The following is a 56,197-nucleotide window of genomic DNA, read 5'->3' on the forward strand; positions in this document are numbered from 1 at the left end:
GCCATCTGCGGCTGGGAGACCATTCCGGCGTTCCTGCGCAGCATCGCGTGGGCCCGCGCCAATCTCGTGGAAGGCACGCCCGAGGGGTGGTACGGCATGCCGTCCGTCCTGGCGGCCGCGCAGCTGGCCGGGCTCGGTGCTTCCGCGGCCTATGCGGTGCAGGCGATGGCCGCCGTGGCGGCGGCAGCATCCGTGGCCTATGTCTGGTCCCGCACGCGGGAGGTGCCACTGTGCGTGGCGGTAATGGCCGCCGGCGCGCTGCTGGCCACGCCATACGTTCGCCACTATGAACTGACATGGATGGGGCTTGCCGCGGCGGGACTGGTCGGGGACGGCATCCGCCATGGGCTGGCCGGCCGCGAGCGCGCGCTGCTGCTGGTGGTGTGGTGGCTGCCCGTTTTCGAAAACATCAATCCCAAGCTCGGCATGCCGCAGATCGGTCCGGTCGTATCGGCATTGCTGGTGCTGTTGGCGGTGCGCCGGGTCATGGCACGCACCGCGTCCGCGCCGGTTCCGGCGCCGGTGGGAACCTGACATGGCCACGGTACACGCCGCCGCCCACCGCAGCGGGGCCGCTGCGTCCCCGGTGCATTGGCTCGACCAGCGGCGCCTGCGTCTCTACGCAAGCGTGGCGCTGGGGTGCTACGCGCTGTATTTCGGCATCTGGCTGCTGCGCGCCTGCGTGCTGAAGAGCCCTGGCGTGTTTGCGCCGGGCGGCGACTTTGTCGTGTTCTGGAGCGCGGCAAAGCTGGCGCTGTCCAGCGGGGCGGCCGCACCCTACGACTTCGCCGCGCTGCGGCAGATGGAACTGTCCGCCGTGCCTGGCCTTGCCATTGGCGACGGTGTGCTGCCGTGGCTGTATCCGCCCGCATCGCTGTGGTTCGTGCTGCCGTTCGGGTTGCTGCCCTATGGGCTCGCCACCTTTGTCTTCCTGGCGGGGGGCGCGGCCTGGTACGCGTGGGCGATGCACCGCACGCTGCCCTGGCGTGACGCGCGTCTGGCGGCGGTGGCGTTTCCGGGCATCGTCGTCGTACTGGCTACCGGACAGAACGCGCTGTGGCTGGCGGGGTGCGCCGGACTCGCGCTGACCTGCCTGCAACGGCGTCCGGTGCTCGCGGGCGTGCTGCTGGGCGCGGTGGCGATGAAGCCGCAGCTTGCGCTGATGTTCCCGGTGGCCCTGCTTTGCGCGCGTGCCTGGCGTGCGCTGGGCGCCATGGTCGCCACGACGCTGTTACTGACGCTGATCTCGCTGCTCGCGTTTGGCACCGAGCCGTTCGCCGCGTTCCTGCGCAACGCCGCCATGGCGCGCGAATCGGTGGAGCAGGGCGCCGCGCTCCTGGCGCGCATGCCCACGGTGTTTGCGGGGGTGAAGCTGATCAGTGGCGGTGTGCTGCTGCCCTATGCCATCCACGGCGTGGTGGCGGCGGCTGCGCTGGCATCGGTCATGTATGCGTGGACCGGGCCCTGCAGCTTCGCGCTGCGTGCGGCGGTGCTTGTCACGGGCGGGCTGCTGCTGCCTGCCTACCTGTACGACTACGACCTGGTGTGTCTCGGGCTGGCCATTGCGTGGCTTGGCGCGCATGCGCATCGGGTGGGCTGGCTGCGTGGCGAGCGGGAACTGCTGGCCGTGCTGTGGCTGATGCCGCTGTGGACCCGCGTGACCGATGCGGGGATTGGATTCCAGCCGCTGCCGCTCGGGCTGATGCTTGCACTCGGCCTTGGCGTGTGGCGAATCCGGATGGAAAGGATGGAGGGGCATCGCCTGATGCCGGCAGACATGGCGCGCGACCAGACGCGCCGGGAGGAAAGAGATCATGGCTGACTATGACGAAAACCAGCTCTTGTCGCTGGTGGTGCCGTTCTTCAACGAGGGGGACGCCTTGCAGGCCTTCTTCGCACGCGTGGTGCCGGTGCTGGAATCGGTGCCGCGGACGCGCTTCGAGATTGTCTGTGTCAACGACGGCAGCAGCGACGACACGCTGGCGCGCCTGATTGCGGTATCGCGACGCGACGCACGTGTCCGCGTGATCGACCTGACGCGCAACTTCGGCAAGGAGGCGGCACTGACCGCCGGCATCGACGAGGCGTTTGGCGACGCGGTGATCCCGATCGACGCCGACCTGCAGGACCCGCCCGAGCTGATTCCCGCGCTGGTCGAGAAATGGCGCGCTGGTGCCGAGGTGGTGCTGGCCCAGCGCGCCAGCCGCGCCAGCGATACCTTCCTGAAGCGCGTGACCGCCACCGCCTACTACCGCGTGCACAACTGGCTGTCCGACCTGAAGATTCCCGAGAACGTCGGCGACTTCAGGCTGATGGACCGCTCCGTGGTCAACGCGCTGAAGCAGCTGCCCGAGCGGCACCGGTTCATGAAGGGCCTGTTTGCCTGGGTGGGCTTCACCACGGCGATCGTCCAGTACGAACGGGCTCCGCGCAGCGCCGGCGAGTCCAAGTTTTCCGGCTGGCGGCTCTGGAACCTGGCGCTGGAGGGCATCACCAGTTTCAGCACGCTGCCGCTGCGCAGCTGGACCTACGTCGGCTCGTTCGTCGCCATGGTCGCGTTCTGCTACGGCTCGTTCATCGTGGCCCGGACGATTGTCCTTGGTGTCGATGTGCCCGGCTATGCGTCGGTGCTGTCGCTGCTGCTGTTCTTCGGCGGGCTGCAGCTGATCGGGCTGGGCGTGCTGGGCGAGTACATCGGCCGCATCTACGATGAATCGAAGGCGCGCCCGATCTACCTGGTGAAGCGCCGCTATCAGGACCGCCGGCCGCAAGGGCGCTTCGGCAGCGGCGGTCGGGTGATCTCGATCGCGGCGGGCGGCAAGCGGCAGTAAGTTTTTCCGGGGGATTTCTCCAAGGGGTGGGGCGCCGCCCGGTCCAGTCAGGATCGGGCGGCGTTGTTTTGATGGCGCGCCACGATCAGCGCAAGCAGGCCGGCCAGCACGAAGGGGGTGATCTGCGGCATGCCACCGATCACCAGCGGGCTCATCGCCTGCGCCGGTACCAGCCACGTGATCGCCAGCAGCAGGCGCTCCCACGCACGGCTGCCATGCCGGACCATGTCCACGCACAGCAGCGCCAGCGGTATCGCCAGCCAGGCCAGATCGTAGTAGATCAGATAGGGCTGGACGATCAGCGTGCCGACCACCAATGCCGACGCACCCAGCGCAAGCCGCGCCCGGCCACACCACATCCACACGCATGCCGCCACCGCGCACAGCGCCACGGCGGCATGTACGGCGTAGGCCAGCGGCACGTCGATGCCGGCCACGCGCAACATGCCGAAGATCGTCGGTGCGCCACGCAGGATGCCGCTGTTGACCGCCACCGCCTCGCGGAACATCGCCATGCTGCGGAAGAACGCCGGATAGACGTCCACGCCTAACGCAGCGGTGGTCAGGCCGACGAACAGCGCCGTACCGCCTGCCGCCGCAGCAAACGCCACCCAGCGTCGCTCGCACAGCAGCATCAGCGGAAACAGCACGCCGAGTTGCGGCTTGACGCACAGCAGCGCGATGCAGGCGCCGGCGGCAATCGGATGGCGGCGCAGCAGCCAGAGTGCCCCGCCGGCGGCCACGGCGGTGAACAGCGAGTTCTGGCCCGCGATCAGCGCCACCCAGACGCCGGGGAAGGCCAGTGCCGGCACGAACCAGTAGCGGTGTATCTGGCCAATCACGGTACGCAGGTAGCCCAGGTACACCGCGATGCCGGCCAGCGAGAACAGCACCAGCGCCAGCCCGAACGGCAGCAGGGCCAGTGGATAGATCAGCAGCAGGAATGTCGGCGGATAGGCGAACGGGCCGAAGGTGTTCTGCAGTAGCGGGCGCTCGGCGGCGCGCAGCAGTTCCCAGTCATAGGCGGCCGGTGCGCCATGCAGGTGCGCGAGCGAGGACGCGCACCAGTACACCACGAAATCCCAGCCCATCCCCGGCACGGTTGGATTGGCGAGGATCGCGTGGCTGTACCACCATGCGCCAATCACGATGCACTCCAGGACCAGCAAGGTGGCCGCATAGAGGCAGATCCGTCCGGGCGTCAGCCAGCGGGCGGGTCGCGTGCCGCCGTGTGTCGCGGGCGTGGGTATGTCGGTAGCCGCTGGCATGGGGGCTCCTCTTGATGGGCCGGTCCGGCCCGATGGAAGTGAGGGCCGGCCCGGCTAGCGATACGTCCAGGCCCGGTGCAATACGAAGGTGACGGCCGGGACCACCGACAGGATCACGGCCAGGCCAGCCCAGTAGCCGAGCCCCAGCGCCTGCGCGCCGGCCGATATGGCAAGCGTCAGGCCCAGGCCCAGCAGCGATACGATCAGAAAACGCACGTAGCTGTCGCGCGAGGGCGTGGCGCCGAAGCTCCACAGCGTGTTGAGCAGGTACGACGCGATATTGGCGACGACGAACGCCACGCCGTTGGCGCTCACCTGCGACGCATGCAGCAGGTAGATCAGCGGCGTGGCCACCGCCACGTGAATGCCCGTGGCGATGACGCCCGATACGCCGAAGCGAACCAGCCGCACGAAGGTGTCCCGCGACGGCATGCGCTGCCAGATCGTGGGCCTGTCCGGCGTCTGGCCTGGCGCGCCGCTGTCGCGCAGGCGGGATGGAGACTGGGCGTGCTGCATGGTGGGGCTCCGCGTCGGCTGCCGGCTGATCCGCTGATCGGCTGATCTGGTCAGTTCAGTTCTGGACGCAGACCAGCCCCACGTTGCCCTTGCGCACCTGCAGCTTGTAGTCGCGCATGAGCCGGAACAGCGTGACGCGCGAGATGCCAAGCTCGGCCGCCACGTCGATCAGGCGCTCGTGGTGCCGTTGCAGGGCTTCGACAATCGCGTTCTGTTCGGCCGTTTCCCGAATGGCCGCCAGCGTGAGCGGCTTGGTCTCCACGGGCGCGCCGAGTTCGAGATCGGACGGCTGGATCACGCCGTTCTCGCACATGGCGGCGGCCAGCCGAATGCGGTTCAGCAGTTCGCGCACATTGCCCGGCCAGGAGTGGGCGGTGATGGCGCGCAAGGCCAGCGGCGAAAAGCCGCGGATATGCTCGGGCGAATCCTTGCGCACGGTCTCCAGGATATGTTCGGCCAGCAGCAGCACATCGGAGCCGCGTTCGCGCAGCGGCGGCTGCTTGACGCGCAGCACGCACAGGCGGTGATACAGGTCGCCACGGAACCGCTCGGCCGCCACGGCCGCTTCGAGGTCGACGTGCGTGGCCGAGATGACCCGGACATCGACCGCCACCGATTCGGTGCCGCCCAGCCGTTCGATCCGTCCGGTTTCCAGGAAGCGCAGCAGGCTGGTCTGGCTTTCCAGGGGCATGTCGCCGATTTCGTCGAGGAACAGCGTGCCGCCCTGCGCCATCTCGATCCGGCCGGGCTTGCGCTTGGTGGCGCCGGTGAAGGCGCCGCGCTCGTAGCCGAACAGTTCGGACATCAGCAGTGTGGGCGGAATGGCCGCGCAGTTGACCGCGACAAACGGCTGGCTGCCGCGGCGCGACGCACGGTGGATGGCCTGTGCCGCCAGTTCCTTGCCGGTGCCGGACTCGCCCGAGATCAGCACCGGCGTGTCCCACCTGGACACCTTGTCGATGCTGCGGTACAGGGCCTGCATGGCGTGGCATTCGCCGATGATGCCGTGCGGACGCGCCTCGGGCACTGCCGGCTGCTCGCGCCCCGGACGCAGGGCGGCCATGCCGACCGCGTGACCGAGCGCCCGGCTCAGATCGGCCGTGTTGAACGGCGCCGTGTAGTAGTCGATGAAGTACAGCGTCAGCAGCTTGCGCGTGGTGTCGGTCAGTGCGTCAGAGCTGCTGATCGCGCCGATCCAGCCGATGTGGCGCGCAGCCAGCCACGGCTCCATCAGCTCGATTTCGACGTCGCTGAAGCCGCTGTGGAAATCGAGCAGGCCCGCCGAGAACGGTCCGTCCAGCGGCAGAGCGGCCAGGTCCTCAAGGCTGTTGGCAAATACCAGCTTCCATCCCTGGCCGGACAGAAAGCGGCACAACGACGCATCGTGATGCCTGGACAGATACAGCAACGGGCGGTTGACGTAATAGCTCATGATTTCCCCAGCATTTTTTGTTTTTTCCAACTGCCGTGGCGACGAGTCAAATACGGACTCCACCACCTGGCTTGCGGGAGAAAGGAAACGTTGAATCGCTGGAGGCAAGCCCATCCGGCGCGGTTGCGCCTGGCCTTAGCGTAGCGGCGGTGATGCACGACCCGTGCCGCTGCTTCGTGATGAGTGTATTCCCCCGGTCCGGCTCTGAATTCGCCGATTCCCGTTTTCCCGCAAACTTTCCGGTCGGCCCGCCGGATACGCTGTTCACCCCATTCGGCCGCGTACAACAGAAGAAAAAACCCTGGGCATATATGTCGTGGCGGCAATCCGGCATGTTGCCCGGATGCCGCCACGCGGATTGGATCTGCACATCGCTGCGTCAGTCCATCACTGTTTGCGGGTTTGGCTCGCCTGGGAACGCTCCAGCTCCGCAAGACCGACCCGTCCCTGGAATCAGCCCGTTGATGGCAATATAGTCATCCATCGTTCGCATATGTTAAGTCGTTGATTTTTATTGTATTTTTTCATTGACTCAAAATTGCGGCCGCTTGCCGCGGCAAAAGTGTTCCATTTATGAAACTTTGGCCTCCGGCGGCGGGGTGGAGGGGGCCGCCATATCAGGGGAGCACCGCCCATCGGTGACAAACGCAGATATACCGCATGGCATCTTTCTCCCCTCGCAAGTGGGGGCAGGGAATGTCTCCGCCACTTCCCGGGAGGGCGAGCTGCGAGGGATATTTCCGTGGAAGGATGTCTCTCTTTTGATACTTGGGGTGGCAGTCCTTGCTGCGGCGCGGTCGGTTACCTTAATGAAAGCTGAAGAAACCGCTGGGGGGTTGAAAATCATTATCGATACTTGGCGTCCGCACGAGATGACATGCCGCTTCCCGTCCGTCATTTGGTCGAATTCTGCGGTTTGGCCTCGCCTGTACGGATGAGTTTGGAGGGGATTTGCACTTGACCTCCAACCCGCGCTCTAAATGGTTGCAAACGTGAAACAAGCGGTCAGCCAGTATGCGCAGTCTGTTTCACTGCTGTAGTTCCTCTGCAGGCGCAATGCCGGCAATCTGCTCCTTGAGCCACGCGTGAAAGCGATGGATGGCCTTTTCGCGCGGATTCCCTTCGCGCCACGTCACCCAGTAATGCAGGCTCGACGGGATACGCGTGGTGCCGATCTGCACCAGCTGGCCGCTGGCCAGGTAGTCCTGCGCCAGTTGCGCCCGGGCCGTGGCCACCCCCAGCCCGGCGACTGCCGATTGCAACATCAGCCCGGCGTCCTGGAAGATCGGGCCCCGCTCGGGTTCCTCGGGCGGCAGCCCGGCCATCAGCAGCCAGTCGCGCCACGGGCGCAGCGCAAAGCGCAGCATGGGCAGCCGGGGCAGATCGGCCACGGTAAAGCCGGGATACCTGGCCAGCAGGGCCGGGCTGGCCACGGCAATCACATGGTCTTCAATCAGGTTGTGGCACTCGAAGCCGGGCAGGTCCACGCGCTGGTGCCAGATGCCGACATCGACCGAATACGGATCGGGGGGCGAAATCTCCGCATGCAGGCGCAGATGCAAATCCAGTTCTGGTGCCTGCGCATGCAGGCTCGGCAGCCGCCGGATCAGCCAGGCGTTGGCCAGGTCGGCCATGACGCTGACCTGCAGCCGGACCACGGGCGGGGTCGCCACGTCGCTGGCCTCGCGCAGGGCCACTTCCAGCTGGTCCAGCGCGCCGCGCACCTGTTCTGCCAGCCGGGCGCCGGCGCTGGTGGGCGTCATCGTCAGCCCGGTGCGCCGGAACAGCTTGGTGCCGAGGTTGTCTTCCAGCGCGCGGATGTGATGGCTGATGGCACTGTGCGTCAGCGCCAGTTCTTCGGCGGCACGCGAGAAGCTGCGGTGCCGCGCGGCGGCTTCCAGCGCGCGCAGCGCCTGGAGCGGGGGCAGGTGAGGGGGGCGACTGTTGACCATGGCGGGGCGGAATGTCGTCAAATTCTACTCACAATTGCCGCGGGTATCTTTCGCTGGTCTTGCACCAAGCTGGTGATCACAATGCAGGGCATGAACACTTCCACCGCTCATCCCACCCGACCGGCTGCCGCCGCGGCGCAACCCAATCATGCCGCGCCGGCGCGCTGGCGTGTCCTGGCGTTCTTTTCGCTCGGATTTCTGGTGTCGTACATCTTCCGTGGCGTGAACCTCGGTTTCGCGCCGTTCCTGACGCGCGAGCTGGGGCTGACCGCCGGCGACCTGGGCTTGCTGACGAGCTTCTACTTCCTTGGCTTCGCCTGCGCGCAACTGCCCGCCGGCATCCTGCTGGACCGTTTCGGCCCGCGCCGCACCGAGGCTGCGCTGCTGATGCTGGCCGTGGCCGGATCGCTGGTGTTTGCCTGGGCGCCGGGCATGGTCGGGCTGGCCGTGGGCCGTGCGATGATCGGCGTTGGGGTGTCGGTGTGCCTGGGCGCCGCCATCCAGGCGCTGTCGATGTGGTTTCCGCTATCGCGCATGCCGCTGCTGAACGGGCTGGTGATGGCCATTGGCGGGCTGGGCGCCGTGGTGGTGGGCGCCCCGCTGTCGTGGCTGCTGTCCTGGACGGACTGGCGCACGCTCAGCGCCGGCCTGGCCGCGATTTCGTTCGGCATGGCCGTCTTGCTCTGGTTTGGGGTGCCCGACGTCAAGCGCGTCGGCAAGGAAAGCTTTGCCGAGCAGCTGCGCGGTACGCGGACGATCCTGAGCAGCGAACGCTTCTGGCGCGTGGTGCCGCTGACCCTGCTGAACCAGGGCATCTTCCTGGCCGTGCAGACGCTGTGGGTCAGCGCCTATATGCGCGACGTACAGGGCTTGACCGCGGGCGCGGGCGCGCGGCTGGTGTCGGTGATCGGTATCGCGATGATGGCCGGCTGCGTGGGCGCAGGCTGGGCGGCCCGCCATCTGGAGCGGCGCGGCATCAGCCTATATGCCTTCGCCGGTTTCGGCATGATCGGCTTTATCGTGATCCAGCTACTGCTGATGGCCCGCCTGCCGTTTATCCCGCTTGCCGTGCTGTGGGGTGCCTATGGGGTGTTCGGCTCCAGCGGCATCCTGACCTACGCGCTGCTGGCCCGGCGCTTTCCCGATGCGCTGATCGGCCGCGCCACCACGGCCATGACGCTGACCGTGTTCCTGGCCACCTTCGTGTTCCAGGTCGGCATCGGCTTCGTGCTCGATTTCTTTCCGGCCACGGGCGGCCACTATCCGGCGGCGGCCCATCTGTGGGTCTGGGCCGGACTGGTGGCGGTCCAGGTGCTGGCGGCGATCTGGTATCTGATGGAGAAACAGCCCTAGGATGCCGTCAGGGCCGTGGCGGCGCGCCCGGTCACAGAACGATGGGCCGGTCGTCGAGTTCGTTGGGGTTGCGCCCGCCGTGGGTGGGAAAATGCGTGGTCAGCAGCGCGTGGATCTGCGCGATGGCGTCCAGCACGGGCTTGACCGACAGGTCGCTGGCCAGCCCTTGCGCCAGTTGAGCGCAGATCTGCTGCCATTGCCGGGACGTGACGCAGGCGTCGATGCCGCGATCGGCCAGCAGTTCCACGGCATGGTCGGCCAGATTGATATACAACAGCACGCCCGTATGGTCCTCGGTATTCCAGACCTCCAGCGCGCCAAATAGCGCCCGCGCGCGTTCGCGCGCCGAAGTGCCGCGCCACGCCAGCGCCAGCGGCAGGCTGGCTTCGATCACCACGCGCACTTCGCCACGGTGATGCTGCTCGCCCTTGTGCACGGCCACCTGGAGCTGATGGCGCGCTTCGTCGGGAAACGCCTTGCGGGCCGTGCCGGGGCCGGTGGCCAGATGGCGCAGGACGCGCCTGAGCGACCGCCTGGACGCGGGGTGCGACGCCTGGGGTTTGTGCATCGGATCTTCGTTACCCACGATTAGCCACCGTATCCACCGTTACCAGTTGCCGGACGCGCCGCCGCCGTCGAAGCCGCCGCCCCCGCCGCCGCCAAAGCCGCCACCGCCCCCGCTCCCGCCGCCAAAGCCGCCGCCGCCAAAGCCGCCGCCGCCGTTACCCCAGTGGCGTCCGATCTCGTAGCCCGTCATGCCGCCCAGTCCGCCGGCCGTGCCGGTGGGCCAGCCGCGCCGGCCCGTCACCACGTGCGGACTGCCGCCGCGCCGCAGCATGGCCGACAGGAAGAAGAACACGATGATGGCCAGCGGAAACAGCACCGGCAGCCAGTCGCCGATATCGACATTGCCCTGCGGCTTGCGGCGGTCCGGCGCGGCCAGCCCTTCCTTGTCGATGGCGGCCTGGATGGCCGAGATGCCGGCGGCCAGCCCGCCATAGAAATCGTTCTGGCGGAAATGCGGCGCCATCACGTCACGCAGGATGCGGCCGGACATGGCGTCGGTCAGCGACCCCTGCACACCGCGGCCGGCCTCGATGCGCATCTTGCGCAGGCCGGGCGGATTGTCCTTGGCGACGATCACGATCACGCCGTCGTCGATGCCCTTGCGGCCCGCGCGCCACGCTTCCGCCACGCGGATGCTGTAGGCGTCGATGGTCTCGGGGTCGGTGGTGGGCAGCATCAGCACGAAGATCTGGCTCCCGCGCTGCTGCTCGTATTCGGCCAGCACGTTTTCCAGCGCGTTGCGCTGATCGGCGCTCAGGGTGCCGGTCAGGTCGGTCACGCGCGCGTTCAGCGGCGGCACGGCCACGAAGCCGTCGGCGGCCCGGGCCGGCGCCGCCAGCACGATGGCCAGCACCCATGCCAGGAACGAGAGCGTGACCGGTCTTCGCATGATGGCCTTTCGGGTTTCGCGTTTCAGAGCCGGGCGCTCAGAACTTCACGGCCGGCGGGGTGGAAATGGCTTTCTCGTTTTCCACGGTGAAAGATGGCTTGACCGGGTACTTGAAGACCATCGCCGTCACGTTGGTCGGAAAGCTGCGCGCCAGCACGTTGTAGTCCTGCACGGCGGCGATATATCGCTGCCGGGCTACGGTGATGCGGTTCTCGGTGCCTTCCAGCTGGCTCTGCAGGTCGCGGAACGACGCGTCGGCCTTCAGGTTCGGATAGTTCTCGGACACCGCCAGCAGCCGCGACAGCGCGTTGGTCAGCTGGCCCTGCGCCTGCTGGAAGCGGGCGAACGCTTCAGGGTCGTTCAGCGTTTCCGGCGTGACCTGGATGCTGGTGGCCTGCGCGCGGGCCTTGGTCACGGCTTCGAGCGTCTCGCGCTCGTGGCTGGCGTAGCCCTTTACGGTTGCCACCAGGTTCGGAATCAGGTCGGCGCGCCGCTGGTACTGGTTGACCACTTCGCCCCAGGCGGCCTTGACGGCCTCGTCTTTCTTCTGGAAATCGTTGTAGCCGCAGGCGGAAAGCAGGCTGGCCAGCAGGCCGAGCAGCAGCCAGCGGAACAGGGCGGGGGTGGTGGCAGGGGCGGTGACAGTGCGCATCAAGGGACTCCTCGATCTCCGGAATGGCAATTCTGCAGTGTAGCGCAGCGTGGTCAAGCCGCCGGGCAAAGTACGTGCCGCTTGACGTTGGTCGCTGCCGGGGAGGCACCGCTGGTGCGGGCGCTGTTCGCCACGGGTTTGCTCCCCTCTCCCGCAAGGCGGGAGAGGGGTTGGGGGAGAGGGCGGGCGAATCAGGCGCCGCCGGGCTGGATTCAACCGGCGGCTTCTTTCTGGTTCGGGGGTGTTAGCCCGCCTTGAACGCCTTTTCGGCGGCCTTGACCGTTGCGTCGATGATGGCGTCGTCGTGCTTTGCCGAGACAAAGCCGGCCTCGAAGGCCGACGGCGCCAGGTAGACGCCTTCGGCCAGCATGGCGTGGAAGAAGCGGTTGAAGCGGCCCACGTCGGCCTGGGTGACCTCCGCAAAGCTGGCCGGCACGGCGTTGGTGAAATAGAGGCCGAACATGCCGCCGATGGCATCGGCCGAGAACGGCACGCCGGCCGCGCGGGCGGCGGCGGTCAGGCCGTCGGTCAGCTTGCGCGTCTGCGTGGCCAGGCGGTCGTAGAAGCCCGGTGCCTGGATCAGCTTCAGCGTGGCCAGGCCCGCGGCCACGGCCAGCGGGTTGCCCGACAGCGTGCCGGCCTGGTAGACACCGCCCAGCGGCGCCAGCCTGGCCATGATGTCGCGCCGGCCGCCAAACGCCGCCGCCGGCATGCCGCCGCCGATGACCTTGCCCAGGCAGGTCATGTCCGGGGTGATGCCGTAGTGCGACTGCGCGCCGCCCAGCGCCACACGGAAGCCAGTCATCACTTCGTCGAAGATCAGCACACTGCCGTGTTCGCTGCACAGGTTGCGCATCGCATTCAGGAAGGCCTCGCTGGCGCGCACCAGGTTCATGTTGCCGGCCACGGGCTCGACGATGACCGCCGCGATCTCGCCCTTGTGGCGCGCGAACGCTTCTTCGAGCTGGGTCACGTTGTTGTACTCGAGCACCATCGTATGGCGCGTCACGTCGGCGGGCACGCCGGCCGACGACGGCGCGTTCTGCGTGGTATCGGCAAACGTCAGCAGGCCCGAGCCGGCCTTGACCAGCAGGCTGTCGGCGTGGCCGTGGTAGCAGCCCTCGAACTTGATGATCAGGTCCCGGCCCGTAAAGCCGCGCGCCAGGCGCAGCGCACTCATGGTGGCCTCGGTGCCCGACGACACCAGCCGCACCTGCTCGATCGACGGCACGAGCTTGCAGATTTCCTCGGCCATCACGATCTCGGCCTCGGTGGGGGCGCCGAACGAGAAGCTCTGCACGGCGGTCTCCTGCACGGCGCGCACCACGTCCGGGTGCGCGTGGCCGACGATCATCGGACCCCAGGAGCCGATGTAGTCGATGTACTGCTGGCCGTCGGCGTCCCACATGTACGCGCCCTCGGCACGGGTGATGAAGCGCGGCGTGCCGCCGACGGAACGGAAGGCGCGCACGGGCGAGTTGACGCCGCCGGGAATGGTCTGCTGGGCGCGGTCGAAGAGCTGCTGGTTACGGGACATGGGAATCTGGCCAAAAGAGAAGACTGGGTAAGACAGGCGTCCGGCCGGGGGCGGCTTGCTCGTGCCTCAAGCCGCGGTCTGCCCGAAATGCGGGCAATCCTGGCCGAAAGGGTGCCGTTCAGGCGGCATCTGCACGTCAAATTGCACGAACGCGGCGATATTGGGCCATTTGCGCAGGCCCATGGGTGGCGTCATCGGCGCCGATTGGGTACCATCATGCGCTGGATTTTAATGGAGACTGGCAAGAGCCTGCATATGGAATACAAGACTTGGATGTGCCTGATTTGTGGCTGGATCTATGACGAGGCCACCGGCGCGCCGGAAGACGGCATCGCCCCGGGTACCAAATGGGAGGACGTGCCCATCAACTGGACCTGCCCGGAATGCGGGGCACGCAAGGAAGATTTCGAGATGGTGGCCATCTGAGGCCTGTCGTCCGGAAATGGCCGTGCGTCGCGCCAAAGCGACAGAACGGCCCGTGGCAGCGGGGTGTCCGGATTGACGGCCCCCCCACGAGTTGTCACACTCTGCGGCAAAACTGAACATCCGTCCGGCCGCGCCCCACTGGCAGGCTGAAGACGGGGTGCCGCGGCACTAGAACATGGCAGTAACGGGCAGGCGCGGACAAGAAGCGCGCCGCCACCGGCCGGGTTGCCGGGTATTTTTTTGACTGGGAATTGGAAAATCGGGGGCCGCCGGCCAGCCATTCATGGCGCCGTGCGGAAGTTCTCAAGTGAATGCCTACGCCTGTTGTGTCGCGCAGGACGTGGGTCGCGGGAACAAGATGCGGGTCACTCAAACAGAACAAGACACGTCTGTCGATGGGGTCAACGCCGGCGCCACCGCCGGTGCCAGCGAGGCATCCACAGCGCGCAAGGCCGCTGTGAAGGTGCTCGTGATCGACGACTCCAGCACCATCCGCCGGACGGCGGAGATCTTTCTGACGCAGGCAGGCTTCCAGGTCATGCTGGCCGAGGACGGCTTCGAGGCGCTTGCCAAGGTGGGCGACCTCCATCCGGACGTCATCTTCTGCGACATCCTCATGCCGCGGCTCGATGGCTACCAGACCTGCTCCCTGATCAAGAAAAGCCCACGCTTCCATGCCATCCCCGTGATCATGCTGTCGTCCCGCGACGGCGTGTTCGACCGCTCGCGCGGCAAGCTCGTCGGCGCGCACAACCATCTGGCCAAGCCGTTTTCCCGCGAAGCCCTGCTGCAGGCGGTGCAGACCTGCCTGGCGGGCTGCGTGCCGGAAGAGGGTGCGGCCGTGGCGGCATGATGCATGCCGCCCGAAGTATCCAGGAATGAAACAATGACCATCAGCAAAATCCTTATCGTCGACGATTCGCCCACCGAAGCCCTGTTCATGTCCGACCTGCTCGGCAAGAAGGGTTTCAAGGTCTCAGTGGCCGGCAACAGCGAACAGGCCATGACGCGCCTCGAGGCGGAAACCTTCGACCTGATCCTGATGGATGTGGTGATGCCGGGCCAGAACGGCTACCAGGCCACCCGCGCGATCAAGCGCGACGACCGTTTCAAGGACATCCCCGTGATCATGTGCACCAGCAAGGGCCTGGAGACGGACCGCATCTGGGGCATTCGCCAGGGCGCATCCGACTACATCGTCAAGCCGGTGGACGGCGAGGAACTGCTTTCGAAGATCGCCGCGCTGGCGCACTGAGCGCCGCGGCAGCCTAGGGGCCCGAGTGGGCGCGGGCGTCCTGGGACGCCGGCGGTGCCCGCACGGCCATGACAACTGGTCTCACCACTGGTTTCCAGGTTTCACTGGTATCCGATCATGAACGCGCCGCGCCAAGACATCCGAACCCGCCAGACTCGTCAGACCCGCCTGCATGACTATCAGGCCATGCTGGCACGGCGCCTGCGCGAGGCGCGCAACCTGCCCGCCGTCGACAGCTACCTGGGCGTGCTGGTGGGCCAGCGCAACTGGCTGCTGCCGCTGATGGATACCGGCGAGGTGCTGGAAATGCGCGCGCCGGCGCCCGTGCCGCTGACGCAGCCGTGGTATCGCGGCCTGGTCAACGCGCGGGGCAACCTGCTGGGCGTGATCGATTTCGGCATGTTCTGCGGCGACGGTCCGACCCCGGTGCAGCCGGGCAGCAAGATCGTGGTGCTGTCGCGCCATGTCGAACGCGCCTGCGGCATCATCGCCACGCGCGTGGTGGGGCTGCGGCACGCCGTGGACCTGACGCCGGCTGGTGGCGCCGAACCCGAAGCCTGGCGCGGTGCCGCCTTTGCGGACCGGGACGGGCGCGACTGGCAGGTGCTGGACATCCGCCAGTTGCTGGACGCGCCCGCCTTCCTGCAGGCCGGCCGCGATGCGGCCTGAGGCCTGACGTCCGGGCGCAAGAACCAAACAGAAAACGAACGAACAGAGGGTTGCCATGGGAATCAAGAAGATCAGCCTGGGCCGTCGCACCGCTACCGCCGGTGCCGCTGCCGACGCGGCGGCGCCGCGCGCATCGGTATTCGCCAAGGCCGGCGCGGGCAAGGGCGGCGCGGGCCAGACGCCGGTGGAGAGGATGTCGGGCTGGCTGACGCGCATGCCGTTCTCTTCCCAGCAACGGTTGCTGACCGGCGGCGTGGTGGCGTCGCTGCTGGCGCTGCTGGCATCGGTCTATCTTGATAACCGCCAGGCCAACAACGGCGCGGCGCAGATCGAGATCGCCGGTAACATGCTGATGCACTCGCAGCGTCTGGGTAAAGCGGTGCCGGTGGCGCTGCTCGGCAATGCGCAGGCGTTCACGCAGCTGCGCCAGTCCAAGGAACAGCTGACCGCCGACTTGCTGGCGCTGCAGAACGGCAGCGACGAAAAGCACGTGCGCGCCACGTCGGGCCCGGCCGAGCCGCTGCTCGAAAAGGCGTTCGGATCGTGGAAGCGATCGGAAAAGAGCGCGGCCGACGTGCTGGCCCAGCAGCCCATCCTGACCACGATCGGCCAGACGCTGCAGATCTTCAACGCGTCGAACCCCGAACTGCTCGAAGCGGCCGAACAGGTGGCCGCCATCAAGCTGCAGGCCGGGTCGAATACCCGCGAGGTGGCCGCTTCCGCGCAGCTGGTGATGCTGACGCAGCGCCTGGGTAAAAACCTGAACGAGTTCCTCTCGGGCGAAGGCGTCAACCCCGAAACCGCGTTCCTGCTGGGCAAGGACACCAACACCTTCCGCGAAACGCTGGACGGGCTGACCAATGGCTCCGAAGCCCTGCGCCTGGCGCCGGCCACCGACGCCGAGACGCGCAACTACCTGCAGCAGCTGTCGCAGCGGTTCGAGGCAGTGCAGAAGACCACGCAGACCATCCTGCAGAACCTGCCGGGCCTGATTGCCGCCAAGCGCGCGCAGCAGCAGATCTTCAACGACAACGAGGCGCTGCGCGCCGAGCTGGCCGAACTGCAGACGTCGTACGCCGAAGGGGCGCGGTTCCGCCCGTGGACGTTTGGCGCGATGGTGGTGTCGGCCGTGGCCACGCTGCTGTGCCTGGCCGGGCTGGCGGCGCTGTACCTGCGCGATTCGCGCGCGCGTGCGCTGGAAGCGGAAGCGCGCGAGCGTGAAGCCGAAGCGCGCCGCCTGGAGGAAAAGCGCAACAACGACGCCACCCAGAAGGCCATTCTGCAGCTGATGAACGAGCTGCAGGACATCGCCGACGGCGACCTGACGCGCCAGGCCACCGTGACCGAGGACATCACCGGCGCCATCGCCGATTCGGTGAACTACACGGTGGAAGAACTGAAAGAGCTGGTGGGCCGCGTGCAGCAGACCGCCGGGCAGGTGCAGCACGCTTCGTCGCAGGTGCAGGACACCTCGGTGCAGCTGGCGGCCACGACCGAAGAGCAGTCGCGCCAGATCCGGCAGACCGGCGAGTCGGTGGTGGAGATGGCGGACCGCATCACGCAGGTATCGCGCGGCGCGGCCGAATCCGCGAACGTGGCGCGTGCGTCGCTGTCGGCGGCCGAACAGGGCCAGCAGGCGGTGCAGAACGCGATCGCGGGCATGAACGACATTCGCGACCAGATTCAGGAAACCTCGAAGCGCATCAAGCGCCTGGGCGAATCGTCGCAGGAGATTGGTGAAATCGTCGAGCTGATCTCGGACATTACCGAACAGACCAACGTGCTGGCACTGAACGCCGCCATCCAGGCGGCTTCGGCAGGCGAAGCGGGTCGCGGCTTCTCGGTGGTGGCGGAAGAAGTGCAGCGCCTGGCCGAACGCTCGGGCGAGGCCACCAAGCAGATTGGCGCGCTGATCCGCACGATCCAGACCGACACGCAGGACGCCGTGCACGCCATGGAGCAGAGCACGGCGGGCGTGGTGGAAGGGGCGCGGCTGTCGGACAACGCCGGCGCCGCACTGGTGGAGATCGGACGCGTGTCTCGCCAGCTGGCCGAGCTGATCGAACAGATCGCGCAGACCACGTCGCACGAGGCGAGCCTGGCCACCAACGTGGCCCATCACATCGAAGGCATCCTGCAGGTGACCGCCCAGACGACGGCCGGCACGCGCCACACCGCCACGTCGGTGCGCCAGCTGACCGCGCTGACCGAAGAACTGCGTAACTCGGTGTCGCGATTCAAGATCGCCTGACGCCCGCCCGTACGTTGACGGCCGCACCGGAACTGGTCATGTCCCTGAATTCCATCCTTACCAGCGACGAGGCCGCCATGGCCGCGTCGCAACCGCATGCCACGCCGGATACGGCCGCAGCCGGGGTGCCGGCTGCCCCGCAGCGCGACCTCTCGGTGCTGGCCTGGCTCGCGCCAAGCCTGCGCACCGCGCTGGACGACGCCGCCAGCGAGCTGGGCCACTATGTCGACGAGATCCGGCAAACGCCGGAAGCACTGGGCGCCCGCGACACCACGTCGCTGCGCCTGGCCGGCCAGCACCTGCACCAGGCCGCCGGCGCCGTGCACATCGTCGGCCTGCGCGGGGTGGATGCCTATTGCCAGGCGCTGCGCCGCCTGCTGGAAGCCGTCGATGCCGGCACCGTGGCCGCCGACGCCGCCATGCTGGCGGTGTTCCGCACCGGCGTGCAGGCCCTGGCCGAATACGTCGACGACCTGATGACGGGCGATGCGGAAGACCCGCTGCGCCTGTTCCAGCCCTATGCCGCCGCGCTCTCGATGATGAAGGAAGAGCGCGTGCATCCGGCCGACCTGTGGCTGGACGAGCTGCAGATGCTGCCCGGCATCTTGCTGCCCACGCGCTCGGCGTCCGCCGTGACGCGCGCGCGCCAGCGGTTCGAGGCCGCGTTGCTGAAGGCGCTGCGCCTGCCCACGCCGTGCACCGAAACGTCGCTGCTGCGCGAGGCCTGGCTGCCGCTGCAGTCGGTGCTCGACGATGTGCGCAACCACGAGCAGGACGCGCGCCGCACCACCGACACGCCCGACCGCGGCATCTGGCACACGCTGGCGTTGGTGTTCCGCGCGCTGGCCCACGGCCTGCTGCCGTCCGACCTGCTGGCCAAGCGTTTTGCCGCCCGCACCCACCTGCTGGTGCGCCAGTACCTGCAGGGCCAGGTGCGCGTGCCGCAGGCGCTGCTCAACGACGCCGTCTTCCTGCTGGTCAGCACCGGCCTGACCCCCGACGGCCCCGAGGACACCACGCCGCCCGTGGTGCAGGCCGCCGTGCAGGTACTGCGCGTCGATATCGCACGCAGCCTGCAGGCGTACCGGGTAGACCCGGCGCACGTGGTGGCGCGGGCCGATTACCGGCAACGCTACTACGGCTGGCTCGATCCGATCGATACCCGCAACCTGCAGCATGCCGCCACCGCCATCGAGCGGGCCGCCGCCGACGACCAGTCGGGCTGGGAGCTTGCGCTGGCGTCGCTGGCCGAGGCCGCCATGCCGCTGGCGCAGCCGGCGCTGCAGCAATGCCTGACCGCCGCCGCCGCGTACGCGGGCCAGCGGCCGGCGGGCGATGCGCTGGGCCGTGGCGGCGTGGCGCTGTTCCTGTCGCGCGCGCTGGCCATGCCGTGGCGCGTCCACGGCAAGTCCGGCCACGCATCGGCGGCCGAATTCGCCGCGCGCTGCGAGGCGCTGGCCGCCTGCCTGGCCGACGCCGAGGCGGAAGCGCCCGCCTGGCTGGCCGAACTGGTGCAGTCCGCCTGCGCCCAGGCGCAGCGCACCGAAGCCGTGGCGCAGGTGCGTGCCCAGCTGGACAGCGGCGAATCGTGGCTCGATACCTATGACCGCAATGCGGCACGGGCCGATGCGGGCAATGCCCTGGACGATGCCGCACAGGCCTTTGGCGCGCTGCTGGCCTCGGTCGAACGCATCCACGGCAGCGCCGCGCTGCCCGAGGGCATCGACGTCGAGACCGAAGCTGCGCTGGCGTCGGTGCGCTCGGTGCTGCAGCGCCTTGGCGTGCTGCGTGAGACCACCGACCACGCCGCGCGTATCGGGCAGCTGTCGGATATCGCTGCCGAACTGGGCGCGGTCCATGCGTTTGCCGACCTGCTCGAATTTGGCCGCAAGCAGAACGATGCCGACAGCGACGATCCGTTCGCGCTGCACACGCAACGCCAGGACGCCGCCCCGCAAGGCGCGCTGGGCGCGGCGCGCAGTGCCGCGATGGATGCCATCCGCGTGACGGCGACTGCGGATGCTCCCGAGATTCAGCGGCTGCGCGCCGCGCTGCAGGCGGTGGCCGACCAGGCTGCCATTGACGACGATGCCGCGCTGCGCCGCCAGGCCAGCGAGGCCACCACGCAGCTGCACGCCTGGCTGGCCGGCAGCGAATCGGCTGCCGAGCGCATGGTGGTGGCGCTGGCCGATCCGTTGCCTGCCGCCGTCGCGCCGGTGGCGGCCGCGCCCGCTGCGTCGATGCCGTCCGATGCCGCCGCGATCGACGCCGAACTGCTGGAAATCTTCCTGTCCGAAGCCGAAGAGGTGCTGGGCAATATCGCCACCGACCTGGCCGGCGGCCTGGACGCCCTGCGCGATGCCGACGTGCTGAGCCGTCTGCGCCGCGCCTTCCATACGCTCAAGGGATCGAGCCGCATGGTCGGCCTGAACCGCTACGGCGAAGCCGCATGGGCCGTCGAGCAGGTGATGAACCTGTGGATTGCCGAGGCGCGCGAGCCGGTGCCCGCACTGCCCGCCTTGCTGCAACAGGCGCACGACCTGCTGCGCGAATGGGCGCTGGCCCTGCTTGAGGACCCGTCGACGCTGCGCGAGATCGATCCGCTGGTGGATGCCGCGCAGGCGCTGCGCCAGCCGGGCGGCGTGGCAAAGGACGCGGCCGAGGCCGATCCGTTCGGCTCGATCGATTCACTCGATGCGCTACTGGCGCAGGCCTCGGTACCGGCGCCATCGGTGGACACGCGATCCACGTCCGCCGAGTCTGCGGACGTGTCCGATGGCATCGATATGACCGAGCCCGCCGGAACCGACGCGGAGACGACCGCGCTGGGTGGCGCCGACGAGGCCGCGCCGGCCGACGACAACGTGCTGCCGTTCCGGCTGTCCGGCGGGCTGGCCGACGAGGACGAGGGCTACAAGGTCATCGGTCCGGTTCGCATCGGCCTGGCGCTGTACAACGTGTACCTGCAGGAGGCCGACGACCTGCTGCGCCAGTTCGCCACGGACCTGTCCGAGTGGCGGCACGAGAACCATCCGTGTCCGAGCGAGCTGGCAATGCGCGTGGCGCACACGCTGCAGGGCAGCGCATCGACGGTCGGGCTGGAGCCGGTACGCGAGATTGCCGAGGCGCTTGAACATCTGCTGTTGCTGCTGGGCCGCCATCCAGTGGTCATGCATCCGGCCGACTTCCGCCTGCTTGACATGGCCGTCGACCGCCTGCGCGCGATGCTGCATCAGTTTGCCGCCGGTATCTGGCCCGATGCCGATGCCTCGCTGTGCCGCGACCTGAACGATTTCGGCGAGCGCGCGCTGGTGCGTCCGCGCGCCGCGCTGCCGGCCGCCCAGTCCACCGGGCAGGAAGGCTCGGTGTCGCAACTGTTCGGCCAGAATTCGACGACGCCGCTGCCCGAGATCGACGCCGACGCGCAGGCGCCGGAGGCGGAACTGCCGCCCGTGAAGCTGACGCCGATCACGTCGCTGCCGCCGGTGTCGGCGCCGGCGGGCCCGGTACTGACACCCGTCACCCCGGTGCAGGATGCCGTGGTGATTTCGCTGCCGACCGCGCCGCGCCATGATTCGATCGCCGTGGCGCACGTCACGCCGCATGCCCCCGACGCGCCCGACATGGCCGGTGTGCCGCCCGAGGACACCTCGACCGACGCATCGGCGCTGGACCCTGCGCTGGTCGAGATCTTCCTGGAAGAAGCCCATGGCGCGCTGCCCGATCTCGGCAAGCTGGTGCGTACGTGGGAAGCCTCGCCCGACGACGCGCAGCACGGCGGCCTGATCCTGCGCGGCCTGCACACGCTGAAGGGCAGTGCGCGCATGGCCGGGGCCATGGCGCTGGGCCAGGCGGCCCACGAAATGGAAACGCTGCTCGAAGCCAGCGTGCGCGGCCAGCGCGTGTCGCCGGAGCTGTTCGGCAAGCTGTACGCGTGGTATGACCGCATCCTGGCGCACGTGGACGCGCTGCAGAACGGCCGCCTGCTGCCGGTGGACGATGCCGACGTGGTCAACGGCCTGGTCGCCGCGCCTGCCGGCCCCGCCGCGCTGGCGACGCCGGAGGCATCCGGCCATGCGGCGACGCAAAGCGCGCCGCAGCACGCGGTCGCCCCGGTGGCGTCGCTGACGCCGGCCACCCCGGCCGCCTTGCCGACCGACGCCGACCGCCAGCGCGCACTGGTGCGCGTGCAGGCCCGCGCGCTGGACACGCTGATCAACGACGCTGGCGAAGTGAGCGCGACGCGCGCCCGCCTGGACAGCGAACTGGAAGCATTGCGCAGCTATCTGGGCGAACTGAACGACAACGTCGCGCGTCTGCGCATGCAGCTGCGCGAGATCGAAATCCAGGCCGAAACGCAGATGGCGTCGCGGATCGCCGACCAGCAGCACAACCAGGAATTCGATCCGCTGGAATTTGACCGCTTCACGCGCTTCCAGGAGCTGACGCGGATGATGGCCGAGTCGGTCAACGACGTGGCCACCGTGGAGCAGAACCTGCAGCGCGGCTTCGACCGCGCGTCGGGCGACCTGGCGGCGCAGGCGCGGCTGACGCGTGGCCTGCAGCGCGGCCTGATGCAGGCGCGCATGGTGCAGTTCGATGCGCTGGCCGAACGTCTGTACCGCGTGGCACGCCAGTCGGCCACCGAGACGGGCAAGGAAGTGCGCCTGCTGATCAAGGGCGGCACCGTGGAAATCGACCGCTCGGTGCTGGACCGCATGGCCGGGCCGATCGAGCACCTGATCCGCAACGCCGTGGTCCATGGCATCGAGCCGGCCGACGTGCGGCGAGCGGCGGGCAAGTCCGCCACCGGCGCGCTGACGCTGGAAGTGCAGCAGGAAGGCAACGAGGTGGTGCTGACGTTCTTCGACGACGGCGGCGGCCTGAACCTGTCGCGCATCCGCGAGCGTGCCGTGGCGCGCCAGCTGATGGCCCCCGACGAAGACGCCAGCGAGGCCCGCCTGACCGAAATGATCTTCGCGCCGGGCTTCTCGACTGCCGACGCGGTGTCCGAACTGGCTGGCCGTGGCGTCGGGATGGACGTGGTGCGGGCCGAAACGGTGGCACTGGGCGGCCGTATCACGCTGTCGACCGAAGCCGGCCGTGGCACCAGCTTCACGGTGCACCTGCCGCTGACCACGGCGATCACGCAGGTGCTGCTGGTGTCGCTGGGCGGACGCCTGTTCGCCATGCCGAGCGGCATGATCGACCAGGTCCACCAGTTGCGCGAGAAGCCGCTGCTGGAGGCCTACAACGCCGGGCGCTTCAGCGCGGCCGGCATCGAGGTGCCGTTCTTCTACTTTGGCGCGCTGCTGGAGGAAGCCGCCGGCATGGCGTCGGGCCGCAAGTATTCCCCCGTGGTGGTGGTGCGCTCGGGTGCCGAGCGCGTGGCCGTGCACGTGGACGACGTGCTGGGCAACCGCGAAGTGGTGGTGAAGCACATCGGCCCGCATCTGGCCCGGATGGAAGGCATTGCCGGCGCGACCACGCTGGGCGATGGCGAGATCGTGCTGATCTACAACCCGGTGGTGCTGGCCCAGCGTTGGGAGCGCGAGCGCGGCGCCACGGCGCCGGCCAGGCCGGTGCTGGCCGCGCTGCAACACGGCGGCCAGACCGGCGCGGTGGCCGAGTTCGTCGACGCTGGCGCGGCGGTGCCCGTGCCGGGGCTGATGACGCAGCCGACCGTGATGGTGGTGGACGATTCGCTGACCGTGCGCAAGGCCAGCCAGCGCCTGCTCACGCGCGCCGGCTACCAGGTGGTGCTGGCACGCGATGGCGTGGACGCGCTGCGCCAGCTGCAGGAAGTGATGCCCGACGCGATGCTGGTCGACATCGAGATGCCGAACATGGATGGCTTCGACCTGACGCGCAACGTGCGGGCCGATGCCCGCACCAGCCGCATGCCGCTGGTCATGATCACGTCGCGTACGGCGGAGAAGCATCGCCGCTATGCGGCCGAGATCGGCGTGAACGTCTACCTGGGCAAGCCGTTCAACGAAGACGAACTGCTGCGCACGCTGCAGCAGCTGATCGGCGACAAGGCCGCCGCCACCGCATCGTCAGTGGCGCAGATGCTGGGCGAGGCGTAAGCCGCCCAGCCTGTGTTGGCTCCGCTCTCCCACTTGTGGAGAGGGGCTGGGGGAGAGGGCGTTGGGGTTCGAATTGCGACCTGTCTCATCTTGAGCCGCCGACCCTCTCCCCCGACCCCTCTCCCGCACGGCGGGAGAGGGGAGCTGCAAACTCAATCCTGCTTCTGATTCACCATCCGCGCCGGCACCGACAGCGTCAGTGCCGCGCCCACCACCATGCAGGCGGCCAGCAGGTACATGCCCGAGTCCGTGCTGTGCGTCAGGTCCTTGAGCCAGCCGACCGCGTAGGGGCTGATAAAGCCCGCCAGGTTGCCCAGCGAGTTGATCAGTGCAATGCCGGCGGCGGCGCCCGTGCCGGCCAGGAAGGCCGTGGGCAGGCTCCAGAACAGCGGCAGCGTGGTCAGGATGCCGATGGTGGCCAGCGTCAGCGCCACCATGGCCGTCGTCGTATCGCCATGCCATTGCACCGACAGCACCAGACCCAGCGCGCCGAGCAGTGCCGGCACGGCGATATGCCAGCGGCGCTCGCCGCGGCGGTCGGCGCTAAAGGCAAACAGGATCATGCCCAGCACGGCGCAGCCATACGGAATGGCGGTGAGCAGGCCCACGTCGAGCGCGCCCTTGACGCCGGTCTGCTTGATGATCGTCGGCAGCCAGAAGCTCACGCCGTACAGGCCCATCACGAAGCTGAAGTAGATCGCGCTCATCAGCCAGACGCGCGGGCTGGACAGCACCTGCGTGACGGGCGGGTCTTCCTTGTGCTGGTCTTCGGCCGCGATATTGCGCTGGAGCAGCGCCTTTTCGTCGTCGCTCAGCCACCTGGCGTGGGCGATGCGGTCGTCCAGGTACAGCAGCACCCAGATGCCCACCAGGATCGACGGGATGCCTTCGACCAGGAACATCCACTGCCAGCCGGCCCAGCCATTGCGGCCGTCGAACGACTGCATGATCCAGCCCGACAGCGGGCCGCCGATCACCCCCGACAGCGCGATGGCCGTCATGAAGAACGTGGTGGTGCGCCCGCGCCGGCTGGCCGGATACCAGTAGGTCAGGTACAGGATGATGCCCGGGAAGAAGCCGGCTTCGGCGATACCGAGCAGGAAGCGCAGCACGTAGAACATCGTCGGCGTGGTGACGAACATCATGGCCGCCGAGATCAGGCCCCACGTGATCATGATCCGGGCGATCCAGAGCCGCGCGCCCACCTTGTGCAGGATCACGTTGCTCGGCACTTCGAACAGGAAATAGCCGATGAAGAAGATGCCGGCGCCGAGCCCGTAGATGGTTTCGCTGAACTGCAGGTCGTTGAGCATCTGCAGCTTGGCAAAGCCCACGTTGACGCGGTCCAGGTAGGCCACGACGTAGCAGAGCAGCAGGAACGGCACCAGCCGCCACGTCACCTTGCGGTAAGTGGCGTCCTCGAAGCCGGCGTCGCGCGCGCCGGCGTTGACTGCGGTGGTTGTCATCGGTGTCTCCTCATTGGGATGTGGTTCTAGTTGTGTTGCGGATGCCCGCGGATGGTCAGACGCAGCGGCCGCCATCCACCTCGATGCAGGTGCCGGTGATGAAGCTGGCGTCGTCCGATGCCAGGTACAGGCAGGCATTGGCCACGTCCTGCGGCGTGGACATGCGCCCCATGGGGATGGTCGCCAGGAACCGCGCGCGGTTCTCGGGGGTGTCGGGCACGCCCATGAACTGCTCCAGCAGGCCCGTGGCGCCGATCACCGGGTTCACGCAGTTGACGCGGATGTTGTCGGGGCCCAGTTCGGCGGCCATGGCCTTGCTGGCCACGATCACGGCACCCTTGCTGCCGTTGTACCAGACCAGGCCGGGGCGCGGCCGGATGCCGGCCGTCGAGGCCACGTTCACGAAGTTGCCGCCGCCACGCTGGCGGAAGTGCGGGATGAAATGGTGCGCCGACCAGTAGATGCTCTTCACGTTGACCGCGTAGACACGGTCGAACTCTTCCTCGGTGACTTCCAGGATCGGCTTGTTGCGATGGGTGGTGCCGGCATTGTTGACCACGCAGTGGACGTCGCCAAAGGCGGCCAGCGTGGCATCCCGCATGGCAGCCACGTCGTCGCCGCGCGATACGTCGGCGCGCACCGCGGCGGCCTTGCCGCCCGCGTCGCGGATGGCCGCCGCCACGCGATGGGCGGCGTCGAGGTTCAGGTCGGCCACCATCACGCTGGCGCCTTCGCGCGCGAATGTCTGCGCGATGCCTTCGCCAAAGCCCGAGCCGCCGCCCGTCACTACCGCTACCTTGCCAGCCAGTCTGGTCATTGCCTTGTCTCCAGTTGGGTGAAGCCCGGCGCGGTCTGTTGCCGCACTACGGGCGGAACATCGGAATGGTCGAATCAGTGGAAGGGGCCTTTGTTCTGCAGGGCGTTGGCTACCATCATGATGCCGAGCAGGAAGGGCAGGGCCACGTACATGCACCAGTGGACGCGGTCGCCCACGGTGTCGCCCCACTTGCGCTTGAACACCTGCAGGCGGGGCATGCCGGACGGATTGGTGGCGCGCTTGTTTCGCACATGCCACGCCATCCAGAAAAAGAAGATGGCGAAGGCGACCGAGAGAAAGTTGATGCTACCCATGTTGAATGGCGATGGTTTTCAGAGTGGTGAATCCGTACAGGGCCTCGAAGCCCTTCTCGCGGCCATAGCCCGACTGGCCGGTGCCGCCGAACGGCAGCTCGACGCCGCCGCCGGCGCCATAGTTGTTGATGAAGACCTGGCCGGCCCGCAGCTTGCGCGCCAGCCGCATCTGGCGGCCGCCGTCGCGCGTCCAGACCCCGGCCACCAGGCCATACGCGGTGCCGTTGGCCAGGCGGATGGCCTCGTCCTCGGTATCGAACGGCATGGCGGCCAGCAATGGCCCGAACACTTCTTCCTGGGCCAGCCGGTGCGTGGCGGGCACGTCGCGGAACAGCATCGGCACCTGGTAGTAGCCGGACTCCGGCGCCTCGCCCACGATCTGGCCCTGGGCCATCACCGCAATGCCGTCGTGCTGGGCATCGGAAACGAAATCCCACACGCGCTGCTGCTGCTTGCGGCTGATCAGCGGGCCGCATTCCAGATCGAGTGCCGACGGGCCGACACGCAATGACTCGAACACGCCCGACAGCCGGTCGAGCAGGGCCTCGTAGACGGGCCGCTCCACCAGCAGGCGGCTGCCGGCCGAGCAGGTCTGGCCCGCATTCTGCACGATGCCGTTGACCACCACGGGCAGCAGCGCGTCGAGGTCGGCATCGGCAAACACCACCTGCGGCGACTTGCCCCCCAGTTCCAGCGTCACCGGCACATGGTTCTCGGCGGCCAGTTGCGACACGAGCTTGCCGGTGTCCGGCGACCCCGTGAACGAAATATGGTTGATGCCCGGATGGCGGGCCAGCGCCGCGCCGGCCTCGTGGCCATAGCCGGTGACGATGTTCAGCGCGCCTTCGGGCAGCCCGGCTTCGGCAGCCAGTTCGGCCACGCGCAGGATCGACAGGCAGGCGTCCTCGGCGGGCTTGACCACGCAGGCGTTGCCGGTGGCCAGCGCCGCGCCCACGCTGCGGCCGAAGATCTGCAGCGGGTAGTTCCACGGGACGATGTGGCCGGTCACGCCATGCGGTTCACGCACGGTGAGTACCGTGTAGCCGGTGGTGTAGGGAATGGTCTCGCCGTGCAGCTTGTCGGCCGCGCCCGCGTAGAACTCGAAATAGCGGGCCACGGCGCGGGCGTCGGCGCGGGCCTGGCGCAGCGGCTTGCCGGTGTCGCGCGCTTCCAGCGCGGCCAGTTCGTCCTCGTGCTCGATCAGCTTGAGCGCCACGCGGTTCAGCAGGCGCACGCGGTCGGCCGGGTTCATCGCGCCCCATTGGCCTTCGAAAGCCTGGCGGGCGGCACGGACGGCCACGCTGATATCGGTGGCATTGCCGCGGGCGATCTCGGCGAATGGCTCGCCGTTGGAGGGGTCGAACACCTTGATGCGCAGGCCGGAATCGGGGGCGATCAGGCGATTGGCGACGAAATGCTGGGCATGCATGCAGGTCTCCACGGCTCCGGTTATGGAGCAAATGCTGAAATCGGGAATGCCGCATTATCGCGCACCGCGCCGGGCGTGCAAGGCATCAATCGCCACACGGCGCGGCGGCGGTTGTCAGGCTGCGGTCAGGGCCGACCCGCTATAATGCCGCCCATCCCATTCCACAGGTATTCGGAGAACTCGCATGAGCTTCAACCTCGTCTCCCCGGGCAAGGACCTTCCCAACGATTTCAACGTCATCATCGAGATCTCCGCGCAAAGCGATCCGGTGAAGTACGAGGCCGACAAGGAAACCGGCCTGCTGTTCGTGGACCGCTTCATCGGCACGGGCATGCGCTACCCGGCCAACTACGGCTTCATCCCGCAGACGCTGTCGGGCGACGGCGACCCGGTGGACGTGCTGGTGCTGACCCCGTTCCCGATCCTGGCCGGTGCCGTCGTGCGCTGCCGCGCCCTGGGCATGCTGAAGATGACCGACGAGTCGGGCGTGGACGCCAAGCTGGTGGCCGTGCCGGTGGACAAGCTGAGCCCCGCCACCGCCCATATCAAGGGCCTGTCGGATGTGGCGCAAAATACGCTCGACCAGATCAAGCACTTCTTTGAGAACTACAAGGCACTCGAAGCAGGCAAGTGGGTCAAGGTGGAAGGCTGGGCCGGCATCGAGGAAGCCCACAAGGAAATCACCGACGGCGTGGCGAACTTCAAGAAGTAATCGCGTCGCTGCCGATGGTCCGAGGAAAACCCCGCCCGATGGCGGGGTTTTTTGTTGGGGATGATCGGCGGCAAGGCGAGGCAACGGACCACGCCCTAAGCTTTCGGCAGTACCGATGCCTGTTCACAAAGGCACCGCGACCGCGCCCGACGCGGCCGCATTCGCCCGCTATGACGCGGTGGCCATCGCGTTCCACTGGCTGATGTTCGTGCTGGTGGCCGTGGCGTACGCCGCGATCGAACTGCGCGGCTTTACCGACAAGGGCACCGCCGCGCGCATGGTGGCCATGGAAGTCCACAAGTGGTCGGGCGCGCTGGTGCTGGCGCTGATCGTGCCGCGCCTGCTCTGGCGCGCGGTGCGCGGTGCGCCGGCGCCCGAAGCGTATCCGCGCCTGGGCCAGCTGGCCGGCGCGACCGTGCATGGCCTGCTGTACCTGTTCCTGGTGGCCCAGCCCATCCTGGGCATCCTGATGATGAACGCGGCCGGACGCGAACTGATGCTGCCGGGCACGGACATCGGCCTGCCGCCGCTGATCGCGCCCGACGCCGCGCGCAAGGACCTGCTGGGCGAGATCCACGAGACGATCGGCAACGCCTTTTATCTGGTGATCGGCCTGCACGCGATGGCCGCGCTGTTTCATCACTACATGCTCGGCGACAACACGATGCGGCGGATGCTGCCGCGCCGATAGGCTGGCAGGCGGGCCCGGTGTGCCTCAGTCGCCGCCGCCCGCCGGCCGCGCAAACGGGTTGCGGTCGTTGAGCTCGTCCAGGTAGGCATCCATGCCCTGGCGCTCGCGCTCCAGGAAGCGTTCCACAGCGTCGGCAAAGGACGGATGGGCCAGCCAGTGCGCCGAACGGGTGGCCACGGGCAGGAAGCCGCGCGCCATCTTGTGCTCGCCCTGTGCCCCGCCTTCGAACGTGCCGATGCCCTCGGCGATGCAGAACTCCAGCGGCTGGTAGTAGGCTGTCTCGAAATGCAGGCAGGGGTGGTGTTCCAGCGCACCCCAGTAGCGGCCGTACAGCGTGCTGACCGCCGGATCGGCATCGTAGACCAGCAGGGAACTGGCGATGTCCGTGCCGTCGCGCGTGGCGATGACGAGCAGCAGGTTCTCCGGCATCGCCGCGCCAATGCGCCGGAAGAAATCGAGGTTCAGGTACGGTGTGGAATGGTGCTCGCGGTACGTCTGCCGGTAGCAGCGGTTGAAGAACTTCCAGGCCGCGTCGTCGATCGCCGCGCCGCGCAACTGGCGGAACGTGATGCCGGCCTCGGCGACGCGGCGCCGTTCGGCGCGGATGTTCTTGCGCTTCTTCTGCGACAGCGTGGCCAGAAAGGCGTCGAAGTCGGCGTAGCCCGGGTTGGTCCAGTGGAACTGCACGCCGTGCCGCATCATCATGCCGGCCTCCTGCATCAGGTCGGCCTCGTGGTCGGACGGAAACAGGATGTGCAGCGACGACAGCTGGCTTTCCTCGGCCAGCGCCAGCGCGAACCGCAGCAGCACCGTGCGCGCCAGGTCGTCCTCGGCCAGCAGCCGGGCGCCGCGCACCGGCGTGAACGGCACCGCCGACAGCCACTTCGGGTAGTAGTCGAGCCCGTGCTGGCGATAGGCGTCGGCCCAGGCCCAGTCGAAGACGTATTCGCCATACGAGTGGGACTTGGCATAGAGCGGCATGGCCGCCGCCAGGCGGTCGCGGCCCGGGCCGTTGCCGTCGGGCACCCAGAGCGTCAGGAAGCGGGGCGACCAGCCGGTGGCGTCGGTGGCACTGCCGCTGGCGTGCAGGGCGTGCAGGAAGGCGTGGCGCAGGAACGGCGTGGGTTCGGCCTGTGCGGCCAGCAGCGCGTCCCAGTCGGCGGCATCGATTTCGGCAAGGTCCAGCACGATTTCCGTGCGGTAGTTGGGGCGCGAATCACTCATGGACGGGTGGGCATAGGTGCCGGGCGAGTCTACCGGAATTGAAATTGTGCTGCAGGCGTCGTCAGCGTGACGCTGACGCCGGCCCGGCGCAGGGCGTCGTAGAATGCGCATATCCGTTTTCCGATGTCCACTCCCCCGACGTGCCTTCCCGGTACGGGTCCAGACATGACGCACCCCACGCACCCCTTCTTCAACCTCTATTCCCACGGCTTTGCGCGCGTGGCCGTTGGCGTGCCCGAGTGCCGCGTGGCCGATCCCGCCTACAACGCCGAACAGACCCTTGCCCTGGCGCGCCAGGCCGCCGACGGCGGCGCCGTGCTGGTGGCGTTTCCCGAGCTGGGCCTGCCGGCCTATACCTGTGACGACCTGTTCCACCAGCGCGCGCTGCTGCGCGAATGCGAACTGGCGCTGCAGGCCATCGTCGAAGCCTCGGCCGGCATCGGCGCCGCCATGATCGTCGGCATGCCGGTGCTGGTGGAGCACCAGCTGTTCAATTGCGCCGTGGTGGTGGCCAACGGCGTGGTGCAAGGCGTGGTGCCGAAGACCTACCTGCCGAACTACTGGGAATTCTACGAGGCGCGCCAGTTCAGCAGTGCCGACTGTGCGGCCGTCGACACGGTGTCGCTGCTGGGCGCCGAAGTGCCGTTCGGGGCGAACCTGTTGTTCGAGATCGAGAACATCCCGTTCTTCCGCTTCCATGCCGAAATCTGCGAGGACGTCTGGGTGCCGATCCCGCCGTCGTCGTTTGCGGCGCTGGCCGGCGCCACGGTGCTGGTGAACCTGTCGGCGTCGAATATCGTGGTCGGCAAGTCGGGCTACCGCCACCAGCTGGTGTCGCAGCAGTCGGCGCGCTGCCTGGCGGCCTACCTCTACACGTCGGCCGGCAAGGGCGAGTCGACTACCGACCTGGCCTGGGACGGCCAGGCGCTGATCTACGAAAACGGCGAGCTGCTGGGCGAATCGGAGCGTTTTGCCGACACCTCGCACCTGCTGTTCGCCGATATCGACCTGGAGCGCCTGTCGCGCGAGCGCATGCACCAGACGTCGTTCGGCCAGTCGGTGCGCCGGCACAAGGAAGAGGTCGAGAAGTTCGACGTGGTGGCTTTCCAGGTGGCGCTGCCGACCGCGCAGGCGCTGCCGCTGGAGCGCAAGGTCGAGCGGTTCCCCTATGTGCCGGCCGACCCGCGCCGCCGCGACGAACGCTGCATGGAGGTCTACAACATCCAGGTGCAGGCGCTGGTGCAACGGCTGTCGTCAAGCCGCATCCAGAAAGTGGTGATAGGCGTGTCGGGCGGGCTCGATTCCACGCATGCGCTGCTGGTCTGCGCCAAGGCGATGGACCGCCTGGGCCTGCCGCGCGCCAATATCCTGGCCTATACGATGCCGGGGTTCGCCACCAGCGACCGCACGCTGAAGCAGGCGCGGGAACTGATGCAGGCCGTGGGCTGCACGGCGCGCGAGATCGACATCCGGCCAAGCTGCCTGGCCATGCTGAAGGATCTGGACCACCCCTATGCACGGGGCGAGCCGGTCTATGACGTCACGTTCGAGAACGTGCAGGCCGGGGAGCGCACCAACCACCTGTTCCGGCTGGCCAACCACAACGGCGCGATCGTGATCGGCACCGGCGATCTCAGCGAACTGGCGCTGGGCTGGTGCACCTATGGCGTGGGCGACCACATGTCGCACTACAACGTCAACGCCAGTGTGCCTAAGACGCTGATCAGCCACCTGGTGCGCTGGGTGGCCGAGACCAGCCAGATCGGCAAGGGCGGCGAGGACGTGCTGCTGGCGGTGCTGGATACCGATATCAGCCCCGAACTGGTGCCGGGCGCCCCTGCCGCCAACGGGCAGGACGAGGCGCCTGGGCAGAAGACCGAGCAGATCATCGGGCCGTACGAACTGCAGGATTTCAACCTGTACTACACGCTGCGCTATGGCTATGCGCCGTCAAAGGTCGCGTTCCTGGCGCTGCACGCGTGGGGCGACGTGGCGCGGGGCACCTGGCCGAACGGGCCGCATGTCGCCCGTAACAGCTATCAACTGCCGGAAATCAAGCGCATCCTCGGGATTTTCGTCGACCGGTTCTTCCGGACCAGCCAGTTCAAGCGGTCGTGCATCCCGAACGCGCCCAAGGTGGGGTCGGGCGGATCGCTGTCGCCGCGCGGCGACTGGCGGGCGCCCAGCGACGGCGAGTCGGTCGTGTGGGTCCGGGATCTGGCCCGGATTCCGGATCAGGCGGACTGATTGTCCTGGCGTCTGGCACGCCGATTGCGGGCAATGTGGGACTTCCCGCAATCGGCGTGTGGTGTTTCGGGCTAGAATCTGACATCTTCCGACACCTTTAGAGACAGAGGCCAGCCATGAAGCAGATTACCGCCATCATCAAACCGTTCAAGCTTGACGAAGTGCGCGAAGCACTGGCCGACGTGGGCGTGACCGGTCTGACGGTGACCGAGGTAAAGGGGTTTGGTCGCCAGAAAGGTCATACCGAGCTGTACCGCGGCGCCGAGTATGTGGTCGACTTCCTGCCGAAGATCAAGATCGAAGTGGTGGTGGCTGAGAACCAGCTGGACACCGTGCTCGATGCCATCGTCAAGGCCGCCCACACGGGCAAGATTGGCGACGGCAAGATCTTCGTGACCGAAATCGAACGCGTGATCCGCATTCGTACCGGCGAACAGGACGAAGCGGCGGTCTGAGCGACACCACGTTTGAAGAAAAGCCGGCTTATGGGCCGGTTTTTTTATGCCTGTGCGCGGCTAACTCGGCAGCTTCCATCCGAACTGGACCGACAGCAGCCGCATTCCCATCGTCACCAGCGCGCCGGACAGCAGCGCCACCTCCTGGTCGGCGCGCAGCCACGTCAGCCCCACGTAGACCCAGCAGCCCACGAACGAACAGCTGGCATAGGGCGAGCGGTCGCGCAGGATCATCGGCACTTCGTTGCACAGCACGTCGCGCAGCACGCCGCCAAACACGGCGGAGATGATGCCCATCATCACAGCGACGGTCGGGGTCATCTGCGCTACCAGCGCAAGCGACGTGCCCGTGACCGAGAACAGCCCCAGGCCGATGGCATCGGCCACCAGCATCGCGCGGTCGGACGCCACGGTGCTGACCACCCGGAACACCATCGCCGCGCCAATCGACATCGCAAAGATCAGCAGCACGTAGTATTCGTGCTCGACCCAGTAGAACGGCCGCCGGTCCAGCAGTACGTCGCGCACGGTGCCGCCGCCAAAGGCGGTGGCGAAGGCCACGATGAACGTGCCCACCGCGTCCAGCCTTTGCTTGCGGGCATCCACCACGCCCGACACGGCGAACGCCAGGACCCCGGTGATCTCCATGACATGGAGGATCAGGGGCAGCCGCCCCATCAGCAGATCGAACGGCAGGTGAAGGTGCATAGGGGGCGTCAGGCTTTGGGCTGGCGCAGCAGGACCATCAGGGCGCCCGCGCCGCCTTGCGACTCGCGGGCCTGGACGAAAGCGATCACTTCTTCCTTCTGCACCAGCCAGCTGCGGACCTTGCCCTTGAGCACAGGCAGCTTGTCCGGCGAGCCGATGCCCTTGCCGTGGATCACCCGCACGCAACGCACGCCGTTGCGTACCGAGCGGCGCAGGAAACTGGCCAGTGCCTCGCGGGCTTCGTCGCTGCGCAGGCCGTGCAGGTCCACTTTGTCCTGCGGCACCCACTCGCCACGGCGCAGCTTTTTGATCACATCCTCGCCGATGCCGGGCCGGCGGAACGACATGGTCTCGTCGATATCGAGCAGGTTCTCGACGTCGAATTCGTCCGACAGCGACGCTGCGAGCACCGCCTTGTCATTGAGCTGGGTCTGTACCGGAATGGGGGCAGGGGCCTTGGCGGCGTGCTGCACGCGGTTGCGGTCGCGCAGGGAACTGACCGAGCCGATACTGGACCGGAAGACATTGGCCTCTTCCTCGGCCCGCCGGGCAGCGGCCTCGGCAGCCTTGCGTTCGGCCTCGCGGCGCTCGGCATCGGCCTTGAGGCCGTCACGCACCACGGCCAGATCGTGCAGGCCGAATCGCCTGGTTGGGGTTTTGGCGCCTTGCGACATAGCAGGAATCTCTGGAAGCTCGGCACCGATTATAAGGAAAACGGGGACGGCCGCTGCAAGGCGGGTGTCCCCGTGGGTGTGGCGCCAAGGCTGGCCAGCGGCCGGCCGGCGGGAAGTTACTTCAGAGCTTCCACATAACGCTGGGCGTCCAGCGCGGCCATGCAGCCCGTGCCGGCGCTGGTGATGGCCTGGCGATAGACGTGATCCTGCACGTCACCGGCGGCGAACACGCCCGGGATGCTGGTGGCCGTGGCATCGCCCGACAGGCCGCTCTTGGTCACGATGTAGCCGTTCTTCATTTCCAGCTGGCCCACGAACAGGTCGGTGTTCGGCTTGTGGCCGATGGCCACGAACACGCCCGAAACCTTCAGATCCTCGGTCTTCGTCGTGTCCTTGGTGCTGCGGATACGCAGGCCGGTCACGCCGGACTGGTCGCCCAGCACTTCGTCGAGCGTATGGTCGTAGCGCAGTTCCACGCGGCCTTCCTTGACGCGCTGGAGCAGGCGGTCCACCAGGATCGGCTCGGCGCGGAACTTGTCGCGGCGGTGGATCACGGTAACCTTGCTGGCGATATGCGACAGGTAGAGCGCCTCTTCCACGGCCGTATTGCCGCCGCCGATCACGGCCACTTCCTGGTTCTTGTAGAAGAAACCGTCGCAGGTGGCGCAGGCGGACACGCCGCGGCCCATGAAGCTTTCTTCCGACGGCAGGCCCAGGTACTGTGCCGAGGCGCCGGTGGCGATGATCAGCGCGTCGCAGGTGTACTCGCCGGCGTCGCCAATCAGCCGGATCGGCTTCTCGGTCAGGTTGGCCGTATGAATGTGATCGAAAATGATTTCGGTGTTGAACCGCTCGGCATGCGCCAGGAAACGCTGCATCAAGTCCGGGCCCTGGACGCCGTTAGCGTCAGCGGGCCAGTTTTCCACGTCGGTCGTGGTCATCAGCTGGCCGCCCTGGGCCAGGCCGGTGATCAGCACCGGGTTCAGGTTGGCGCGGGCCGCGTAGACGGCGGCGGTGTAGCCGGCCGGGCCGGACCCGAGAATCAGCACTTTTGCGTGTTTTGCGGACATGATGCGTTCCTGTAGACAGCAAGTGAGCCGGTGCGGCATTCGCCCCGGTGTCACTCGAAACCGCCATTATATGTGGCGCGGCGTTTGCCGACTGTTGCAAATTCCAATGAAGGCGATAGGGGCCGCCGAGGTTAAAATGGCCGCCATCGTCCACTTCGCACGATCGAACAGACCCTGACGCATGGCTCGCGCTACCACGACTACCCGGACCGACCCGTCGGCACTTCCATCGCGCATCGGCAAGCTGCTAGGCGAGGTGCGCTGGTTCCTGCTGCTTGCCGTGACGCTCGGCTTCCTGTGCGTGCTGGCCAGCTACAGCAAGGCGGACCCCGGCTGGTCCCATGCCAGCCAGGTGTCCGATATCCGCAACCTTGGCGGCCGCGTGGGCGCCTGGGTGGCCGACATCCTCTTCTTCATCTTCGGCTTTTCGGCCTACTGGTGGAGCGTGCTGCTGATGCGCCGCTGCTGGCGCGGCTGGCGCGTGCTGACCGCCGAACTGCCCGAACGCATGCCCGAACCCCAGCACAGCACCGCCGTCAGCTGGATCGGCTTTGCGCTGACGCTGGTGTCCAGCATGGGCCTGGAAGCCATCCGCATGTACCCGCTGCGCTCGGCCCTGCCGCGCGCCCCCGGTGGCGTACTGGGCGACCTGCTCGGCGGCTGGCTGCAGCTGGCGCTGGGTTTCTCGGGCGCCACGCTGTTGCTGCTGCTGATGTTTGCCATCGGCCTGTCGTTGTTCTTCCATTTCTCGTGGCTGTCGGTGGCCGAGCACGTGGGCGGCTTTGTCGAGACGTTGTTCATGGGCTTCAAGGCCCGCCGCGAGAAGAAGCAGGACCGCATCATCGGCGCGGCGGCCAAGGTGGAACGTACCGAAACCGTTGAAGTGCAGCGCGTGAAGCAGGAAGAAGCTGCGCCGGTGCAGATCGTGCGCCAGCAGGCCGTGCCCAAGCACGAGCGCGTGGAGCGCGAGAAACAGCAGCCGCTGTTTGCCGATATCCAGGATACGGACCTGCCGCCACTGTCTCTGCTGGACGCCGTGCCGACCCAGCAGGAAACGGTCAGCGCCGAGACGCTGGAATACACGTCGCGCCTGATCGAGAAGAAGCTCAAGGACTTTGGCGTCGAGGTCAAGGTCGTGGCCGCCTATCCGGGCCCCGTGATCACGCGCTATGAGATCGAGCCGGCTACGGGCGTGAAGGGCAGCCAGGTGGTGAATCTGGCGCGCGACCTGGCGCGCAGCCTGTCGCTGGTGTCGATCCGCGTGGTCGAGACGATCCCGGGCAAGAACTACATGGGCCTGGAACTGCCGAATCCGAAGCGCCAGACCGTGCGCCTGGCGGAAATCCTGGGCTCGCAGGTCTACAACGAGAGCGTGTCGAGCCTGACCATGGCACTGGGCAAGGACATTGCCGGCAAGCCGATGGTGGCCGACCTGGCCAAGATGCCGCACTGCATGGTGGCCGGTACCACGGGCTCGGGCAAGTCGGTGGGCATCAACGCGATGATCCTGTCGCTGCTTTACAAGGCCCGTGCCGACCAGGTGCGCCTGATCCTGATCGACCCGAAGATGCTCGAAATGAGCGTCTACGAGGGCATTCCGCACCTGTTGTGCCCGGTGGTGACCGACATGCGCCAGGCTGGCAACGCGCTGAACTGGGCGGTGGGCGAGATGGAGCGCCGCTACAAGCTCATGAGCAAGCTGGGGGTGCGCAACCTGGCCGGCTACAACAAGAAGATCGACGAGGCCGCGGCAAAGGAAGAGAAGATTCCGAACCCGTTCAGCCTGACGCCGGACGCCCCGGAGCCGCTGGACAAGCTGCCGACGATCGTCATCGTGATCGACGAACTGGCCGACCTGATGATGGTGGTGGGCAAGAAGGTCGAGGAGCTGATCGCCCGCATCGCGCAAAAGGCCCGGGCCGCCGGCCTGCACCTGGTGCTGGCGACGCAGCGGCCGTCGGTGGACGTGATTACCGGCCTGATCAAGGCCAATGTGCCGACGCGTATCGCGTTCCAGGTCAGCAGCAAGATCGATTCCCGCACGATCCTGGACCAGCAGGGCGCCGAGGCGCTGCTGGGCATGGGCGACATGCTCTATTTGGCGCCCGGCACCGGCATGCCCGTGCGGGTGCACGGCGCGTTCGTGTCCGACGATGAAGTCCACCGCGTGGTCGAGAAGCTCAAGGAGGGCGGCGAGGCCAACTATATCGAGGGCATCCTCGAAGGCGGGCTGGTCGATGGCGATGGTGCCGGCGACAGCCTGGGCGGTGGCGCCGGCATCGGCGGCGCAGGCGGCGGCGAGGCCGATCCGCTCTATGACCAGGCCGTGGAAGTGGTGATCAAGAACCGCCGGGCGTCGATTTCGCTGGTGCAGCGGCATCTGCGCATCGGCTACAACCGCGCCGCACGGCTGCTGGAAGATATGGAAAAGGCCGGTCTGGTCTCGGCCATGTCCGGCAACGGCAACCGCGACATCCTGGTACCGGCCGGCAGCAGCGCCACGGCCGACGACTGACGCCGCAGCATTCCGCACGGACTGAAGTGACGGGTAATATACCGTTACGCCCGTCACAGCCTGTCGCGGAATTGCCAATCCGGGGCGTGCTCTAATCGGACATCAGCCAAATCGTAAGGGAACGATCCATGCGACATCGCATTCTCGCGCCGCTGTGCGCGTCGTTGGCGTTGCTGGCCGCCGTGCCTGCCGCGCACGCTGCTGCCACCGACCAGCTGCAGACCTTTGTGACCAGTGTGAAGAGCGCCCGGGGCGAATTCACGCAGAAGCAGATCAAGGGGCAGGGGGGCGACGCCAAGGTGGCCGGCACGTCGAGCGGCACCTTCGCTTTCTCGCGTCCGGGCAAGTTCACCTGGCGCTATACCAAGCCCTATGACCAGCTGCTGCAGGCCGACGGCCAGACGCTCTATATCTACGACAAGGACCTGAACCAGGTCACCGAGCGCAAGCTGGACAACGCGCTGGGCTCCAGCCCGGCGGCCATCCTGTTCGGCAGCAACGACCTGTCGAAGAACTTTGACGTGAAGAACGGCGCCACGCGCGATGGCGTGGAATGGCTGGAACTGACGCCGAAGTCGAAGGACACGCAGTTCGAGCGCATCGGCATTGGCTTCAAGAGCGGAAACCTCGAGGCGATGGAGCTGCGCGACGCGTTCGGCAATACCACGTTGCTGACATTCACGGCCATCCAGAAGAATCCGTCGTTGCCGGCCGATACCTTCCGCTTCACGGTACCCAAGGGTGCCGACGTGATGAAGCAGTAAGGCGGGAGCCCGAGAGGACACACAGCGCGAAACAGAGCCAGAAAGACGCCAGAGGACAGCCATGAAAGACGCCCCCGCCTTCCCCCGACTGCCGAGCCTGCGCCCGGTATCCCGCCTGGCCGCCCCGGGTGGCGCGCTGGCCGCCGCACTGGTCCTGTCCGCCTGCGCGCACAGCCAGGCCAGCAAGTTCGACGTCGATGCGTTCCTGCGCGGCTCGGACACTGCGCTGCCCGAAGTGCTGGGCAATTCCGACTTCCTGAAGGCCACGCGCATCGGGCAGGGGGAATGTGCCACCCTGCTGCAGTCTCCGCACAACGGCGTGCTGGAAGACCTGCCCGCCAGCAACACGGCGCGCGGCCCGGCATGGGTGCTGCACCCCGCGGGCTCCCCCGACAAGGTCTGGTTGATCGTCGGGCAGGCCAATGGCGAGCGCAACTGCCACGGGCCGCTGCCCGCGGATGCGATGAAGACCCTGACCGAACGGGCCAAGGGCTGACGGGCTACGTGCGCCGCTGACGCGCCAGGGGCAGCCCGTGAGGCTGGCCCCTACGCCGACAATGACTCGCGGGCGTAACGCTGGCGCGGCTTTGGAAGCGCCTGCAATTGTTCGCGCCGGATGCGGATCGCCTCTTCGTTGCCGCGCTTGATGGCGGCGCGCAGCTTCAGCACGGCTTTCTTGTACTGCTTCTTCTTGCGCATGCGGGTGGTGATGGCCATGGCAGTGGTGTCCTCCTGATCCGGTCAGGCCGGTGCGGTCGCGCCGGCTGCCAGCCATGGTACGGCGCCCCCATCCCGGCGCGCCCGATTTCAAAAGAATTCAGATCGGCCCACGAGCGCGCTCATTGCTGCGCCGCGCAATGACGCCACCGCGATCCCGTCAGAGCAGGAAGCGACGGTTGTCGTTTTCGTCGTAACGCGGTTCCACCTTGCGGAACTTGAGCTTGGTGCTGCTCTTGAGCTTGCGGCCGGCCAGCTTGCGTTGCAACTGGCGGTGGACGGCACGGATATGACCGACCGAATCCTGGGCATATGGCTTGCCATCGGTGGCGCCGGCCAGCCCGCCACCAGCGGCGAGCGCCTCGTTGTGAGCGGCCGCTGACCGCGCAATCAGCACATCGAGGTACTGGCGGGCGCGCACGGCCGCGTGCAGCATGCCGTCGGCGGGATTCTGCTTGGCGCGCACGGCGTCCTGCGGCAGCTTGACATTGGCGGCGATGCGGCGCAGCGAGGCGCGAACTTCGGCGCCGTCCATGTCGGCTTCCTGGACAATCCAGACCGCGTCGTGGCGGATCCAGCCTTCCACGTCGATCATGCGACGCAGCAGCGCCGCCTGCAGCAGGCGGCCGCCGTAGCGCCGGGAGCGGCGGATGGCTGCAAGGCCGATGCGGCGCACGTGCGCGTTCTCATGCTCGAACAGGTCGGTGATGACCTGATCGGCTTCTTCCTGCGATTCGATCAGTTCGGCAAACTGGCCAGCCAGCGAGATCTCTTCCACGCCGTTGAGCTTGTTCTTGTTCGCCAGCCGGTTCAGCTTGAACATCAGCATGCGGTATCGCAGCATACAAATCCCCGAATTTCGCAAACAGTGAGTGGTTCTGAAGTGAGCCGCCGGTCGTTGTGCCGGCGTCGACCTTCCCGCGTGCATGAAACGCGGGCCATTGGACGTTATCGGCAGATCCGGAGCCGATTTTAGGGGCGCACGCAAACCTATCGCGCCGGCCCCGATCGTCTACACTGTGGCGTTCCGTGCCGCCTGTGGCGGCGCTACCACACGACAAAGGCTCCCGTACCGTGGCGGATTCGCTGTTTTCCGACCCTCCTGAACGTTCCCGACAGCCCCTGGCCGAGCGCCTGCGCCCGCGCAATATCGACGAAGTCATGGGCCAGCAGCACCTGCTGGGCGAAGGCCGTCCGCTGCGCGTGGCTTTTGCATCGGGCGAACCGCATTCGATGATCCTGTGGGGCCCGCCCGGCGTGGGCAAGACCACGCTGGCGCGGCTGATGGCCAATGCGTTCGACGCGGAATTCATCGCGCTGTCGGCCGTGCTGTCGGGCGTCAAGGACATCCGCGAGGCGGTGGAGCGTGCCGAACAGTACCGCGCCCATGGCCGCCGCACGCTGGTGTTCGTGGACGAAGTGCATCGCTTCAACAAGAGCCAGCAGGACGCGTTCCTGCCGCATGTGGAAAGCGGGCTGTTCGTGTTTATCGGCGCCACCACCGAGAACCCGTCGTTCGAGGTCAACGGCGCCTTGCTGTCGCGGGCCGCGGTCTACGTGCTCAAGACCCTGGACGAGTCCGAGCTGAAGCAGCTGGTGCAGCGCGCCAGCGAGGAACTGGGCGGTGTGCAGTGGGATGACGAGGCGATGGCCCTGATCGTCGCGTCGGCCGACGGCGACGGGCGCAAGTTGCTCAACAACGTGGAAATCGTGGCGCGCGCCGCGCGCAACGCCGGCGTGCAGACGATCGACACGGCCCTGCTGGGCAGCGCGCTGTCCGAGAACCTGCGGCGCTTCGACAAGGGTGGCGACGCGTTCTACGACCAGATCAGCGCGCTGCACAAGTCGGTGCGTGGCTCCGACCCCGATGGCGCGCTGTACTGGTTCTGCCGCATGCTCGATGGCGGCGCCGATCCGCGCTACCTGGCGCGCCGCATCGTGCGGATGGCATGGGAAGACATCGGCCTGGCCGATCCGCGCGCCGCCCGCATCACGCTCGATGCGTCCGAAACCTACGAGCGGCTGGGATCGCCCGAAGGCGAGCTGGCGCTGGCCCAGGCGTTGATCTATCTGGCCGTCGCACCCAAGTCGAATGCCGGTTACAACGCCTACAACGCGGCGCGTGCCTTTGTGTCGAAGGACAAGTCGCGCCCGGTGCCGGTACATCTGCGCAACGCGCCGACCAGGCTGATGAAGGAACTGGGCTACGGCCACGCCTACCGCTACGCGCACGACGAACCGGAGGCCTATGCGGCCGGCGAGCACTACCTGCCGGATGACTTGCGCCGCCAGGACTGGTACCAGCCCACGCCGCGCGGGCTGGAGGGCAAGATTGCCGACAAACTGCGCCATCTGCGCGACCTGGACGCCGCCTGGCACCGGGATAACCGGGGCAAGCCGGAAGACGGCAACAAGGGCTGAGCGGGCCGTTCGCGGACAGGGTCCGGCGCCGAACGCCCGAAAAGCACAGGAAATCCGGGCAGATTCGGTGCTGTGCGGCCATGCCGGTGCAGTAAAATGTCGCGTTCGCCGGCATGTCGCCGGCACTGCACACCGATTGCAACATGCTCGACATCCAGCTTTTCCGTAAAGACATCGACGCCGTGGCCCAGCGCCTGGCCACGCGCGGCTTTCAACTCGACGTGGCCACGTTCCAGGCCCTGGAGGCCGAACGCAAGCAGCTGCAGACCCAGACCGAGGACCTGCAGGCCCGCCGCAACACGCTGTCCAAGCAGATCGGCATGCTCAAGGGCAAGGGCGAGGACGCCTCGGCCCCGATGGCCGAAGTGGCCGGCATCGGCGACACGCTGAAGGCGTCGGCCGAGCGCCTGGCGCAGATCCAGAGCCAGCTCAACGACGCGATGATGTCGATCCCGAACCTGCCGCACGAGAGCGTGCCGGTGGGCAAGGACGAAACCCAGAACGTGGAAGTGCGCCGCGTCGGCACGCCGCGCACGTTCGATTTCGAGGTGAAGGACCACGTCGACGTCGGCGCCCGGCTGGGTCTCGACTTCGAGACGGCCTCGAAGGTGACCGGCTCGCGCTTCTCGTTCCTGCGCGGCGGCGTGGCGCGCATGCATCGCGCGCTGGTGCAGCTGATGGTGGATACCCACACGCTGGAACACGGCTACACCGAGATGTATGTGCCGTACATCGTCAATGCCGCGTCGATGCGTGGCACGGGCCAGCTGCCGAAGTTCGAGGACGACCTGTTCAAGGTGCCGCGCAAGGTGGGTGGCGAGGACGGCCAGGACACGATCGAGAACTTCTACCTGATCCCGACCGCCGAGGTGCCGCTGACCAACATCGTGCGCGATGCGATCGTCGCGGCCGAAAAGCTGCCGCTGCGCTTCGTGGCCCATACGCCGTGCTTCCGCTCGGAAGCCGGTTCGTACGGCAAGGACACGCGCGGCATGATCCGCCAGCACCAGTTCGACAAGGTCGAGATGGTGCAGGTGGTGCCGGCCGACCAGTCGATGGACGCGCTGGAGCAGATGACCGGCCACGCCGAGGCGATCCTGAAGAAGCTGGAACTGCCGTTCCGCACCGTGGTGTTGTGTACCGGCGACATGGGCTTCGGCAGCACCAAGACCTATGACATCGAGGTGTGGATCCCGGCGCAGAACACCTACCGCGAGATCAGCTCGTGCTCCAGCATGGGCGATTTCCAGGCCCGCCGCATGCAGGCCCGTGCGCGCGCCGGCCAGGGCAAGCCGGAACTGGTGCATACGCTGAACGGTTCCGGCCTGGCCGTGGGCCGCACGCTGGTGGCCATTCTGGAGAACTACCAGAACGCCGACGGTTCGCTCACCGTGCCCAAGGCGCTGCAGCCGTACATGGGCGGCATCGAGCGCCTGGAGCCGGAAGCGTAAAAAATTTGTACAAAGGGGCTTGCGCAGCAGATGGCAATGTCCCTATAATCTTGGTTTCGCTGCTAACGCAACGACCAAGTTACCGGAGAGGTGGCAGAGTGGTCGAATGTACCTGACTCGAAATCAGGCGTACCGGCAACGGTACCGTGGGTTCGAATCCCACCCTCTCCGCCAAACAAGAAGCTGCTGACTGATTCGACCACCGGCAGACAAAAACAGCGTAGTAAAACTCAAGCCGACGTACTGTGAAAACAGACGTCGGTTTTGTTTTTGTGCGTTCGAATCCGCCGTGTTACCTTGCGTGCAAACAACAACAGAGGTAACGACATGCACGCGGTTCGGGGACGTTTCGTAATGGTCATCGCCATGCTGGCCGCGCTTGCCGGCGGCGAGGCGCTTGCCACGACCAAATGCCAGAAGGGCGCCAGCACGCTCTATACCGAGTCGGCCGCCTGCCCGGCCGGCTATGCCAACGTCACCAGCTCGATGGGTGGCAATTTCTCCACGATTGGCAAGGATGACTCGGTGCTTCAGCAGGAGCAGTCGATTCTCGACAGCGGCGCCCAGGCACGGGCTGCCAACAAGGCGAGGGCCGCGCAGGCCGATCAGGCCGCCGCCCAGCAGCAGCCCGCCTCGAAAGCGTTGATGTGCGGTGCGATTGCCGACCAGATGCGTGCGCTGGAAACCGACATGCAGCAGCGCCACACGCGGCAGTCGATCGAGCAGGCCAGCGACCAATACCGGCGGCTGCGCGAACAGCAGTTGCGCGGCCAGTGCTGAGCCTGGCACGGCGAGCGGCAGGCGGCCCGGTCAGGCCAGGCCCCGCGGCGGTTCTCCGGCCTGACCCTGCTGTGCGCCCAGCCGCGACACCAGCAACTGGTCGATCTTGTGATGGTCGATGTCGAGCACCTCGAAGCGGAAGCCCGCCACGCTGATCGACTCCGATTTCTTCGGGATGCGCTTCAGCGAATAGATGACCAGCCCGGCCGCGGTGTCGACGTAGTCCTCGCCGGGCAGCGTATCGAGTTCCAGCGCTTTCTTCAGGTCCACCAGCGGCGTCAGGCCGTCCACCAGCCACGACGTGGCGTCGCGCCGCACGATCTGTTCGTCCTCGGCCGAGTAGAGGATGTCGCCCATCACCGCGCCGACGATGTCGTCCAGCGTGACGATCCCCACCACCAGTCCGTATTCGTTCATCACCACGGCAAAGCTCTCGTGCATCTCGCGAAAGCGCGTCAGCGACTCGGACAGCGTCAGAGTGTCCGGGATCACCAGCACGTTCTTGTCGTAGTGCTTGCCGATGTCGTCCAGCACCGACGCGTTCTCGTTGGCCAGCAGCAATTGCAGGATGTCCTTGGAATCCATGCAGCCAAGCACGTCGTCGATGGTCTTGCCGCAGACCGGGTACTGCGCGTGCGGCTGCTTGACCAGCTTGCGCCGCACGCTGTCGGCCGATTCGTCGAGCGTCAGGAATACCACGTCGTCGCGCGGGGTCATGATCGCGGTGATCGGTTTCGAGTCCAGTTCGAACACGTTTTCGATCAGGTGCAGCTCGTGCTTGTGCAGCACGCCGGCCTCGGCGCCGGCATCGACCATGGCCGCGATGTCCTCGGTCGTGATCTGGTCCACGGGCTTGGTCGGAATGCCCAGCAGCTTGAGCATCGCGTCGGCGGCCGCGTTGAACACCCACACCACGGGCTTGAACAGCCTCAGCATCGTCAGCATCGGACCGATCACGTGAACCGCGCAGGTCTCGGGGAAGGTCATGGCCACGCGCTTCGGAATCAGGTCGGCAAACTGGATGAACAGCAGCGTCACCACCAGGAATGATCCGATATTGGCCACGCGCTGGGCGATGTCGGGGCTGAGCCATGGCAGCAGGGCGTCGAAGAGCAGGTCGGAGACGTGTTTCTCACCCAGGATACCGGCCAGGATCGCCACGCTGTTCACGCCGATCTGCACGACGGTGAAGAAGTTGCCGGGCTCTTCCTTGAGCAGCAATACCTTGGTGGCGCGGCGATCGCCGCGATCGGAGAGGACTTGGAGCTTGGTACGCCGGGCCGCGGTCAGGGCGATCTCCGAGATCGAGAAGAACGCGCTCACCAGCACCAGCAGGACTAGGGTCAGGACGAACATAGGAAGGTCACGCGCCCGTCGGGGCGGATTGATGATGGTGTACGCCGTGGTGCGCTGTCAATTGTCTGCGCAATGTCTGTCCGGCGTTTGCTCGATGTCATGGCGCCTGCCGGACCGCCGCGTCGAACTGCGCGGCCGGGGCTTCCAGCCTGTGATCCAGCGTGGCATCCAGGGCCTGGGCCGCCGCGGCGAACTGGGCATGCATGTCGTCCACCAGGCTCGACGCGCCACGATGGCTGGCGCGCAGCATCTGGATCTCGAAACCCAGCTCGGGCTGGACATCGTGCAACGCCACATTGGCCGGATTGGCACTGAGCGCCGTGTACTGGTCCAGTAACGTCAGACCCAGGCCGGCGTCCACCAGGGCCAGCGCCAGCGAATAGGTTTGCACCTCCAGCGTCGAATGGGGCTCCAGCGCATGGCGGGCCAGTGTCTGGCGCACCAGCAGGCCCAGCGAACTGTCATCGTCATAGCCGATGAACGGACGCTCCAGCACCTTGCGGATCGGCACCACGCCGCGTTTGCCGCCGGCCGGTAGCGGCTGGGCGCGCGGAACGGCCAGCAGCATGCGGCCGGTGGCCACTGGCACGCTCGATATTGCCTCGTGCCGGGGCGGCGAGAACGCGAAACCCACGTCGATCTGGTTGGCCAGCAACGCCGCGACGATTTCGTTGGTGTGGTGGGTCAGCACCTGCACCTGGGTGTCGGGGTGCCGCGCGCAGAAGCGGCGCACGGCGGGCACCAGCAGCGGGTTGGCCAGGCTGGGCGTGGCGGCCACGCGCAGGCGGCCCGCGCCCTTGTGCCGCAGGCTTTCGGACACGCGCCGCACCCGTTCGATCTCGCCATATAGCCTTTCGACATCGCCATACAGGGCCAGGGCTTCGGGGGTAGGCTGCAGCCGGCCGCGCTGCCGGTCGAACAGCCGGAAGCCCAAGGAGGCCTCGGCATGCTGCAGGACGCGCGTCACCACGGGTTGCGAGACATGGAGCAGGCGCGCGGCCTCGCTGACGGTGCCGGTCAGCATGACGGCGCGAAAAACCTCGATCTGACGCAGACGCATCGTTGTAGTGCCCGAAAAAGTCCGGTTTGGTGCGAAAAATGGTGCCTTGCACTACGGGTAGACCCGGGTGGCGCTACCTATAGCCTGGAGACATATTCTGGCACGTATTGGCATTGGGCAAGCCGTGCGCAGTGTTCTACGCTCTGCCCCATCGTTTGAAAGGGAAGGCAAGGGCGAAGTCAGATGCGCGTAGCGATCGTGGGTGCCGGGGTGGTGGGCATGACTACCGCGTGGCGGTTGGCCAATGATGGCCATGAGGTGACGGTGGTCGAACGCCACGACGGTCCTGGCGAGGAAACCAGCTTTGCCAATGGGGGCCAGCTCAGCTACAGCTATGTGGCGCCGCTGGCGGGGCCGGGCGTGCTGTCGAAGGTGCCGGGCTGGCTGCTCGACCGCGATTCGCCGATGCGCTTCCGGCCGTCGATGGACCCGGACCAATGGCGCTGGCTGATGGCCTTCGTGCAGGCGTGCAATGCCACGACCAGCGAGGCCACCACGCGCAAGCTGTTGCGGCTGGCCTTTTATTCGCGCGACCTGATGCAGGCGTTCGTGAACCGGCCCGAGGCGCGCGAGGAGGGTGGCGGATTCGATTTTGCGCGGCGCGGCAAGCTGGTGGTGCATCGCGACGCGGCAGCGTACGCGTCGGCATGCCGCTTGCTGGACTACCAGGCCAGCCTGGGCTGCGAGCAGCAGGCGCTGGACCGTGATGCCACCGTGGCGCTGGAGCCGGCGCTGGGGGGCATCCGTCAGGACATCGCCGGGGCCATCTATACGCCGAGCGAGGAAGTGGGCGATTGCCACCTGTTCTGCGTGTCGCTGGCCCATCTGTTGCAAGGCAACCCGGCCGTGACGCTGAAGTTCGGCACGCGGGTGACCGAACTGGTGCGCAGCGGCGACCGGGTGACCGGACTGCGCACCGATCATGGCGATATCGTCGCCGATGTGGTGATCGTGTCTGGCGGTATCGGCAGCGTGCCGCTGCTCAAGCCGACCGGCATCCGGCCGATGTTGTGGCCGCTCAAGGGGTACAGCATCACGGTGCCGATTGCCGATGGCGCGCGGGCCCCCCACATCAGCGTGACGGACTTCGCTAACAAGATCGTCTACGCGCGCATCGGCAATACGCTGCGCGTGGCAGGCATGGCCGATATCGTGCGCGGCGGCGCGGTCATCGACCGCGAGCGGGCCCAGACGCTGGTCACGCAGACGCGCGCGGTGTTCGGCAACGTGATGAACGGCGCCGACCTCGATGGGCTGCAGCCCTGGGCCGGTTTGCGCCCGGCCACGCCGACCGGTCTGCCAATGATCGGCGAATCGCGCCTGCGCGGCCTGTGGCTGAACCTGGGCCATGGCGCGCTCGGCTTTACGCTGGCCATGGGCAGCGCGGGCCTGCTGGCCGACCGGCTGGCAGGCCGCACGCCGGCCATCGACGCGGAAGATTTCAGTGCAGCGGCGGCCTGAGGCCCTGGGCCAGGCGGACGCAACACGGGTTGTACTGGAAGTTGAGCAGTACGTTGGGTAGTGAGATTGCCTCAAGTCTGAAGTCTATTAAACCAAGCCCCTTGAAGGAGCGAACCATGAAGTCACTGTCTGTCCGTTCGACCCCCATCCACCGCCTGCTGGCTGCCGCCGTGCTGGCCGGCGCCGCCGCCGGCGCCCACGCCGCCGATGGCGACACGCTCAAGAAGATCAAGGACAGCGGTGTGATTTCGCTGGGATATCGTGAATCGTCCATTCCGTTCTCGTATTCGGATGGCAACCAGGTGATGGGCTATTCGCACGACTACCTGCTGGCCATTGTCGACAAGGTGAAATCGACGCTGAACATGCCGAACCTGCAGGTCAAGATGACCCCGATCACGTCGCAGAACCGCATCCCGCTGGTACAGAACGGCACGATCGACATCGAGTGCGGCAGCACCACCAACAACACCGAGCGCCAGAAGCAGGTGGCCTTCTCGAACAGCCTGTTCATCTATGGCATCCGCATGCTGACGAAGAAGGACTCGGGGGTGACCGATTTCCCGCAGCTCAAGGGCAAGAACGTGGTGACCACGGCTGGCACCACCGGCGAGCGCCTACTGGTGAAGATGAATGGCGAAGGCATGAACATGAACCTGACCAGCGCCAAGGACCATGGACAGGCCTTCCTGATCCTGGAATCGGGGCGCGCCGTGGCGTTCGTGATGGACGAACCGCTGCTGTATGGCGAACGCACCAAGGCCAAGAACGCCGCCGACTGGGTCGTGGCCGGTACGCCGCTGCAGACCGAGAACTATGCCTGCATGTTCCGCAAGGACGATCCGTCGTTCAAGAAGCTCGTGGACGGCGTGGTGAGCGATATCCAGAAGAGCGGCCGTGCCGAAAAGCTCTACACCAAGTGGTTCCTGCAGCCGATCCCGCCGCGCAACATCAATATGAACTACGCGCTGTCGCCGGAAATGAAGCAGCTGTTTGCCGAGCCGAACGACAAGGCATTCCAGTAAGTCGCCAGCCAGCCGGTGGCCCGCCACCCGCCTTTCGGATAGGGCGGGCCGCCCGCTGTGCAGAATTGGTTATATAGCCATATCGAATCGTTATTTCGCCATCGATAGTATTTGCGGTACCTTGGAGCCCGTTATAGGCTCATAGAGCCGTCGGATTTCCCTCAAAAGGGGCACCGGCACGCAAACCGCATCCCACTGGAGAACATATGCGAACGATTCGATCGGGTTGGTTCAAGTCCCTGCTGGCTACCGCCCTGGTAGCTGGCGCCACTGGCCTTGCCGCGACGGCTGCGCAAGCCGCCGACCTGCTGGACACGGTCAAACAGGCGGGCGTGCTCAAGGTCGGCCTGGAAGGAACCTACCCGCCGTTCGGATATCGCGGCGCCAACAACGAACTGGACGGCTTCGATGTCGAAGTCGCGCGCGCCGTGGCCGGCAAGCTCGGCGTAAAGCCCGAATTTGTGACGACCGAATGGAGCGCGATCATCGCTGGCCTGCAAGCCGGCAAGTTCGACATCATCGTCAACCAGGTCTCGGTCACGCCCCAGCGCAAGCAGGTGCTGGACTTCTCGACGCCGTACGTCTATTCGGCCGCCCAACTGATCCAGCGCAAGGACGACAAGCGCGAGTTTGCATCGCTGGACGCGCTGAAGGGCCACAAGCTGGGCGTGAGCCTGGGCAGCAACTACAACGACCTGGCCAAATCCGTGCCGGGCATCGACGTCAAGACCTACCCGGGCGCTCCCGAATACCTGCGCGATCTGGCCGCCCAGCGCGTGGACGCTGCGCTCAATGACCGCCTGATGGTCAACTACCTGATCAAGCAGGCCAACCTGCCGCTGCGCCCCGGTGCCGTGCTGCCGGGTGCCAACAGCGAAGTGGCCATCCCGTTCCGCAAGGACAACCCGAAGTTCGCCGCAGCCATCGACAAGGCGCTGGACGACCTTCGCAAGGATGGCACGCTGGCCAAGCTGTCGAACAAGTGGTTCGGCTCGGACGTGACCAAGCCGCTCAAGTAAAGAGCCGCCGCAACAGCCGGAAGTCGTAGACCCACTTGCGGAGCTTCCGGCTCCGGATGCGCTGCCAGTCAACGTGATACGGGTTGATGAGGATGTTGCATTCCTCTGGCGCGATCACCGACGGCACGACCAGGATTGCCGACCGGGCCTCGGCAATCCATTGTTCGCCAAAGTCGTGACTGGTCTTGCCTGGCGGCACGGCGTCCCAGCCGACCGGGATGGAGTCGGCCGGGAAGTGGCGTGCCTGATGCCAGATGTCGTCGGGTATATCGATTTGTACGAGATACCGATTTGCTGGAATCTGTCCTTCTCCCGCACGCGACAGCGTTTCCAGGCAGGCCAGCGCCACAGAACTGGTGCAATAGAGCACCGCTGATCCAGTTCTATTCCAGCGCCCGCCGTCCATGGAGGCACCCGCGCCGCTGATGTCGTCCGCGGTGTAGGACGGAGTTTCCGAGGCAATTCTCCATGCCGTGATCATGGGCAGACTCCAAAAAAATCAGCAACGATCTCCTGTTTGACAAGCGCCTGGCCTTCCAGCGAGCTGAAGTAGCCCGACGCCCGCCGACATCCCAGAGTGAATGGCCGCCAGTCAAGAAATCTCGCCATCTCCCGGCGAGCCACCAATGACAGGGCGTCAGGTGTCCCGTCGAAGTAGAGCTCATTGACCTTGGCGATAATCCCGAGGAAGTGGATCACCAGCTCGCTCTGCGTTGAATCGAGATAGCCGTCGCTATAGGCCTTGTGAAGGATCTCCCCCCGGTCGAACCCCAGCGCCCGGATGAGCTTCTTCTTCGATACCCCCATGTCCCGCGCCAGCGCCACGACTTCGCTTGCCTTGATACGCGGCGCCGGGACGTCGTCCTGCATGGCGCCTGCCCCGGGCGCGTCGCCGCCGTTTCCCGACAGGTCGTCGACCTGCAGGTACGTTTCCTTCATCTTCATGACCACCTCCGTCTGCATCATTCCCGTAAGACGAAAACTGCCAACCTGTCGCCCGGCGCCGTGTTTCACGTATGATCGCGGCATTCCGGCCCCAGATTGACCGATCCCAGCCCAGCCATGTCCGCCCTCCAGCTCGTCATTGATTCGCTTCCCGTATTGCTGCAGGGCACGCTGCTCACGCTGAAGTTCGCCGTGTTGTCGATGGCTTTCGGCCTGGTAATCGGAATTCTGGTGGCGCTGATGGGGATTGGAAATCAGCGGATTCTCAAAGTGATGGCGCGCGTGTACGTCAGCATCATGCGCGGCACGCCGCTGCTGGTGCAGATCTTCGTCGTCTACTACGGATTGCCGGGCATCGGCATTGCGCTGGAGCCCACCCCCGCCGGCGTGCTGACGCTGAGCCTCAACGTGGGCGCCTATCTGTCGGAAAGCATGCGCGGGGCCATCCTTGGCGTGCCGCGCGGCCAGTGGCTGGCCGCCTACAGCCTGGGCATGACCCCGGTGCAGACGCTGCGCCACGTGGTGGGGCCGCAGGCCTTGCGGCTGGCCGTGCCGAGCCTGTCGAACAGCCTGATCAGCCTGATCAAGGATACGTCGCTGGTGTCGGTGATCACCGTGACGGAGCTGCTGCGCACTTCGCAGGAGATCATTGCGGCCACCTACCAGCCGCTGCCGCTGTATCTGGCGGCCGCCGCGATCTACTGGATCCTCAGTACGGCCCTATCGGCATTCCAGCACGTGCTGGAACGGCGCCTGTCGCTGCCCACGCGTCACTGATCCTGCATCGCCGGCGATTGCGCCGAGGGGGCCGGCGGCGGCTTGGGCGCCTCGACGTTGAGCTGGTGCCCCGTTTCCAGCAGTGTCTTCAGGCCGGCCAGGATCAACGGCCAGCCGTTGCGCCCGCCCTGCAGGATCTGCTCGTCCACCGGTTCCTGATGCCGTTCGCTGACCGTCAGCCGCACGGCTTCGTCGCCAAGCGCGTCGATCTGCCACGTGACGACCACCTCGGGCAACTGACGGAACGCTTCCAGCCATTCCACGCGCCACGTGACCGACAGCCGGTAGGGTGGCTCGGCGGCCAGTACAACGCCCTGCGAATCGACCTTGCCGTCGTCCATGCGCAGCACGAACGGGCTGCCCACCTGCCAGTCGGATTCGACGCGGCGCCCGAAAAAGTACTTCACGCTTAGCACGGGGTCGGTCAGGGCCTGCCATACCTGTTCCGCCGTCGCGGCGATATAGGTGACGACAACGGTTTGCGGTGTAGACATATGGGGTCTCCTCGTCGACGGGCGGGGCGGCGGCCGTGGGCGTTGGCGATGGGAGTCGGTACGGGATACTGTCGCACCGAATGACGGAGGACGGCAAGGGGCGACGCGGGGGAGAAACCCTCTCCCGGCAGGCGGAAGAGGGCGGAAGAGGGCGGGAGAGGGCGGAAGCGTGCAGCGGGTCGGGCCCGATTACTGCCCGGCGACGCGTTTGGCGATGTGGTCCAGGGCTTCCTCGACCTGGTCGATCAGGATCAGGCACAGGTCGCCCGGCTGCAGGCGTGCCAGCGCCGTGTCGATGGCCAGGAATTCGCCGCGGATTTCCTCGGTATGGCTGGTGCGTTGCGCACCGACCAGGCCTTCGCGCAGCAGCGCCAGCACTTCGCCGTCTTCACGGCCGCGCTGGCATTGGTCCTGATACAGCAGCACGTCGTCGAACGCGCCACCCAGGATCTGGGTTTGCTTGCGGATGTCCTCGTCGCGACGGTCGCCCGCGCCGCTGATGACGACCACGCGCTTCTTCGACGGCATGGTCTCCACGGCGTTGCACAGCGCCTGGATGGCATCGGGATTGTGGCCGTAGTCGGCAATCAGCGTGGCGCCCTTGTAGTCGAACACGTTGAAGCGGCCCGGCGCGGTGGCGGCGTCATTGACGAACGTGGTCAGCGCCCGGCGGATCACGTTCCAGTCGATGCCCAGCGCCCAGGCGGCGGCAATCGACGACATGGCGTTTTCCACCTGGAAGCCGATCGAGCCGTTGCGCGTCAGCGGGATGTCGGCCAGCGCAAACCGCACGCTGGTGTCACCCTCGGCGGCCACGATCTCCGCGCCCTCGACAAACACCACGCGCTTGCCCTGGGCGCGGTGCAACGCCATGGTCGGCAGGCCCGCATCATGCGCGAAGAACGTGATCGAACCAGGGCAGGCATCGGCCATGCGCGCCACCATCGGGTCGGCGGCATTCAGCACGGCCATGCCATGCGGCGCGACGTTCTGCACGATCACGCTCTTGAGCACGGCCAGGTCTTCCACGGTGCTGATGTACGACAGTCCCAGGTGGTCGCCTTCGCCCACGTTGGTCACCACGGCCACGTCGCAGCGGTCGAAGGCCAGGCCTTCGCGCAGCAGGCCGCCGCGGGCCGTTTCAAACACGGCGGCGTCCACGTCGGGATGCAGCAGCACATTGCGCGCGCTGCGCGGGCCGCTGCAGTCGCCGGTGTCGATACGCTGGCCCTGGATGTACACGCCGTCGGTGCCGGTCATGCCCATGCGCAGGCCGTTGGAGGCCAGGATATGGGTGATCAGGCGCACGGTGGTCGTCTTGCCGTTGGTGCCCGATACGGCCACCACGGGAATGCGGCCATCGTCGCCGTCGGCAAACATGGTCGAGATGATGGCTTCGCCGACCGCGCGACCCTTGCCGTACGACGGCTGCAGGTGCATGCGCAGGCCCGGCGCGGCATTCACTTCCACGATGCCGCCGGCCTGTTCCTCGAACGGCTTGAGCATCGTCTCGCACACGGCGTCCACGCCGCAGATATCCAGCCCCACCATCTGGGCGGCGGCTACCGCCCGTGCGGCGATGTCCGGGTGGACGTCGTCGGTCACATCGGTGGCGCTGCCGCCGGTGGACAGGTTGGCGTTGTTGCGCAGGACCACGCGCGCGCCCTTGGCCGGCACCGCATCGGCGCTCAGGCCCTGCTTGGCCAGCGTGGCCAGCGCGATGTCATCGAAGCGGATCTTGGTCAGCGACGTGGCGTGGCCCTCGCCGCGGCGCGGGTCACGGTTCACTTCCTCCACGAGCTGGCGCACCGTATGCGTGCCATCGCCAATGACCTGCGGCGGATCGCGGCGCGCCGCGGCCACCAGATGCTTGCCCACCACCAGCAGACGGAAGTCGTGGCCCGGGATATAGCGTTCGACCAGCACGTCAGACGAAATGTCGGCGGCCACTTCATAGGCCGTCATCACTTCCTCGCGCGTGCGGATGCGCACCGCCACGCCCTTGCCCTGGTTGCCGTCGCGCGGCTTTACCACCACCGGGCCGTTGATCTCCTGCGCGGCGGCCCACGCTTCCTCGGCGCTGCGCACCGACCGGCCCAGCGGCACGGGCACGCCTGCCGCATGCAGCAGCGCCTTGGTCAGTTCCTTGTCCTGCGCGATCGATTCGGACACCGCGCTCGTCATGTCGGTCTCGGCGGCCTGGATGCGGCGTTGCTTGCTGCCCCAGCCGAACTGCACCATCGAGCCCTGCGTCAGGCGGCGATACGGGATGCCACGCGCCACGGCCGCGTAGACGATCGAGCCCGTGCTGGGCCCCAGCCGCACGTCTTCGTCGAGTTCGCGCAGGCGATGCAGCGCGTCGTCCAGGTCGAAGGGCTTGTCGTCGCGCGCGGCCAGGCATAGCTGCTCGGCCAGTTCGAAGGCCAGGCGGCCCACTTCTTCCTCGCTGTACTGCACCACCACCTGGTAGGTGCCCGGTTCCAGCGTCGGCGCGGCGTGGCTGAACGTCACCGGGCAGCCGGCAGCAGCCTGCAGGCCCAGCGCGGCGGCTTCCAGCGCGTGGGCCATCGACGGCGAGCCGGCCTCGTCGTCGGGGCGCATCGGGGGGATGGCCGGAAAGCGGGCGCGCAGCCGATCCTCGAAGCCCGGCAGTTCGGCCAGCAGATGCGATTGGTCCGAGCACGCCACGATGGCTTCGATGGCGGTATGCCGGCACCAGAGATTCGGGCCACGCAGAGCCCGGATACGAGAGACTTCCATAGAATCGTTTGTCCGTTGTTCTTCCGGGCGGGATTACGCGCGGCGTCCGCTGCGGCCCATCCACTGGTGTACCTGCTCGACGGTGCTCTCGGTCGAGGCCTCGTCGCACTGCAGGACCAGCAGGTCGCCGGCCACCAGTTGCGACAACGCGGCTTCCACCGCTTCGCGCCGGCCGGCTTCGTCGATGATCTTCGTCACGCGGCGGCCTTCGTACAGGCCCTTCTTCAGCAGCGCGCGGGCTTCGGCGTCGGGCAGGTCGCGGCGCACGCTGCGGTCTTCGCACAGGAACACGCGGTCGAACGTCTTGCCGATGACCTTGCCTTGCTGCACCAGGTCTTCGTCGCGACGCTGCACGCCGGCACCGAACACCAGCATGCGGCGCTCGGCCGGGAAGCGGTCCAGCGCGGCGGCCATGGCTTCCAGCGCCGGCGCGTTGTGCGCGTCGTCCACGATCACCGTGGCGCCCTGGCGCTCGAACAACGTGAAGCGGCCCGGCACATCTACCTGGCCGACGTCGAAGGTGACGATGCCGGCGCGGATCAGGTCGTTGGAAATGCCCAGTGCCCAGCCGGTGGCCACGGCGGCCAGCACGTTCTCGATCTGGAAGGCGACCCGGCCGGCGTAGGTCAGCGGGATGGCCGACACGTCGGTCAGCGCGCTTTCGCTGGCGCCTGTGGCCATCACCACCTTGCCATCGCGCACGAACACGGCGCGGCGGCCGGCCGCGCGATGCTCGACGATGGCGGGCAGGTCGGCGGACAGGCCGAAGAAGATCACGTCGCCATCGCACAGTTCGGCCATCTCGACCAGGCGCGGATCGGCGGCGTTGAGCACGGCCGCGCCGGTCTTGAGCACCACGTCGATCTGCGTGCGCAGCACGTTGTACATGCGGTCTTCATCCTCGACGTAGTAGTCGCCAAGGTGATCGGGCTGGCCGAAGTTCGTGACCACGCCTACCTGGCAGCGGTCGTACGGCAGGCCCTGCGACAGGATCATGCCGCTGTCGTTCTCGAACACGGCGGCTTCCACCGCGCGGTTCATCAGGATGCGGTGGCCGGCGTCCCAGGTGGCCTTTTCGCCACGGTCGCCCTTTTCCACCTGGCGGCGGTCCAGGAACAGGCCATCGCTGCACGACAGGCCCGTATGCTTGCCCGACAG

The 56,197-nt window shown here is 66.9% G+C and carries 49 protein-coding genes and 1 tRNA gene (2 of these 50 only partly in view); 25 read left to right on the plus strand and 25 right to left on the minus strand.

All coding sequences use genetic code 11. From position 1 onward, the window contains the following. The 3 genes in view from D9X30_RS11740 to D9X30_RS11750 are tightly spaced (at most 1 nt apart) and all read left to right on the plus strand, a layout consistent with a single transcriptional unit that may run on beyond the window. On the plus strand, positions 1 to 534 hold the final stretch of the coding sequence (locus tag D9X30_RS11740; RefSeq protein ID WP_153946742.1) for a glycosyltransferase family 87 protein. The gene continues 735 nt to the left of window position 1, outside the view; only the last 534 of its 1,269 coding nucleotides appear in the window; its start codon lies off the left edge, out of view; it ends in the stop codon at positions 532 to 534. A gap of 1 nt (position 535) precedes the next feature. Continuing rightward, positions 536 to 1,822, plus strand: coding sequence for a glycosyltransferase family 87 protein (locus D9X30_RS11745; RefSeq protein ID WP_153946743.1), 1,287 nt, complete (start codon positions 536 to 538; stop codon positions 1,820 to 1,822). Then, positions 1,815 to 2,831 carry a glycosyltransferase family 2 protein gene (locus D9X30_RS11750; protein WP_153946744.1) on the plus strand — a complete coding sequence of 339 codons (1,017 nt, stop codon included), beginning with the start codon at positions 1,815 to 1,817 and terminating at the stop codon, positions 2,829 to 2,831. Before D9X30_RS11745 ends, D9X30_RS11750 begins: the two co-directional genes overlap by 8 nt. 47 nt (positions 2,832 to 2,878) lie before the next feature. Here the strand turns inward: D9X30_RS11750 and D9X30_RS11755 are convergent, their stop codons facing one another. The 4 genes from D9X30_RS11755 to D9X30_RS11770 all read right to left on the minus strand — a co-directional run bounded on the left by D9X30_RS11755 (position 2,879) and on the right by D9X30_RS11770 (position 7,999). Further along, entirely contained in the window at positions 2,879 to 4,099 is a 1,221-nt protein-coding gene (locus tag D9X30_RS11755) for a glycosyltransferase family 87 protein (RefSeq protein ID WP_153946745.1), read from the minus strand. 54 nt (positions 4,100 to 4,153) lie between these two features. Then, entirely contained in the window at positions 4,154 to 4,615 is a 462-nt protein-coding gene (locus tag D9X30_RS11760) for a GtrA family protein (RefSeq protein WP_153946746.1), read from the minus strand. Between the two features lie 55 nt (positions 4,616 to 4,670). Continuing rightward, a complete protein-coding gene (locus D9X30_RS11765; RefSeq protein WP_153946747.1) occupies positions 4,671 to 6,047 on the minus strand; it encodes a sigma-54 dependent transcriptional regulator in 1,377 nt (458 codons plus the stop codon). Positions 6,048 to 7,075: 1,028 nt separating this feature from the next. Then, entirely contained in the window at positions 7,076 to 7,999 is a 924-nt protein-coding gene (locus D9X30_RS11770) for a LysR substrate-binding domain-containing protein (protein ID WP_153946748.1), read from the minus strand. 90 nt (positions 8,000 to 8,089) lie between these two features. On the opposite strand from D9X30_RS11770, the gene D9X30_RS11775 reads away from it, so the two are divergent. Further along, positions 8,090 to 9,352: an MFS transporter gene (locus D9X30_RS11775; protein WP_153946749.1), complete on the plus strand. Its 1,263-nt coding sequence runs from the start codon at positions 8,090 to 8,092 to the stop codon at positions 9,350 to 9,352. Positions 9,353 to 9,383: 31 nt separating this feature from the next. Here the strand turns inward: D9X30_RS11775 and D9X30_RS11780 are convergent, their stop codons facing one another. The 4 genes from D9X30_RS11780 to hemL form a co-directional block, all read right to left on the minus strand. Beyond that, the gene (locus D9X30_RS11780) at positions 9,384 to 9,920 is read right to left on the minus strand and encodes a TPM domain-containing protein (protein WP_153946750.1); all 537 of its coding nucleotides are present in this window, start codon (positions 9,918 to 9,920) and stop codon (positions 9,384 to 9,386) included. A 39-nt stretch (positions 9,921 to 9,959) separates the two neighbouring features. Next, positions 9,960 to 10,808, minus strand: a complete 849-nt coding sequence (locus D9X30_RS11785) for a TPM domain-containing protein (protein ID WP_153946751.1) — start codon at positions 10,806 to 10,808, stop codon at positions 9,960 to 9,962. A gap of 37 nt (positions 10,809 to 10,845) precedes the next feature. After that, positions 10,846 to 11,460 (minus strand): LemA family protein, encoded by a 615-nt coding sequence (locus D9X30_RS11790; RefSeq protein WP_153946752.1) that lies wholly within the window; start codon positions 11,458 to 11,460, stop codon positions 10,846 to 10,848. Positions 11,461 to 11,704: 244 nt separating this feature from the next. Beyond that, a complete protein-coding gene (gene hemL / locus D9X30_RS11795) occupies positions 11,705 to 12,997 on the minus strand; it encodes a glutamate-1-semialdehyde 2,1-aminomutase (RefSeq protein WP_153946753.1) in 1,293 nt (430 codons plus the stop codon). 255 nt (positions 12,998 to 13,252) lie between these two features. On the opposite strand from hemL, the gene D9X30_RS11800 reads away from it, so the two are divergent. The 6 genes from D9X30_RS11800 to D9X30_RS11825 all read left to right on the plus strand — a co-directional run bounded on the left by D9X30_RS11800 (position 13,253) and on the right by D9X30_RS11825 (position 23,687). Beyond that, entirely contained in the window at positions 13,253 to 13,423 is a 171-nt protein-coding gene (locus D9X30_RS11800) for a rubredoxin (RefSeq protein ID WP_011298773.1), read from the plus strand. Between the two features lie 358 nt (positions 13,424 to 13,781). Beyond that, positions 13,782 to 14,276, plus strand: a complete 495-nt coding sequence (locus D9X30_RS11805) for a response regulator (protein WP_153946821.1) — start codon at positions 13,782 to 13,784, stop codon at positions 14,274 to 14,276. Positions 14,277 to 14,309: 33 nt separating this feature from the next. After that, a complete protein-coding gene (locus tag D9X30_RS11810) occupies positions 14,310 to 14,678 on the plus strand; it encodes a response regulator (protein WP_092594954.1) in 369 nt (122 codons plus the stop codon). A 117-nt stretch (positions 14,679 to 14,795) separates the two neighbouring features. Further along, the gene (locus tag D9X30_RS11815; RefSeq protein ID WP_153946754.1) at positions 14,796 to 15,347 is read left to right on the plus strand and encodes a chemotaxis protein CheW; all 552 of its coding nucleotides are present in this window, start codon (positions 14,796 to 14,798) and stop codon (positions 15,345 to 15,347) included. A 55-nt stretch (positions 15,348 to 15,402) separates the two neighbouring features. Continuing rightward, positions 15,403 to 17,598 (plus strand): methyl-accepting chemotaxis protein, encoded by a 2,196-nt coding sequence (locus D9X30_RS11820; RefSeq protein WP_153946755.1) that lies wholly within the window; start codon positions 15,403 to 15,405, stop codon positions 17,596 to 17,598. 38 nt (positions 17,599 to 17,636) lie between these two features. Next, positions 17,637 to 23,687, plus strand: a complete 6,051-nt coding sequence (locus D9X30_RS11825; protein WP_153946756.1) for an Hpt domain-containing protein — start codon at positions 17,637 to 17,639, stop codon at positions 23,685 to 23,687. A 152-nt stretch (positions 23,688 to 23,839) separates the two neighbouring features. On the opposite strand, the gene D9X30_RS11830 is transcribed toward D9X30_RS11825, so the two are convergent. From D9X30_RS11830 to D9X30_RS11845, 4 genes are all read right to left on the minus strand, one after another. After that, positions 23,840 to 25,153: an MFS transporter gene (locus tag D9X30_RS11830; RefSeq protein ID WP_153946757.1), complete on the minus strand. Its 1,314-nt coding sequence runs from the start codon at positions 25,151 to 25,153 to the stop codon at positions 23,840 to 23,842. Between the two features lie 55 nt (positions 25,154 to 25,208). Then, positions 25,209 to 25,970, minus strand: coding sequence for an SDR family oxidoreductase (locus D9X30_RS11835; protein WP_153946758.1), 762 nt, complete (start codon positions 25,968 to 25,970; stop codon positions 25,209 to 25,211). 74 nt (positions 25,971 to 26,044) lie between these two features. Next, positions 26,045 to 26,284, minus strand: a complete 240-nt coding sequence (locus D9X30_RS11840) for a hypothetical protein (protein ID WP_153946759.1) — start codon at positions 26,282 to 26,284, stop codon at positions 26,045 to 26,047. Continuing rightward, complete coding sequence (locus D9X30_RS11845) at positions 26,277 to 27,713, minus strand: aldehyde dehydrogenase family protein (protein WP_153946760.1); 1,437 nt, start codon at positions 27,711 to 27,713, stop codon at positions 26,277 to 26,279. Before D9X30_RS11845 ends, D9X30_RS11840 begins: the two co-directional genes overlap by 8 nt. Before the next feature lie 184 nt (positions 27,714 to 27,897). Between D9X30_RS11845 and ppa the strand changes: the two genes are divergently transcribed. Together ppa and D9X30_RS11855 are read left to right on the plus strand one after the other, a co-directional pair. Then, entirely contained in the window at positions 27,898 to 28,425 is a 528-nt protein-coding gene (ppa, locus tag D9X30_RS11850) for an inorganic diphosphatase (protein ID WP_066739261.1), read from the plus strand. A 115-nt stretch (positions 28,426 to 28,540) separates the two neighbouring features. After that, positions 28,541 to 29,116 (plus strand): cytochrome b, encoded by a 576-nt coding sequence (locus D9X30_RS11855; RefSeq protein WP_153946761.1) that lies wholly within the window; start codon positions 28,541 to 28,543, stop codon positions 29,114 to 29,116. A gap of 24 nt (positions 29,117 to 29,140) precedes the next feature. On the opposite strand, the gene D9X30_RS11860 is transcribed toward D9X30_RS11855, so the two are convergent. Further along, a complete protein-coding gene (locus D9X30_RS11860) occupies positions 29,141 to 30,340 on the minus strand; it encodes a GNAT family N-acetyltransferase (RefSeq protein ID WP_153946762.1) in 1,200 nt (399 codons plus the stop codon). A 165-nt stretch (positions 30,341 to 30,505) separates the two neighbouring features. On the opposite strand from D9X30_RS11860, the gene D9X30_RS11865 reads away from it, so the two are divergent. Further along, positions 30,506 to 32,587, plus strand: coding sequence for an NAD(+) synthase (locus tag D9X30_RS11865; RefSeq protein WP_153946763.1), 2,082 nt, complete (start codon positions 30,506 to 30,508; stop codon positions 32,585 to 32,587). A 116-nt stretch (positions 32,588 to 32,703) separates the two neighbouring features. Next, a complete protein-coding gene (gene glnK / locus D9X30_RS11870; RefSeq protein WP_006162803.1) occupies positions 32,704 to 33,042 on the plus strand; it encodes a P-II family nitrogen regulator in 339 nt (112 codons plus the stop codon). Positions 33,043 to 33,102: 60 nt separating this feature from the next. Here glnK and D9X30_RS11875 read toward each other — a convergent pair whose 3' ends face one another. From D9X30_RS11875 to trxB, 3 genes are all read right to left on the minus strand, one after another. Continuing rightward, complete coding sequence (locus tag D9X30_RS11875; RefSeq protein ID WP_153946764.1) at positions 33,103 to 33,750, minus strand: trimeric intracellular cation channel family protein; 648 nt, start codon at positions 33,748 to 33,750, stop codon at positions 33,103 to 33,105. Between the two features lie 8 nt (positions 33,751 to 33,758). Next, the gene (locus D9X30_RS11880; protein ID WP_153946765.1) at positions 33,759 to 34,424 is read right to left on the minus strand and encodes a Smr/MutS family protein; all 666 of its coding nucleotides are present in this window, start codon (positions 34,422 to 34,424) and stop codon (positions 33,759 to 33,761) included. Between the two features lie 116 nt (positions 34,425 to 34,540). Continuing rightward, positions 34,541 to 35,494, minus strand: coding sequence for a thioredoxin-disulfide reductase (trxB, locus tag D9X30_RS11885; protein WP_153946766.1), 954 nt, complete (start codon positions 35,492 to 35,494; stop codon positions 34,541 to 34,543). A 181-nt stretch (positions 35,495 to 35,675) separates the two neighbouring features. Here trxB and D9X30_RS11890 point away from each other — a divergent pair, with 181 nt between their 5' ends. The 3 genes from D9X30_RS11890 to D9X30_RS11900 all read left to right on the plus strand — a co-directional run bounded on the left by D9X30_RS11890 (position 35,676) and on the right by D9X30_RS11900 (position 39,269). Next, a complete protein-coding gene (locus D9X30_RS11890) occupies positions 35,676 to 38,009 on the plus strand; it encodes a DNA translocase FtsK (protein WP_153946767.1) in 2,334 nt (777 codons plus the stop codon). A gap of 128 nt (positions 38,010 to 38,137) precedes the next feature. After that, positions 38,138 to 38,773, plus strand: a complete 636-nt coding sequence (lolA, locus tag D9X30_RS11895; RefSeq protein ID WP_153946768.1) for an outer membrane lipoprotein chaperone LolA — start codon at positions 38,138 to 38,140, stop codon at positions 38,771 to 38,773. A 61-nt stretch (positions 38,774 to 38,834) separates the two neighbouring features. Next, positions 38,835 to 39,269 (plus strand): hypothetical protein, encoded by a 435-nt coding sequence (locus D9X30_RS11900; RefSeq protein ID WP_153946769.1) that lies wholly within the window; start codon positions 38,835 to 38,837, stop codon positions 39,267 to 39,269. A gap of 50 nt (positions 39,270 to 39,319) precedes the next feature. On the opposite strand, the gene D9X30_RS11905 is transcribed toward D9X30_RS11900, so the two are convergent. Then, positions 39,320 to 39,490, minus strand: coding sequence for a hypothetical protein (locus D9X30_RS11905; protein WP_194946480.1), 171 nt, complete (start codon positions 39,488 to 39,490; stop codon positions 39,320 to 39,322). Between the two features lie 160 nt (positions 39,491 to 39,650). Beyond that, on the minus strand, positions 39,651 to 40,334 hold the full coding sequence (locus D9X30_RS11910) for a hypothetical protein (protein ID WP_153946770.1): 684 nt from the start codon (positions 40,332 to 40,334) through the stop codon (positions 39,651 to 39,653). 230 nt (positions 40,335 to 40,564) lie between these two features. Between D9X30_RS11910 and D9X30_RS11915 the strand changes: the two genes are divergently transcribed. The 4 genes from D9X30_RS11915 (at position 40,565) to D9X30_RS11930 (ending at position 44,142) form a co-directional block, all read left to right on the plus strand. Further along, positions 40,565 to 41,911 carry a replication-associated recombination protein A gene (locus tag D9X30_RS11915; RefSeq protein WP_283780786.1) on the plus strand — a complete coding sequence of 449 codons (1,347 nt, stop codon included), beginning with the start codon at positions 40,565 to 40,567 and terminating at the stop codon, positions 41,909 to 41,911. Positions 41,912 to 42,054: 143 nt separating this feature from the next. Beyond that, entirely contained in the window at positions 42,055 to 43,362 is a 1,308-nt protein-coding gene (gene serS / locus D9X30_RS11920) for a serine--tRNA ligase (protein WP_153946823.1), read from the plus strand. An 84-nt stretch (positions 43,363 to 43,446) separates the two neighbouring features. After that, positions 43,447 to 43,536, plus strand: a tRNA-Ser gene (locus tag D9X30_RS11925). A gap of 153 nt (positions 43,537 to 43,689) precedes the next feature. Continuing rightward, positions 43,690 to 44,142: a hypothetical protein gene (locus D9X30_RS11930; RefSeq protein ID WP_153946771.1), complete on the plus strand. Its 453-nt coding sequence runs from the start codon at positions 43,690 to 43,692 to the stop codon at positions 44,140 to 44,142. Between the two features lie 30 nt (positions 44,143 to 44,172). On the opposite strand, the gene paeA is transcribed toward D9X30_RS11930, so the two are convergent. Both paeA and D9X30_RS11940 read right to left on the minus strand, forming a co-directional pair. Further along, positions 44,173 to 45,498, minus strand: coding sequence for a polyamine export protein PaeA (gene paeA / locus D9X30_RS11935; RefSeq protein WP_153946772.1), 1,326 nt, complete (start codon positions 45,496 to 45,498; stop codon positions 44,173 to 44,175). Positions 45,499 to 45,595: 97 nt separating this feature from the next. Then, positions 45,596 to 46,558, minus strand: a complete 963-nt coding sequence (locus tag D9X30_RS11940; protein ID WP_153946773.1) for a LysR family transcriptional regulator — start codon at positions 46,556 to 46,558, stop codon at positions 45,596 to 45,598. Positions 46,559 to 46,741: 183 nt separating this feature from the next. Between D9X30_RS11940 and D9X30_RS11945 the strand changes: the two genes are divergently transcribed. The 3 genes from D9X30_RS11945 to D9X30_RS11955 all read left to right on the plus strand — a co-directional run bounded on the left by D9X30_RS11945 (position 46,742) and on the right by D9X30_RS11955 (position 50,063). Then, positions 46,742 to 48,019, plus strand: coding sequence for a D-amino acid dehydrogenase (locus D9X30_RS11945; protein ID WP_153946774.1), 1,278 nt, complete (start codon positions 46,742 to 46,744; stop codon positions 48,017 to 48,019). 116 nt (positions 48,020 to 48,135) lie between these two features. Continuing rightward, positions 48,136 to 49,044: a glutamate/aspartate ABC transporter substrate-binding protein gene (locus tag D9X30_RS11950; protein ID WP_153946775.1), complete on the plus strand. Its 909-nt coding sequence runs from the start codon at positions 48,136 to 48,138 to the stop codon at positions 49,042 to 49,044. 206 nt (positions 49,045 to 49,250) lie between these two features. Then, positions 49,251 to 50,063 carry a transporter substrate-binding domain-containing protein gene (locus D9X30_RS11955; protein ID WP_092594904.1) on the plus strand — a complete coding sequence of 271 codons (813 nt, stop codon included), beginning with the start codon at positions 49,251 to 49,253 and terminating at the stop codon, positions 50,061 to 50,063. On the opposite strand, the gene D9X30_RS11960 is transcribed toward D9X30_RS11955, so the two are convergent. Then, positions 50,056 to 50,544: an RES family NAD+ phosphorylase gene (locus D9X30_RS11960; protein ID WP_153946776.1), complete on the minus strand. Its 489-nt coding sequence runs from the start codon at positions 50,542 to 50,544 to the stop codon at positions 50,056 to 50,058. The genes D9X30_RS11955 and D9X30_RS11960 overlap by 8 nt on opposite strands. Then, positions 50,541 to 51,008, minus strand: a complete 468-nt coding sequence (locus D9X30_RS11965; RefSeq protein ID WP_153946777.1) for a hypothetical protein — start codon at positions 51,006 to 51,008, stop codon at positions 50,541 to 50,543. Before D9X30_RS11965 ends, D9X30_RS11960 begins: the two co-directional genes overlap by 4 nt. A gap of 117 nt (positions 51,009 to 51,125) precedes the next feature. Between D9X30_RS11965 and D9X30_RS11970 the strand changes: the two genes are divergently transcribed. Then, the gene (locus D9X30_RS11970) at positions 51,126 to 51,785 is read left to right on the plus strand and encodes an amino acid ABC transporter permease (RefSeq protein WP_092594902.1); all 660 of its coding nucleotides are present in this window, start codon (positions 51,126 to 51,128) and stop codon (positions 51,783 to 51,785) included. Here the strand turns inward: D9X30_RS11970 and D9X30_RS11975 are convergent. The 3 genes from D9X30_RS11975 to cphA (D9X30_RS11985) form a co-directional block, all read right to left on the minus strand. Next, entirely contained in the window at positions 51,779 to 52,279 is a 501-nt protein-coding gene (locus tag D9X30_RS11975; RefSeq protein ID WP_153946778.1) for an SRPBCC family protein, read from the minus strand. The genes D9X30_RS11970 and D9X30_RS11975 overlap by 7 nt on opposite strands. 189 nt (positions 52,280 to 52,468) lie before the next feature. Continuing rightward, positions 52,469 to 55,039, minus strand: coding sequence for a cyanophycin synthetase (gene cphA, locus D9X30_RS11980; protein ID WP_153946779.1), 2,571 nt, complete (start codon positions 55,037 to 55,039; stop codon positions 52,469 to 52,471). 33 nt (positions 55,040 to 55,072) lie between these two features. Next, positions 55,073 to 56,197 carry the final stretch of a cyanophycin synthetase gene (gene cphA, locus D9X30_RS11985; protein WP_153946780.1) on the minus strand. Its footprint extends 1,527 nt past the window's final position, so the window shows 1,125 of its 2,652 coding nt (coding positions 1,528–2,652); its start codon lies off the right edge, out of view — the gene reads right to left on this strand; it ends in the stop codon at positions 55,073 to 55,075.

It is taken from the genome of Cupriavidus sp. U2, assembly GCF_009663685.2.
Lineage (GTDB): Bacteria > Pseudomonadota > Gammaproteobacteria > Burkholderiales > Burkholderiaceae > Cupriavidus > Cupriavidus necator_C.

Excerpts from the sequence above, each read along its gene's own strand:
- D9X30_RS11745 (WP_153946743.1), top strand. The coding sequence starts at position 536 with ATGGCCACGGTACACGCCGCCGCCCACCGCAGCGGGGCCGCTGCGTCC.
- D9X30_RS11750 (WP_153946744.1), top strand. The coding sequence starts at position 1,815 with ATGGCTGACTATGACGAAAACCAGCTCTTGTCGCTGGTGGTGCCGTTC.
- D9X30_RS11755 (WP_153946745.1), bottom strand. The coding sequence starts at position 4,099 with ATGCCAGCGGCTACCGACATACCCACGCCCGCGACACACGGCGGCACG.
- D9X30_RS11760 (WP_153946746.1), bottom strand. The coding sequence starts at position 4,615 with ATGCAGCACGCCCAGTCTCCATCCCGCCTGCGCGACAGCGGCGCGCCA.
- D9X30_RS11765 (WP_153946747.1), bottom strand. The coding sequence starts at position 6,047 with ATGAGCTATTACGTCAACCGCCCGTTGCTGTATCTGTCCAGGCATCAC.
- D9X30_RS11770 (WP_153946748.1), bottom strand. The coding sequence starts at position 7,999 with ATGGTCAACAGTCGCCCCCCTCACCTGCCCCCGCTCCAGGCGCTGCGC.
- D9X30_RS11775 (WP_153946749.1), top strand. The coding sequence starts at position 8,090 with ATGAACACTTCCACCGCTCATCCCACCCGACCGGCTGCCGCCGCGGCG.
- D9X30_RS11780 (WP_153946750.1), bottom strand. The coding sequence starts at position 9,920 with ATGCACAAACCCCAGGCGTCGCACCCCGCGTCCAGGCGGTCGCTCAGG.
- D9X30_RS11785 (WP_153946751.1), bottom strand. The coding sequence starts at position 10,808 with ATGCGAAGACCGGTCACGCTCTCGTTCCTGGCATGGGTGCTGGCCATC.
- D9X30_RS11790 (WP_153946752.1), bottom strand. The coding sequence starts at position 11,460 with ATGCGCACTGTCACCGCCCCTGCCACCACCCCCGCCCTGTTCCGCTGG.
- hemL (WP_153946753.1), bottom strand. The coding sequence starts at position 12,997 with ATGTCCCGTAACCAGCAGCTCTTCGACCGCGCCCAGCAGACCATTCCC.
- D9X30_RS11800 (WP_011298773.1), top strand. The coding sequence starts at position 13,253 with ATGGAATACAAGACTTGGATGTGCCTGATTTGTGGCTGGATCTATGAC.
- D9X30_RS11805 (WP_153946821.1), top strand. The coding sequence starts at position 13,782 with ATGCGGGTCACTCAAACAGAACAAGACACGTCTGTCGATGGGGTCAAC.
- D9X30_RS11810 (WP_092594954.1), top strand. The coding sequence starts at position 14,310 with ATGACCATCAGCAAAATCCTTATCGTCGACGATTCGCCCACCGAAGCC.
- D9X30_RS11815 (WP_153946754.1), top strand. The coding sequence starts at position 14,796 with ATGAACGCGCCGCGCCAAGACATCCGAACCCGCCAGACTCGTCAGACC.
- D9X30_RS11820 (WP_153946755.1), top strand. The coding sequence starts at position 15,403 with ATGGGAATCAAGAAGATCAGCCTGGGCCGTCGCACCGCTACCGCCGGT.
- D9X30_RS11825 (WP_153946756.1), top strand. The coding sequence starts at position 17,637 with ATGTCCCTGAATTCCATCCTTACCAGCGACGAGGCCGCCATGGCCGCG.
- D9X30_RS11830 (WP_153946757.1), bottom strand. The coding sequence starts at position 25,153 with ATGACAACCACCGCAGTCAACGCCGGCGCGCGCGACGCCGGCTTCGAG.
- D9X30_RS11835 (WP_153946758.1), bottom strand. The coding sequence starts at position 25,970 with ATGACCAGACTGGCTGGCAAGGTAGCGGTAGTGACGGGCGGCGGCTCG.
- D9X30_RS11840 (WP_153946759.1), bottom strand. The coding sequence starts at position 26,284 with ATGGGTAGCATCAACTTTCTCTCGGTCGCCTTCGCCATCTTCTTTTTC.
- D9X30_RS11845 (WP_153946760.1), bottom strand. The coding sequence starts at position 27,713 with ATGCATGCCCAGCATTTCGTCGCCAATCGCCTGATCGCCCCCGATTCC.
- ppa (WP_066739261.1), top strand. The coding sequence starts at position 27,898 with ATGAGCTTCAACCTCGTCTCCCCGGGCAAGGACCTTCCCAACGATTTC.
- D9X30_RS11855 (WP_153946761.1), top strand. The coding sequence starts at position 28,541 with ATGCCTGTTCACAAAGGCACCGCGACCGCGCCCGACGCGGCCGCATTC.
- D9X30_RS11860 (WP_153946762.1), bottom strand. The coding sequence starts at position 30,340 with ATGAGTGATTCGCGCCCCAACTACCGCACGGAAATCGTGCTGGACCTT.
- D9X30_RS11865 (WP_153946763.1), top strand. The coding sequence starts at position 30,506 with ATGACGCACCCCACGCACCCCTTCTTCAACCTCTATTCCCACGGCTTT.
- glnK (WP_006162803.1), top strand. The coding sequence starts at position 32,704 with ATGAAGCAGATTACCGCCATCATCAAACCGTTCAAGCTTGACGAAGTG.
- D9X30_RS11875 (WP_153946764.1), bottom strand. The coding sequence starts at position 33,750 with ATGCACCTTCACCTGCCGTTCGATCTGCTGATGGGGCGGCTGCCCCTG.
- D9X30_RS11880 (WP_153946765.1), bottom strand. The coding sequence starts at position 34,424 with ATGTCGCAAGGCGCCAAAACCCCAACCAGGCGATTCGGCCTGCACGAT.
- trxB (WP_153946766.1), bottom strand. The coding sequence starts at position 35,494 with ATGTCCGCAAAACACGCAAAAGTGCTGATTCTCGGGTCCGGCCCGGCC.
- D9X30_RS11890 (WP_153946767.1), top strand. The coding sequence starts at position 35,676 with ATGGCTCGCGCTACCACGACTACCCGGACCGACCCGTCGGCACTTCCA.
- lolA (WP_153946768.1), top strand. The coding sequence starts at position 38,138 with ATGCGACATCGCATTCTCGCGCCGCTGTGCGCGTCGTTGGCGTTGCTG.
- D9X30_RS11900 (WP_153946769.1), top strand. The coding sequence starts at position 38,835 with ATGAAAGACGCCCCCGCCTTCCCCCGACTGCCGAGCCTGCGCCCGGTA.
- D9X30_RS11905 (WP_194946480.1), bottom strand. The coding sequence starts at position 39,490 with ATGGCCATCACCACCCGCATGCGCAAGAAGAAGCAGTACAAGAAAGCC.
- D9X30_RS11910 (WP_153946770.1), bottom strand. The coding sequence starts at position 40,334 with ATGCTGCGATACCGCATGCTGATGTTCAAGCTGAACCGGCTGGCGAAC.
- serS (WP_153946823.1), top strand. The coding sequence starts at position 42,055 with ATGCTCGACATCCAGCTTTTCCGTAAAGACATCGACGCCGTGGCCCAG.
- D9X30_RS11930 (WP_153946771.1), top strand. The coding sequence starts at position 43,690 with ATGCACGCGGTTCGGGGACGTTTCGTAATGGTCATCGCCATGCTGGCC.
- paeA (WP_153946772.1), bottom strand. The coding sequence starts at position 45,498 with ATGTTCGTCCTGACCCTAGTCCTGCTGGTGCTGGTGAGCGCGTTCTTC.
- D9X30_RS11940 (WP_153946773.1), bottom strand. The coding sequence starts at position 46,558 with ATGCGTCTGCGTCAGATCGAGGTTTTTCGCGCCGTCATGCTGACCGGC.
- D9X30_RS11945 (WP_153946774.1), top strand. The coding sequence starts at position 46,742 with ATGCGCGTAGCGATCGTGGGTGCCGGGGTGGTGGGCATGACTACCGCG.
- D9X30_RS11950 (WP_153946775.1), top strand. The coding sequence starts at position 48,136 with ATGAAGTCACTGTCTGTCCGTTCGACCCCCATCCACCGCCTGCTGGCT.
- D9X30_RS11955 (WP_092594904.1), top strand. The coding sequence starts at position 49,251 with ATGCGAACGATTCGATCGGGTTGGTTCAAGTCCCTGCTGGCTACCGCC.
- D9X30_RS11960 (WP_153946776.1), bottom strand. The coding sequence starts at position 50,544 with ATGATCACGGCATGGAGAATTGCCTCGGAAACTCCGTCCTACACCGCG.
- D9X30_RS11965 (WP_153946777.1), bottom strand. The coding sequence starts at position 51,008 with ATGAAGATGAAGGAAACGTACCTGCAGGTCGACGACCTGTCGGGAAAC.
- D9X30_RS11970 (WP_092594902.1), top strand. The coding sequence starts at position 51,126 with ATGTCCGCCCTCCAGCTCGTCATTGATTCGCTTCCCGTATTGCTGCAG.
- D9X30_RS11975 (WP_153946778.1), bottom strand. The coding sequence starts at position 52,279 with ATGTCTACACCGCAAACCGTTGTCGTCACCTATATCGCCGCGACGGCG.
- cphA (WP_153946779.1), bottom strand. The coding sequence starts at position 55,039 with ATGGAAGTCTCTCGTATCCGGGCTCTGCGTGGCCCGAATCTCTGGTGC.